The sequence below is a fragment of the Parvimonas sp. KA00067 genome (genome assembly GCF_001553085.1).
Taxonomy (GTDB): Bacteria; Bacillota; Clostridia; order Tissierellales; family Peptoniphilaceae; genus Parvimonas; species Parvimonas parva.
Genome location: NZ_KQ960152.1, coordinates 28708 through 86378, shown reverse-complemented (window position 1 = coordinate 86378; position 57671 = coordinate 28708). Strand labels below are relative to the sequence as shown.

Genomic DNA, 57671 nt, shown 5'->3' with positions numbered 1-57671 from the left:
TTTCTTCTTAATTTTTTTAAATTTTCTTCTAATTTTGTTTCAATTTTCTTATCAAACTTATTGTGTAAAAACTGTAATAATAAAACTACCACTAAAATTAATACAAAATATGGACTCAACAAAAATAGATATACTGCTAAAAACAAAAAATTAAATCCATACATAAATACAACATCAATATATGCATTAGTAATATACGTTAAATTTGATGCACCTAATTTTGCTTGTGATAAAATATCTAAAAAATTATTATCTTCAAAATAAATAGGCAAGAGCTCTTTACTCATTAATGTTTTTTCTATTTTCGAGCTTAAAACTAAATCATAATATTCACAATAAAATCCCATAAAAGATCTAAATGTATAAGTTAATATTTTTATTAAAATAAAAACAGAGATATATATAAGCATTCTAGAAGTTGTCAATTTTCCAGAAATGAAAAGCCCCAATTTTTCTAAAGTTAATTGTAAAGCATAAATCGTAAAAACAAATGATAAAGATTCTAAAATGAATATTCCATAATTAATTAAAAATCTCTTTTTATCTAAATTAAAAACTAGTTTAATTGCTTTAAAAATATTATTCATCATACCAACTCCTTTGCGTTGTATAAAGCTCTTTAAAGTAAGAATCAGAATTCAATAAATTTTTAAAAGTATCATTTTCTACTATTTTACCATCTTTTAAAACCAAAATATAATCGCAACTTCTACAGCTTCCAAGTCTATGAGTTATCCAAATCCCTATGTTATCTTCAGCAATTATAGAATTTACATTTTCTATAATTTCTCTTTCGCTTATTGAATCAAGAGAAGCAGTTGGTTCATCCAAAATTAAGCAATCACAATTTTTAATTAAAAGTCTTGCTAAAGCAATTTTTTGCCATTCTCCAAGAGATAACGAAATTCCTTCTTCAAGTTTTCCTAAAAATTGATTTTTTCCATTTTCAAAGCTCTCAATTTTTTCATAAATACCAACTTTTTTTAGAATTTCATCGATATCATTATTGTTATAAAAATCTATATTTTCTGAAACTGTCATCTCATATTTTACAAAATCTTGAAAGATAACTCCGAAATGTTTTACTAAACATTTTCTTGATATTTCCCTAAGTTCAACTCCATTAATTAAAATACTTCCTTCATAATCTAGAAGTCCTAATAAAATCTTAACTAAAGTAGTCTTTCCTGTTCCATTTTCTCCAACAATAGCATACTTGTTTTTTCTTTCCAAAAAAAAACTACAATTTTTTAAAACATAAGAATTACCATAAGAATAAGATACATCTTTAAACTCAATTCTATCTATACTATCAATAGTTTTATCAAATTCTATAGCAAGTGAATAATCTTTAGATATAAAATTTATAAATTTTTTTAAGAAAAGCTTGCTATCAACAAATTTTTTTACATCAATAGATAATTTATAAGAAATTTCATCTGTAAATACAAGTAAAGAACTAATTAGAGCAGTACACAAACCAAAACTTATAGAGTTTTTACCAAAAAAAATTATCATAAAAAAAATAGTAAACAATATTATCATCATAAGCATTATTCCGACACTTGCATAAAATTCCGAAAAAAATAAAGTCTTTCTTTCTATTATAATCCCTTTATCCTTAGATTCTTTCCATTTTTTCTTTATAAAATCATTATACTTAAATAAAGTTCTCTCAAGAGCAAATTCTTTATTAATTAATACTTTAGTAAAATAACTTGCACGTCTAAAAAAATTTCCACTTTCAAGATAATTTTCATATTCTAAATTTCCAGAATAAATAGCAACAAAACATAGGGGTATAAAAAGGATAAAAACTATAATTCCAAGATACCAAACAAATGTAGAAACGATAAAACAATATCCTAAAAATCTTATAAAATACGAAAATAATGAAATGATTGATTTCAAATAATCTTTAAACTTAGGAACTACATCTTTTATAAAGTATATTTCTCTGTGAAAATCTTCATTTTCATAATTAAAATATGGAATTTCTGAAATAAAATTCAAAATAAATTCCGAAAAAACCTTATCAATATGTAAATTAAATTTATAGTTTATAAAATTTAAAAGCTGTCTAAAAATAAAATGTAAAAATAAAATTATAATAAATCCAATAAAATACTCTATCTCCTGAATGTTATTAAGAAATTTCCCAACAATAAAAATTTCCAGAATTGAGATAAAAGAAAAAACTAAACTAAAAAAGAACAAAAGAAGAATATAACTTCTTTTCAATTTAGTAACCTTGATTAACTTAAGCATAAACCCTCCCATAAAAAATTTATATATAAACCAATTTATCCTTTATCAAATTACTTAAAAATTCTTCTACATCAGACAGTAATACATTAAAATCTACATTGTAAATTTTAGAAATCCTATCAACTATTAACCTAATATTTACCTCCTCGCAAAGTATCATTCTAATTATCTCAAATCCAGTATCTTTAAACTCAAAATAACTTTGATCTTTTTCATTTTTAATTATCACTCTATCTTCTAGTATTTGCCAAGATAAAAAACTTTGAGGTTTAATAAAAGCAATATCATTCATAAACTATCGCCTTTTCCTATATCAACCTTAATATAGCAAAAAAAATATAATAAGTCAATATATTTTTACCAACATATTCATATAAAAAAAGAATGTTTGCACATTCTTTTTAAAAAAATTTTTATTCTATTGTATATTCAATCCAACCTTCTGCTTTTCTTTTTATAATCTCACCAATTCCAGCAGATACTATTTGAATATTTTTCTGTTCATAATTCGGCTTTAATCCGTTTAAAGCATTTTTACAGAGTTTAACTTGTAAGCTTTCGTCTTTAAAAAACTCATCTTCTTCTAAGAAATGTGTAACTACATTACCTGCACAAACAATTTCTATTTCACAAGTATCTCCCATTTCTTCACAATATCTTCTGTAATTTACAATTTTCGCCTTTAGTTTATCTATGAGTTTTAATCTTTCAATTCTAAATAGTACTTTATAATTCATATTATCTCCTAATATCCAAGTTCTACTGCTTTGTTTACAAGTTTTTTTACAAGTGGAATCATTTCGTAAGCAACTTTGTTTTCTTCTTCAAAAAAGGCCGTACAAACAATAGTCGGATTATCTACCGGATAAAAGACAGTTACCCAAGAGTGTATCTTGTCCTTTGTCTTTTCGGCAGTACCCGTTTTTCCCGCAACTTTTTTTCCTCTTATAAAGCCTATAAAGTTTGCATCACCGGAAGATTTTAAATAATCTTTCATAGTATCCATTGTTTTTTTATCTGAAACTCTTGTTAAAATTTCCGGAGAAATTTTTTCAATTATCTTTCCTTTAGGGTCTAAGATTTCTCCAACGATATAAGGTTTCATCATATTCCCACCATTTGCAACTGCACTTGTAAATAATGCAACTTGTAATGGTGTTACCAAGTCTTTACCTTGTCCGAATGCTCCCGTTCCAAGCTCTAATGCCGTTGTTTTTTCATTAAATGGAATCGGAGAGATTGCAGTTTTTAATTCAAAAGGAATTTCCTGACCGAACATAAATCTCTTATTTACATCAATCATAGCATCAACGCCAATTTTTTGAACTTGGTCTGCAAAGTAAGTATTTGAAGATTTTACTATGGCTTTTCTCAAATCAATATTTCCATTATATTCATTTGCATAGTTATTTATTTTGTAATTCTCAATAATAGTTGAGCCTTTGTCATCGTATTTCAAATCTTCTCCGCTTAACTTTTCAAGTAAAGCAGTTCCGGTTACAATTTTATAAACGGAGCCCGGAGGAAAAAGTCCTCCAATACTTCTTGCCAAAAGTGGTGCATTTTCTTCATCAGCAATTATATTAGACCAATTAGACTCTATTGTATTCGGGTCAAAAGTCGGTCTGTCTGCCATTGTGATTATTGCACCGGTTTGTGGATTCATCAAAATCATTGAACCCTTATGTCCCTCTAAAAGAGCCTCAGCATATTTTTGCAATTCAGTATTTGTCGTTAATTTTACTGTATTTCCTTCCTTTTGGTCAACTAAAATCTTCTTTAATTCTCCAATCGGTGTTTTATCTTGTTTATTTAAAAGAGTTGCATTAAATTTCTTTTCAATTCCCGTTTTTCCGTACTTTTTACTATTATATCCAACGATATGCGCATAAGCACTTCCATAAGGAAAATGTCTATATTTTTCTCCTTTTTCGTCCTCTTTTGTTTCAGCTAAGATATTTCCGTTGGAATCTAAAATATTTCCTCTTTTTAATTTATTATCGTCAACCCAATTTCTTTTATTGTTTTCATCATTTTTTAGTTTATCAGACTTTACAACTTGAAAATAAGTCATATATCCAAGTATTAAAATGAATAATAAACTTATAAATGTTAAAACTCTTTTATATCTTTTACTTTCCGTCATATTATCCTCCTATTATATTTTCTTCAGAGGCGTATTGCAAAACTCCAAGTGCGATAAAACTCGAAAGAATTGATGAACCACCATAACTAACAAAAGGAATTGTAATTCCTGTAAGTGGAATAAGTTTTAAAATCCCACCGAACATTATTAATGCTTGAAAAGCGAAAATTAATGAAAGACAAAAGGCTACATATTTATAAAATCTATTTTGTTGTTCCATAGAAGTTTTTATTCCTCTGTAAGTCAAAATCAAGAACAACATAACTAAGCCCATTCCCATTAAAATTCCCATTTCTTCGCAAATACTTGCAAAAATATAATCACTTTCTGCAAAAGGAATATAGTCCGGTCTTCCAAGTCCAAGTCCCGTTCCAAAGAAACCACCGCTTGCTATTGCATAAAAACCTTGAATGATTTGGTATCCCATTCCGTCTGCATATTTAAAAGGGTTTAACCAAATTTTAACTCTAACCTTGACGTGAGTGAACAAAATATAACCTAAAATCGCCCCAAAGCTAAGGATTAAAAAGTTTACAATCATATATTTTCTATGTGGCTCATACATATATTGTGCAAATATGAATACTCCTGAAAACACGAGTACTGAGCCCAAGTCTTTTTGTAAAAACAAAAATCCTACAAATGTATAGAAAAAGAAATGCAGACTATGTCTTTTTAATAAACTTTTTTCAAACTTATCTCTATTCTTGTAAAAGGCAGCGATAAGAAAAACAAAGGCTATCTTTATAAGCTCTGACGGTTGAAATGCAAAATTTTCACCAAGTCTTATCCAGTTTTTTGCACCATTAATATTTTTACCAAATAAAATAGTTGCGATAAATAAAATATAAGAAACTCCGGCATAAAAATAATACATTTTATTCCAAATTTTTATATATTTTAAAATCAAATATACAACCCAAAAAGCTATAATTCCAATACAAAACCATATAATTTGTCTAAAAGCCATTTTGTTATTCAGCCTGTAAATTTCCAAAATTCCAATAGAAAAAAGCATATTTGCAATAAGCATTATATAATAATCGCCTCTTGTAAACTTTTGCACCAATTTCCCTGAAATATATACAAAACTAATCAAACCAACCATAAAATAAAGTTTAGTTCTATCGAAATTAGCAAAATCTCTTGCCATAATCAAAAACAAACCTAAAATTTGGAAAAATAACAAAAGACCTTGAATACTCTTTGTACTGACATAGGAATCTACCGTTAAAGTCCTAAGCCTTGACAACAATCTTTTCTTAATCATCATAAACTTCCTCATTTACAAATAAAAATTCAATTCTTCCAACGTCAATTAAATCCTTATCTTTAAGCTCAATAGCCTCAGTAATCGGCTCTCCGTTTAATAGAGTTCCGTTTGCAGAGCCTAAATCTTCGATATAAAAAATACCGTCGTCTTTAATAATTCTCATATGATTTTTAGAAATAAATTTATCATTTATTACAATATCATTAGAATCTCCACGACCAAGAGTAGTTTCATCAGCAATATAGTAATGCTCATGCACCTTAAAAGGCAAACTCTCTTTTCTGTTTATAAGTTTTAGATAAGTATTAGAAACGTCAGTCATTTCACTTGTAGTACTAATATCCAAATAAATCATCTTTATTATATTGTAAATAAAGTAATAAATAATAATTACAAAAATATATTTAAAAATGATTGCCATTAAATCATATAACTTTAGACTACCAAAAGTTTCAACTGAAAAAACTTTCTCTAAAATTTCAAAAATTTTATCCATATTTCCTCCGTATTCCTATGTTAAAAATATTTTTCATTAAATTTTATTTTACCATAAATACACTAAGTAGTCAAAATATTTGATAAATAAAACAAATCCAATCCGTTTTTTGTCAATTCATACACTCTATCACAGACTTCATAAATATACTTCTTATCGTGTGAAACGGAAATAATCGCTCCTTTATATGACTTCAAAAGTTTTCTAATTTCAACTGATGAAAAAGGAGATAAATTTCTTGTCGGCTCGTCCAAGACTAAAACTTCCGGATTTTCCAAAATCATCTTTAAAAAATAAATTTTAGCTTTTTGTCCTCCGGAAAGAGATTTTAAATTGTGTAGCATTTCATCTGATGTAAACTTCATTGAGCCAAGAAAAGTTCTAATCTTTGTCGTTTCCTCTTTTTCGTAAGTTTTACTAAGATAGTCTATAATGCTCATATCAATATTCATCTTATCATCATAATTTTGTGGCATATAAGAAATCTTAACATTTTTCTTTATATTTTCCAAAATTATTTTTAAAAGTGTAGTTTTTCCTATCCCATTTTCTCCGATTATACAGATTTTATCATTTCCAAAGACCTTTAATTCGATATTTTCGCTTAGGATTCTATCTTTTACAACAAGTTTTTCCAAATTCAAATCTAAAATTTCCTTTTTTGTAGAATATTTTATATCTTCGTCAAATTTTATAAAAATCGATTCTTCATAATCTGGAAAATCAAGCAAATTTTCTTTTTCCTTTTCTAGCCTTCTTCCGATAGATTTTACAGTATGCATTTTTATTTTTAACTCCGTTCCCAAAAAATCATTTTTTGTATTTCTTATTTCATGTTGTACTCTTTCATAAATTTTTTGATACTTTCTTTGCTTTTTGTCAAGCTCTTCTCTTTGCTTTTTAGCGATTCTTTCCTGTTTTTCAATCCTATTTTCTCTATTTTCAACATAATCATCATAATCAAGTCTTTCAATAGAAATTTTAGATTTTTTCTTTCTCATAAGCTGTTCAATGTGAATAATTGTATTTGCACAATTTTCAATTAAATCCTCATCGTGAGAAATAAAAATTATTGGAATATCAATGTTTTTTATGAAATTCTTAAGCCATTCAATAGAATTTATATCCAAATCGTTACTAGGTTCGTCCAATAAAAGACAAGTAGGCTCTTTCATAAGTTCGCAAAGTAAAATAAATTTAATTCTTTCTCCACCTGATAATTCACTTATCCTTTGCTTTTCATTTATTAAATTTTCATCAAAATTCAACTCCTTTAACAATTTATAAAATAAATTATAGTCAAAATAATCCTCTTTAATTTTATTTTCAAGATATTCCTTTGTTGAAAAATCTAAAATCTTTGCTTCTAAAATCTGTGGTAAATATCCTATAACTTCATTTTTCTTATTTATTTCTCCACTTATTTCAGCATATTTTTCTAAACTTTTATCATCTACTATCGCCTTTAAAATACTTGATTTTCCATTTCCCTCTTCGCCGATTATACAAACTTTCATATCTTGCTCTAAAGAAAAATTAAAATCCTCTATTACAGTTCTTAAATCCTTAATTAAATATATTGACAAATTTTTTATAACTAGCATATATCCTCCTAAATTTTGCCACAAAAAAATGGCTAATAATTCACTTATTGCCATTTTAAAATTCAAAATTATGTACTAAAAAAAGGAGTCTAAAAAAATAAGCACACAAAAAGGAATGTATAACTAAAAATGGCAACAAAAAACTAAGCTTTAAAAAGCTATTAAATTTTCGTTTCATAATCAGTTATCTAATAATCATTCCTTCCTCCTAAATTTTTTATTAATTTTTGATATATTTCTACATCACTTAAATTCTAACACAAACAAATTAAAATGTCAAAATTTGTAAACTATTATAACATACATTTCTATAATATAATTTTTGTGATATAGTTAATATGGAATACATGATAAAGCAAATTTTATTTTTCATAAACAACTCCATTAATTTTTTATCAATTTTAGAATTTTTTCTAAAACAAAATCTTTGTTTTTTTCATAATCTAATATTGTTTGCTTTATAAAAATATCAGGACTTATAACATTTTCAAATATTTCCTTTTTTGTAAAAAATCTTTTATCTATAGAGTTTATAAACCTTTGACCATATGAAAAAATTAATTTACTATTAGGCAATATATCAGTAGTTATATCTCCTGAAGCATAAATTCCTCCAGACAATTCTTCCCCATATGATTTTACATTTTTAAACTTAGTTTTAAATTGGTAAAAAGCATCCGCTCCCGCAGAAAATGTATTTCTGCCAATAATAACCGATAATCTAATATCTTGATTCATTTTTAAATAGTTTTCTAAATCAATTAAAAATGGTAAGATAACAAGAGAACTTCCTCCAGAATTATACCTTAGGTCCACTATAATGTTTTTTATTCTAAAAATTTTTTTATTAGATTCTATATAGTCAAAAAATTTTTTTGAAAAACTTTTTAAATTTTCAATTTCTTCATCTTCACATTTATTATACTGAAAGACTACCGCATCACTTTCAGGAAAAAATTTAAAATCGTAAGCTTTATTTCTATCTAAGTTATATGGAATATCTCCAAGTTTCAAAAACACTCCTGAAGTAGTATAATAGCTAATATAATCAAACTTTTCGATTTCATTCAATAACTGCTCAAGATTTAAATTATACTTCTTTAGTTTTTCATCATCTAAATTTTCAAAAATATCCAGAACTTTTTGTTTCATTTTTAATTTTATATTATTATAATCTTCAATTTCAGAAAATACTTCTTTTTTGACTTCTATATCTCTATTAATTTTAGTTTTAAAAACAACATCTATCACTTCTCCATTTTTTTCTATACTTAATTTAACATTATTTATATTCTTTACTATCCCAAGCCCTAAAAGATAGTCAACATTATTAATATATTTATCTACCCCATACTTTAAACACTTTGAACTATCCCCAGAAACTATATTTTCAATTTTTTTCAAAATTGTATTGATATCAATATCATTTATAGCCAATATTTTATAATAAATATATTTCTCATACTCCTTCTCTGTTCTAATAATATATATACCATTATCAAAAACTTTACTTTCAAACGGTAATAATGCTTGATTCAAAATATTAAAACTTAAATGTCCTTCTCTAAACATCGACATTATTCTTTGAATTTCTACTACAAACTCATTATCAGTTAAGTTATCTAGTTTTAATCTTAAATTATTTATTTCCTTTTTAAAATTATCATCAGAAATATTTCTATGTTCTCTTTGATACTTTTTTAACATAACACTCTCAAAATATTCTAAATCTTCCTCTAATTTTTTTTTTCTAATTTCTCTAGATTCACCTTTAAAAAATATCAATTCATTTTTACTAGTATTAATATGAACATACATCAAAAATAAACTTAAAAATACTACTAATAAAATAAACTCTTTTCATAATCTATCCCTCTATATTTAAAGCACAAGTCACAACTGGACTCATGCTTTAAAGAAAAAATCATATAATTCTTCGTCCATTATTCACTCCAATGTAATCTATGTAAATTCCCAAACTTTTCAAGTTCTGAAAAATCTTGTTGTCTTAAAGCCTCGTACAAAATTATTGATGCAGAGTTTGAAAGATTAAGCGAACGAATTTCTCCCCACATCGGTATTCTTACACAATGTTCTTCATTTTTAACCAAAATTTCTTCAGGGATTCCCTTGCTCTCTTTTCCAAACATTATATAATCATTTGGAGAATATTTAACTTCATCATAAGTTTTCCTTGCCTTTGTAGTTGCAAAATACACATTTGCATTTGGATTTTTTTCGTAAAAATCTTCTATATTTTCATAAACAAAAAGTTTTAACTTATCCCAATAATCAAGTCCTGACCTCTTTACCATTTTATCATCAAGCGAAAAACCTAACGGCTTTATCAAATGCAATTTTGTGTCGGTTGCAACACAAGTTCTTCCAATCGCTCCGGTATTAAACGGAATTTCCGGCTCTAATAAAACTATATTAAACAAAATTTACTACCTCTTTTCTTTTTCTCTATCTATAAACATAATAATCGTGCAGATTGTAAGTGAAATTGTACTTAATAAAATAGTCTTTAGCCCTAAGCTTTCACTAAATTTACTACCAATTATCGCACCCACAACAAAACAAAATATTACAGTAAAATACATTAAACTATGTTCTAAAAATTTTTTATTTTTTGTATAAAAATACTCCGACAAATTATGAGTTGCCCCTCTTAAATTACCAATACACATTGTAGTTGAAAAATCTATTCCACAAAGTTTTTTAAAACTTTGAACTTGAATTCCACAAGCAAAAGACGTTAAGGCATTTGCAAGTGCATTCATATTTTGAGGAATAAATCCAACTATAAAAAGCAAAATAATTTCAAATATAACAGCATTTTGTCGCCAATGCAATTTAAAACTATCCTTTTTTCTAAATAAATCTGCTAAAAAAATTCCAAAAGCAAAAAATGCTATTGGAAAAGCATATTTCAAACACTTTTCTAAATTTCCTTTAGAGGCATAAACTCCAAAGAGTAACATATTTCCGGTTTGAGCATTTGCAAAAACTTCGCCTCTTAAAAGATATGAATATGCGTCCATCAGCCCACCACTTAAGGCTAAAAAAATTGCAACTTCAATGGACTCAGACATTTGTAATGCTTTTTTCATATATAAAACTCCTTTTAAAACATTCATAAGATAGTATATACCAAACAAAAATTTTTTACAAGTTTTAATTTTTATAAAAAAAGAATGGTTAAAAAATTAACCATTCTTAAAAAATTTTATCTAAGCCAGCATTTCCAGGAATTTTGCAACTCCAATTCCGAAGAATGTTCCTGTAATAACTCCGATTAAAGCCATTAATACAGCGATTGGTACTAATGATTGTGAATAAGCAGCTGCAAGTACTGGTGATGATGCAACTCCACCGATATTTGAAAGTGATGCTATACCACAAGTGAATAAATCAAGTTTGAATAGTTTTCCAATTATTGCCATTAAAATTCCATGAATTCCAAGAATTACAAAACCTGCTAAAATATAATAAGGAGCCTCTGTAAGTTCTAAGAAGTTTGCATTTGATGCAATTAAACCGATTAGCATATATAATAAAACATTTGAAACTTCCGGTGAACCAGGTATTTTTGCAAGTGGAGTCATCGCACAGAGAACACCAAGAATTGTAGTTATAATGATTGTCCAACCTGTTGCTCCCATAAATGCAAGTGCAGGAATTTTAACCATTTCATTTCCGATTATTCCTGTAACTGCAGTAACAGCAAGTGAAATACTTAATAAGAAAAATATATCTTGGAAAGTTATTTCTTTACTTATTTTTGAGAATTTTGCAGTTAAATGTTCGTTGATATTGTCAATTTTTGAAGTGTCGGCCTTTGTCCATTTATTAAATTTATTTGCAAATGGAACCAAGAACAACAAGAACATTATCCAAATTGAATAATCTATTGAGTCAATCAACAAAGTATAACCCATTCCGGAGCCTTCAAGACCTACCGCTTGTTGAACTGCAACCATATTTTGGGTTCCACCAACCCAACTTCCTGCTAATGCTCCAAAAGTTAAAGGTGCATTAGGAGCTAATTTTCCTTTGAAAATCAAAAATGCAACAACAAAACCAACCATAATAGTTAAAGTCGCAGTGAAAAATGAAATTATCATTCTTGGACCCAACTTTGCAATATCTCTAAGGTCTGCTCTTAATAACATTAAAAATATCATTGAAGGCAAAATTGCATCTTTCAAAACTCCTCTTGCTGAGGAAACGCTTTTAACACTCATATCCCATACGCCCAATGTTGATAAAATCATTGAACCGAAATAGATTATAACTAATGCCGGAATATATTTAAAAAATTTTCCGTTTTTGAATTTCTTTTCCAAGTAAATCACTATACCTGAAACGAAAAACAATAAAGCTATAAACTGAAATCCATCTTTAATCATAAAAAAACCTCCTAAAATAAATCTTTAATAAGAAAAACATTTTCTTACTTATTATATTTTAGCACCATACTAAATTATTGTCAATATTTTTGATAACAAATATCTAACTTTATAAAAAAATGATTAGCCTATTGGACTAATCATTTTTTAACCTACTTATTTAAATATAATACAATCGAAGTTTCATATTCTCCATTCGGATACTCAAATGGGTTTATCAAATCTTTAAATCCTAATTTATGATAAAAATTAATTACTTTTTCATTTTCAAATTTTTTTGTAGATAACAAAATTTTATCTCCTTTAAAATTTTCAATTAAACATTTCATTAATTCTTTTCCATAACCCTTTGATTGGTATTTTTCAAGAACAGCAAGTTCATTTAATTCAAAAGTATTTTTATACCAATCAGTTCCTTTTGGTAATTTTTCATCTATCTGCATAGCCCACCAATTTTCTTTTAAAAAATCAACTCCATATACAAATCCAATAAGTTTTTCCTCTTCAAAAGCTCCGCATATAATAATATTTAATCCTAAACTTTCATCAATTCGAGTAACCAAAAAATCTGCAGTAGAATCATCTGTTTTAAAAACTTCTTTATATATTTTTGCAATTTCATATTTTTTATTTTTAATTTCTTCCAAAGTTAAAAGTTTAATCATAATTTTTTCTCCTAATTATTTTGACAAATTTTTTGTAGCTCATTGAATGTATCAAACAATTTATTTTCTCCAACAAGTATATTTATAACGTCGCCGTTTATTATTGTTGTTTCTCCGTTAGGTATGATTTCTTCAACACCTCTGTCAATATTTATAATTAACATACCTTTTGGAAATTTCACTTCTTTTATTTTCTTGTTTTCTATTTCACTTCCGATTTCAACAACTATACTCATAGTCATTTTTTCGCCGTCCTTTGAACTTGCAATATTTTCTCTTTCCATCAATCTTTCTAAAAGATATTCGTAAATTGGTAGAGATTTTAAATAGTTCGGTAATGCGTAAGTTATAAGACAAACTATTGAAAGTGGCAATAAATATGAAAGATTTCCTGTCATTTCAAAAATCAAAATTATTGAAGTAAGTGGTGCCCTAACGATTGCTGTTAAGTATCCTGCCATTCCAAGAATAATAAAACTATTTATATATATAGGGTCAACTATTTTCCCAAAAATTGTTCCAATCGTTGCTCCTAAAACTAATATAGGGAAAAATATTCCTCCCGGAACTCCTGAACTAAAACAAATTATTGAAAATAATAATTTTACTATAAAAATTAAAACTAAAGTATAAATCGGAAAATTAGCGCTTTGTAATTCTTTCATCAAGAATCCGCCACCACCTAATAAATTTGGCATAAATGCTAAAATTAAAATAGGTAATAAAAAGTATGGTATCATTTTATATTCTTGCTTTAGTTTTAATTTATCTTGAACTTTCATAAAAACATCCATTAAAAAAATGTAAAGCACTCCCAAAAGAGATAGAACAATAGCAAACAAAATCAATGTCCAATAGTTAATCAAAGGCAATTTTTCCGTTAAGCTAAAACTAAATACAGTTTCTGTTCCATATAGAATTTTTGAAACTAAATCTGCAGTAATCGTAGCTCCCATACAAACAACAAGAAGTTTTTTGCTAATATGTCTATGTATCTCTTCAACGGCAAACAAAATTCCGGCAACCGGTGCATTAAAAGCGGCAGAAAGTCCTGCACTTGCTCCACAAGTTATTAAAAACTTTTCAACAGTTTTATTTTTCTTCAGTTTCCTTGAAACTAATTTACCACTCATAGCTCCAATTTGGATTGACGGACCTTCACGACCAACAGAAAAACCGGCTAATGCAGTTAAAGCGCCACCAAAAATTTTTGCAAACAAAACTTTAGTAGGATTCGGATTGATATAACCCTTTATTTCAGCCTCAACCTGTGGTATCCCTGAGCCACCACAAAGTTTTGAGAATTTTTTAAATTTCGTTACTAAAAAAGAAATTAAAACAAGTAAAGCAATAATAATAGGATAAGCATAAAAATTAGTTCTAGTAAAATTTATTATAATTTCTAAAATATGTTCTATTCCATGAATTATATAACGATAAAAACTTGAAAGTCCACCTGCAAAAATTCCTACTAAAATCCCATAAAAAAGTAATTTCACATCTTCAATTCTCTGATTATCACTAAGATTTTCTAAATTTTTCATAAAAACTCCTATTCTCTATAAATTAAATAATTATATAATTATTTTATCACAAAAAGAGCAATAAAAAAAGTTTTGACAATCATCAAAACTATCAAAACTTTATCTAATTTATTTAATTTTAAAAATTTTCTTATTATCTAAAATAGATAATTTAATATCTTTTGGAATCTGCTCTTTACATTCATCAAACCTTATATATAACTTGTTAAAATCTAAGTTTTTTAACCTATTCTTACAGTCATCACCCTGAATTTTTAAAAACATACTTTTAAATTTTTTATCCCCTGTTACGGAAAATAATTTATATAAATTATTTTTATTATTAATTCCTAATGCATAGACTAATTCATCTTCAAAATTTTGATTTTGAATAAAAACAAATTTTTTAGTTGCATTTATCTTTTTATAATTTTCTTTAAAAATACCCCAATTGGCTGAACTGAAAATATCAGAATCAAGTATTATATATACATTATCGTACCTTTCTCCAAAAATTCTATTATTTTTCTTACTATTTTGGAACAAATTACAACATTTAATTAAAGATTGTTTTTTCAATAAATCTTTGTAAATTCTAAAAAATTTTTCTTCAGTTTCACCTTCAACAATTATTAAATTACTCAAAATTTAATCCTCCCAAATACCATCCAAATTAGGATATATATCAAAATAATCATTTTGAACATAATTTTTTAATTTTCTATCATTTTTTATAATATATTTTTCAGGATTTACCACAAAAACACCTTCGTTATTTCTAGCTAAAAATGTATATGAATGATTTGGAATATTCAAATCCAATGAATTTTCATTATGAGTTGTAATAAAAAGTTGACTGTTTTCTTCAAGATTATAAATTATCTGTAAAATCAATGAATTTGATAATTTTGTATGCATATAAGCCATCTGTTCATCAAGATATATTAGTCCATTATAGTTTTCTATTTTTGAAATAAAATTAGCTAAAAAAATCGCCTCAACAGTCCCTCTGGATAATCTTTCTCTTACTGATGATGAAGTATTTCTATTTATTAATATTTTTTCTCCATTTTTAAATTTTATATAAAATCCTTCCTCAACTTCTTCATCAATCTTATCAATTCCGGTAGATTTTGCATTTCTAATTTCAACTATAGAATCATCTATAACTTTTAAATATTTTTCTACAGTCTTTATTGAATCAACATCTAATATATTTCTAACTTTTTCCTTTTCTTCTAAATCCTTGTCAAAACTATAGTAAAAAGATGCGTTATCCCAAAAATAATTTTTCAAAGTATATATAAACTTTGAATAATATTCTTCAGTATTATAATTCGGCTCAAACTCTTCATTTATAACATCAGAAACAAAAACTTCCTTTGTATCTAAATTAAGTATTCTTTCTTTTTCTAAAAAATTTTTACTATTTAATAAATTTATATTTTCTTTATAATTAAAGGAACTATTTAATTTTATAAATCTTATTTTCTCACTGATAAGATAATTTTTAGCATCTTTTGGTTCCGTTGATAAAATAAATTCAAATAATCTATCTTCAACTGTAAAAATTATTTCAAAATTACTTTTTTTATCAGAATAAAATCTATTTATTAATTTATTTCCATTTCCTCCACATAAAAAATTTTCAAAATTACACAACAACTTGCCAAAAGTAGTTTTTCCGGAAGCATTTGACCCCATAATTATATTTACTTTTTTATACCTTATTTTTGGTGCATATTTTAAAGTTTCATCTTTTAATATTGAATTACTAACTTTTCTTGGAAAAGTAAAATTCACTTCAAAATCTTTAAACATATATAAATTGTCAATTTTAACATTTAAAACTATCATATATCTTCACCCCTATTTATATTATACTATAAATATATTTAAAGTCAATATATTCCGTTTTTTGGAATTTAAAAAAGTTTTGACATTAATCAAAACTTTATCTAAATATTTTTTCTATTTCGTTATTTGTAATTTCTCTATAATCTCCAAGTTCAAGCTCTTCATCTAAATTCAAGTTTCCGATGCTGACTCTTTTAAGTTCTAAAACTTCGTTTCCTACATATTCCAACATTCTTTTTACTTGGTGAAATTTCCCTTCAGAAATTGTAAGGTAAATTTCTTTTTTTGAAAGCTCTTTCACTTTTGCATTTTCAGTTGTAAAGTCCTCTTTTTCAAAGTAAATTCCATTTTCTATTTTTTCTTTTTGCTCTTTTGTAAGTTCATCTCTTAACTTAACAAAATATTTTTTATTTACTTTTTTCTTTGGATTTGTTACATTGTAGGAAAACTTGCCGTCATTTGTTAAAATCAGAAATCCTGTCGTATCTATATCAAGTCGTCCAACCGGAAATAGATCCATATTTGAATATGGAAACTTAAGTAAATCTAAAACCGTTGAAAGTTTCGGATCAAAGGTTGCACTGATATAGTCCTTTGGCTTATTTAACATTAGATAGGTAAATTCTTTATAAATCACTATTTCATCGTCAAACAAAATTTCATCTTTTTCAGTATCAACTTGTGTATTTGAACTTTTTGGGGGCTTTCCATTTACTTTAACTCTACAAGTTTTCAAAAACTTTTTAATTTCACTTCTTGAGCCAATCCCCATGTGACAAAGAAATCTATCAATTCTAATCTTCATTACTTTGTTATTAACTTGTTGCTATCTGTTAAGTTTTTGTATTTTAATGAATATTTTTCGAAAAGTCCATTTACAAAAGCCTCTCTGATTTCATGATATATAGCAACTTCCATATCAAATTCGTTGAAATATTGTTTGTGTATATCGTTATAAAGTACAAATTCCAATTCATTTTCTTCTTCTCTAACAACTGAAATTGAAACGTCGCAAGGAAGTCCGTCAAGCAATGTATCCATTAGTAATTCGTAAGCATCTTTCAAGCTTGAAATTTCATAACAAGGAAAACTTGTTCCATATTCAAAACAGGCTTTCTTTATCTCTTCAAGTGAAACTCCCTTATCCAAAAGTTTTTTCACAGTATAAGCAAATCTAATCTCAACATTTGAAACGGCTGTATGTAACCAGCCATGAATATTACTTTGGTCGATTACTTCTTCCAAATCTTCTGAAACTAAAGCAGGAAATAAACTTTCTACCTCGTTTTTTTCTTCTTCATTCAAAAATTTTTCTTCAACTGCAAAAGTCAATCTTTGTGCAATCAAAATTTTATCATACATCCAAAAATGTATAGGTGCTAAAAATGCGCTCATTATTTTTTTCTCCTTCTAACATCATTATTTAAAGATAACAGTAAAACTGCCAATACAATCAATCCACAACCAATAAGTTTAAAAATTGTTAAGGATTCATTAAGGAATATTATACCCAAAATTACACTTGTAATCGGCTCAAAAGTACAAAGTATTGATGCTGTTGTAGCACCACAATATTTAACTCCAAGTTGCAAAAAGGCATTACCGAAAATTGAAGTTAAAAATGAAATCAATATTGTAAGTCCCCAAGCTATCGGAGTAAGTGAAAAAGTTAATTGTCCTGTAACTTTTCCAAGCACAAAAAGTCCTGCAATATTGAATAAACTGATATACAAAGTACATTTGAATGGGTCCATATGTTTAAAACCGCTCTTATCAAGATAAACCAAAAACAAACTATATGTTATACCTGATAAGGCAGCAAGAAATATCCCAAAGGCACTTCCTCCGGTAACCTCATCAACCAACATCACAATACCTATCATTGAAAAAACAAGAGCTGACATTTTCTTTAAAGTAATTTTTTCTTTAAAGAACAAAATACAAATAAAATAAACAACACATGGATAAATAAAATGTATCGTAGTAGCCATTCCGACTGAAATGTAATTATATGAAGCATAAAGTGCTGTTGTTGTAATTCCTATACCTAAAAAAGAAAGACCAATAAAATGTAAAAATTCTCTTTTAGTAATCTTCATAGGAGTTTGATTTTTCCTCATACCTGCATACAAAAACGGAATGCCAAACAATGCCCTTAAAAAAGTAAGAGTAATTGCATTATTCCCTCCATCGTAAGTAAACTTTGCAAGTATTGGCGTAAAACCAAAAACAAATGCAGAAATAATTGTAAAAATAATTCCCTTAATAAAATTCATCGCTACCTCCTAAAAAAATTCTTCTGTTTCAACTTCATCATTTTTATTCCACTTTACGATTAATTCGCTATAATCATCATTTAAAAACAAATCTAAAATCTTATCTATGCTGTAACTCTTCCCATCAGCATTTCTAAACTCATCAATCCCAAACCAAGACAAAGTTCCCTCGACATTGTTTTCGATTAATTCTCCAGAAAAATCTTCAGTATAGTATAGAAAACCTAATTCTCTTTTAGCTTTAATTTCATCAATCCAACTAACAGTTCCCTTTAGCTTTAAATTTTTTACAGTTAAACCTGTTTCTTCAAAAACCTCTCTAACACAAGAATCATACAAAACTTCTCCATCTTCAACATGACCCCCAACAAAAGTAAGACCTTCCCAGCCATGCTTTTTAACCTTATCTAAAACCAAAATTTTATCATTTTTTCTATCATAAATCATACACATATTTTGTAAAACAGTATTCATAAATCCTCCGATATATTAAAAAATTAATACATTATTATAATTATATCATTTAAAGCATTGAATACACAATACATAACTTTATTGAGATAATAAACAACTTGCTAAAAATACACAAAAAAAAATTCGACCTTTAAGTCGAATTTTTATCTATGGTAATATTGTATCTACTACTTCAAATATTGTTTTGAAAAATCTTCCGATTCTTTTTACAAAACCTGCTTTTGAATAATTTTCTTTTGCTACTAAGTCAATCGTTGCAATAACTTCTTGTGAGTTTTTAACTTTTATCTCGCCAACCTTATCGCCTTGTTTTAAAGGTAATTTAACTTCTCCAACATTTACTTCCGTATCGTAGTTAATTCCCTTCATTGAAACTCTTTCAACATCTTGTGCCGGAACTAATTCAACAAAACCATTGCTTGCTGATTTAACTTCTACTTTTTTTACAAATTTTTGAGCGTCTATAAGTTTTCTAGTTTCTATATTTTCCTTTGCATAGTTAAGCATATCTTTCATATATTGGGCTCTATCTGCCTGTGTTTTTGCTCCCATTAAAACAGAAATTATTCTAAATTCACTTTGTCCTTTTTTTATCTTCATCGTAGAAACTAAACAATATCCTGCCTCATCTGTATGTCCGGTTTTTAGTCCGTCAACTCCTTCAACCACTCCAACTAGTGGAATTGTACTTTCTTTTTTGAAATTTCTTGAAGGTTGTTCCAACACGGTAGTCTTTGCATATTCTAAAACTTCAGGATATTTTTCTATAATTGCTTTTGCCATTATAAAAATATCTCTTGATGACATTTTATTATCTTGTCCATTTTTCATAAGACCTGATGCATTTGAAAAAGTTGCATTTTGAAGCCCAAGTTCTTTTGCCTTTTCATTCATAATAGTAACAAATTTACTTTCACTTCCTGCAACTGTCTCTGCAAGAGCAACAGCTGAGTCATTTCCTGAAACAATCATAAGCCCGTCAAGTAAGTCCTTAATGCTAATTTCTTCTCCGGGAGCTAAATCTAAACTTGAGCCTTGTTCCGAACCAGCTGTTAAGGAAACTTTAACTTTATCTTCCATTTTAAGCTTTCCTTCAGCAATTTTTTCCTTTACAATATAGAAAGTCATAAGTTTTGAAATACTTGCTATTGACACAGGTTCATCTATATTTTCAGCAACGAATAAAGCTCCTGAATCGGCATCACCGATTAAAGACGCAGTAGTTTTCTTTTCAATTCCAAATATTGCATAAGATTTACTTGCTCCTGCAAAAAGAATTGAAAAAATTAACGCTAAACTAAGTATTGATTTTTTAAATTTCATAACACTCTCCTATTTTTTTATCTCATCTACTCCCATATACTTTCTTAAAACTTCAGGAATTTCTATGCTACCATCTGCTCTTTGATAATTTTCTAAAACAGCTGCAAAAGTTCTTCCAACTGCAAGTCCTGAACCGTTTAAAGTGTGAACAAATTTAACTTTTCCGTCATTATCTCTAAATCTGATATTTGCACGTCTTGCTTGGAAATCTTCAAAGTTTGAACAAGAAGAAATTTCTACATATCTTCCATAACTTGGCATCCAAACTTCTATATCGTAAGTCTTTGCACTTGAAAAACCAATATCTCCGGTACATAGACAAACAACTCTATAAGGAATTTTTAAAAGTCTTAAAACTTCTTCTGCATCATTTGTAAGTTTTTCCAATTCATCGTAACTATTTTCAGGATTTACAAATTTAACCATTTCCACTTTATCGAATTGATGATTTCTTATTAAGCCTCTCGTATCTCTTCCTGCTGAACCAGCCTCTTGTCTAAAGCAATAAGTAAAGGCTGTATAGTAAGTTGGAATTTTTTCAACTTCTAAAATTTCATTTGATAAAAGATTTGTAACAGGAACTTCAGCAGTTGGTGCCAAGAACATATCTTTTGATGGTACATAGAACATATCTTCTTCAAACTTAGGTAGTTGTCCTGTTCCATACATTGAATTTCTGTTAATTAAAACAGGAACTCCCACTTCTTCGTAACCTTGTTCACTATGTAAATCTAACATAAAGTTTGTAAGTGCTCTTTCAAGTCTTGCACCCAATCCTTTAAAAACTGAAAATCTTGAGCCGGCAATCTTAACTGCTCTTTCAAAATCTAAAATATCTAAGTCAACACCTAAATCCCAATGTGCTTTAATTTCAAAATCAAATTCTTTAGGCTCTAAAAATTTTCTAATTTCCACATTGTCTTCATCACTCTTTCCAATAGGAATTTCTTTGTTAGGAGTGTTTGGAATACTTAAAAGTGCTTTTTTAATTTCTTCATCTAAATCTTTTACTTTAACATCAAGCTCTTTTATTTCATCAGAAAGAGCCTTCATTTCTTTAAAAAGTCCTGAAACATCTGCACCTTCTTTTTTTAACTTTGGAACTTGTTTTGAAACTTCATTTTGTCTTGCTTTTTTATTTTCAACTTCAAAAATTATTTCTCTTCTCTTTTCATCTAATTCAAGAACTCTATCTATATTATAATTTCCAAATCTTGAATTTAATCTTTCTATTACTTCCTCTTTATTCGCTCTAATTCTCTTTATATCTAACATTACTAAACCTCTTCCTTTTCAAAATCTTCTGCAGGATTTTTTACTGAATATCCCTTTTTTTCTAATCTAATTTCCACATATTCTTTTAATGTCGTATAAATTACAACAAAAACAGGTACTGAAAGTAAAAATCCTATAATTCCAAATAAACTTCCTCCAAGCACGAGTGCAAAAATAACCCAAAACGAGCTTATTCCCAAGCTTTTGCCTGAAACTCTTGGCGAAATTACATTTGCATCTATCATAGCAACAATAACGACAATAAATAAGAACCATAAAGCCATTTTAAAAGTTGCTGTGAAAAGTAAAACTATAAAAATCGGTATTGCTCCAAGATAACAACCAAACCATGGTATCAAATTTGTAAAACCGAGTATGAATGCAAACAAAAGAGCGTACTCAACTTTCATAAACAATAGAATTATGTAGAAAATAATTCCAACGATTATAGCTCCGATTCCCTTTGCTAAAAGATAAGACTTCAAAGTGTAATCAAATCTTTTTACAAGCTTAAAAGTTATTTTATTTGCCTTTTTAGGGAAAATTGCTATCATAAATTTTTTCAATAGTCTTGAAAAATTTTCCTTATCATATAGTAAATACATCGATATTATTATAGCTAAAATTATATTTAAAAACAAGGAGATGACTCTAGTTGCAAAATTGGCAACCCAAGGAATCATATTAGCTAAAAACTTTGTTGAAAAATTTGTAAACTCATTTAGCTTTCCATTAATTACAACCCTAACCTCCGGACTTATTTCAATATTTTGTAAAATATTTTTTGCCTTTTCTACTCCGCCCTCAATAAAATATGGCGTTTGATTTACAAACATCTTTATATTTGAATAAAATTGTGGAATTATATATCTTAAAAGCAAAATTGCAAAAGTAAAAAATATAAAATAAGTTATAAGCATCGACATCATTCTGATATATTTATATTTTACTTTTTTAAAAAATTCAAAACTCAAAAAACAATTTTCAAAAAACTTTACAAAAAAGTTTAAAATATATGCGATTGAACCCCCTAATATAAAAGGAGTTAAAACATATCTGATATTTGTAGTATATGAAATTATAGATTTCATATTTAAAAATATGAAATAAAAAAGTATTGAAATAGTAAATATTAAAACCCCGGTTATAACATTAACTGTATTTTTCTTTTCCCAATCAAATCTCATAACTCCCTCCTACAATTTTATATTTTTTCCAATTTTATCTCTTAAATCAAAAGGTGGAAAGACAAAAAACTTAAAATTCCCTCTTATTCTACTTGCAACTCTTGAATCATAATTTTCAGCCAAATCATATTCTCCAAAATTTGAAGTTATAACAGTATTCAATCCCTTTTCAACCCTATAATCTAAAAGAGAACTTAAAAAGCTATTATTATTTTTGCTTAAAATTTCATTTCCAAGGTCATCTAAAACTAAAAAATCAACATTTCTTATAAAATCAATCCTATCTTGTAATTCTTTTTTATCCCTATAAAAACTGTAACTGTAATTTGCCATAAGTTCAAAAAATTCAGTAGCAGTTATAAAACAGGCACGCTTTCCTTTATCAAGCATATAGTTTACCATTGCTGATGCGAAATATGTTTTTCCCGCACCACTTTTGCCATGAAAAAAAAGTCCGTAATCTTTTGATTTTAAATTATCGCAGTAATCTTTAGCAAATGCTACAAGTTTTTCAACATAAATTCTCGAATCGACAAGTCTATTTCCAAGTTCAAAATTTCCTTCAAAAAGTGAAAAATCAAAATTAGAAAAGTTTTGTTCTCTCTTTTTGTTTGAAAAACCACTTTCTAAAACTCTGTCCTCAACTAAGTCCTTCATTATACAAGCACAAACTTTTCCATTTACATATCCTGTATCTCTACATTTTTCACAACAATAAAATTTGCTAAAATAGTCTTTCGAAAAGCCGTTTTTCAAAAGCAAGTCTGAAATGCTCTTTTCAATTTTTTCAAACTCTTTTCTATCAGAAGAACAATCAATGTTTGAAAGTGTAGCTCTCATAATTTTTGTAGCCAAACTATTTTTTTTAGATATTAAATTTTCAATATTATCAATCGAAGAAAAAACTTTTTTTCTTCGATCTTCTTTAATCTTTTCTCTAATCAAAGGTCTTTTACTAAGACTTTTTAAAACTAAATCTTCTAAATTCATAATTAATACCTATCAAACAATTCAGACATCGCAGAATTTTTGTCATTTTTAATCTTTTCTCTCTTCTCTTCTTCTGTTAAAATATCTTCTTTTTCAATATATTTTTTAGTATTTCTACTATATCTCTTAATTTTATTCTTATCTTTGTTTTCAAGATGATTTTTTAAATCTTCAATAGTAGAAATATTATTATCCCTCTTCCAAGCTCTTAAAATACCGATAATATAATCTGCCGACATACTTTTCCCAAGGCTTTTAGCATACTCATAAGCCTTATAAACCAAGTCCATACTATGCCCTGTTTCTTCGATATGCTCCATAATTTTAGTTATCTCATGAGGTTTTAAACTTAAGCCGGTAATCTCTTCAATCTTTTTAAAATATTCCTTATTGTCTATCATAGGTTTTTCTTTTGGAATTTCTTTGCCGTCATCATAAACTCCCCCTGCATAGAGAGCAAAATTATTTACAAATTCGATTCTTTCAACATTGCCATTATTATCCAAAGTGAAATCCAAAAGTTGATTGTTTTTCCAATATTTTAAAGCATTCATAACTTGAACATTCGAAAATCTCAACTCTTTTGCAATAAAATCTATCGACAATTCACTTTTATATGAGCCAAAAAGTCTTTTGTATAAAAACAAATAAACCTTAAGTGAAATCTCATCTACGATTGGCAAATAATTATCCAAAAACATATTTTCAATAGGAGTTACTCCCGGTTGAATAATTGACTTTTTAAAACTTATTTCCACTCCTATCCCACCTTTTCTAAAAATTTTAATCTATCTAATTTCATAGTAAAAATTTTTGAATAAATTATTCCATTTTTTTCTTCAAAATATTCTTTACTTTCTTCATATCTCTTTAATTTTTGCATTTTTTGAACTTCGAAATCTCCTAAAAATTCACTTATCTTCTCAAAGCCAATTTTTTCATAGAGTTTTATCGCTCTTTGATTAAAAGCATTTACGTTTAACCAAATTGAATATTTGTCAAAATTTTCAAAGTAATATTCTAAAAACAATCTTAAAGCTTTAAAGCCATATCCTTTTGAGGAATACTTAGCATCTAAGCTAAGAGATAATTCAAAATTGCTGTTAAAAAAACTAACCCTACTAATCGACACATATCCAATTAAAATATCTTTCAAAAAAATTGCAAAATAATTATTTTTCTTCGACTTTATCATCTTTTCCCAATTTTTTATTTCCGAGTCTGTCAAAAAACAAAGATTGTAGTCGGTCAGTAAAATATCTTCGTAGGGGGAAAAGTTTTTAAAACTTTTCAAATCACTCTTTTCAAATTTTTTAATCTTAATATCTTCATCTTCAATTAAAAAATTATCCATTAAAAAGCTCCTTATCCCTATCAGTTTGAATATCTCCAAACCTCGTGCATTCCTTGATAAAGTTAAGCTCAACACTTCCGGTTTCACCATTTCTGTGCTTTGCAATAATCAATTCAATTTGATTTTTTATTTCAGCCTCTTCATTTTGATAATCTTCTCTATAAAGCAAAATTACAACATCGGCATCTTGTTCGATTGCCCCTGATTCTCTAAGGTCGCTAAGTTTCGGTTTTCTTCCACTCTTTTCGCTATCACGAGATAACTGACTTAGTGCTAAAATCGGAACGTCCAATTCCTTTGCTAATGCCTTTAAATTTCTTGAAATTGTAGAAATTTCTTGTTGTCTATTTTCATTTCTTCCCTCGGAAGTCATAAGTTGTAAATAGTCTATCATAATAAAATCAAGACCACCATCTGCCTTAAGTCTTCTACATTTACTTCTAAGTTCAGTTATAGATATTCCTGCTGTATCGTCCATATAGATTGATTTAGTTGCTATAATGGAACTTGCCTCAAAAATATCGTCCCACTCATTTATATCACCGCTTATTAATTGTTTTAAATTCACAAGAGAAAGAGCGCTTAACATTCTTTGTGCAAGTTGCGCTTTACTCATTTCCAAAGAAAATATCGCAACTTTATAATCGCTCTTAGCTGCATTTAAAGCAATATTAACAGCTAATGCAGTTTTCCCAACAGAAGGTCTTGCTGCAAGTAAGATTAAATCTTTTCTTTGCATACCAAGTAAAATTCTATCCAAATCCACAAAGCCGGTCGGTATTCCTGTTACTGAGCCTTTGCTTTCACTTCTTTCAGAAAGAATCTCTATAAGCTCTTTTAATGTATCCTTTATATGAGTAAGCCCTGTTCTATTTTCGTTTTGTGATAATTCAAAGACTTGACTTTCAATAGACTCCAAAACTTTATCATAATCTTCGTTTTTATATGCTTTATCTTTTACATTATCAAGAATAAAAAGCAAATTTCTAGTATCGGCTTTATCCTTTACGATTTTACAATAACTTTCCATATTTGAAGAAAAAGCTACGGTATTCATAACTTCAACAACGCCTAGAACACCATTATTACTTTCTGTATCAAAACCCATTTGCTCCATTTTGCTTGTTATCGTAAGTGGGTCAATATTTTTATTTTCTCTTGATAATTCTAAGATAGAACTAAAAATATCCTTGTGCCAAGTAGAGTAGAAATCTTTTCTTTTTAACTTTTCAAAAGCGTATTCTCTCTTTGTTGGCTCAGTAATCATAATCGACAAGACGCATTTTTCAGCATCTAAGTCGTAAATATTATGCATAAATTACTCCTTTTCAACAGAAACCTTAACAGTTGCAACTATTTCTGGATAAACTCTAACTGGAACTGTTATAGAGCAAAGTGATTTTATATTTTCCTTTAATTCAATCTTTCTCTTATCTATTTCAATTTTATGTTGTTTTTTCAAAGCATCACTAATGTCTTGAGAAGTTATTGAACCAAAAAGTTTATCTCCATTTCCTGTTTTAGTTTTTATAACTACTTCTAATTTTTCTAAAACTTCCTTTAATTCTTTTGCATTTTTTATATTTTCAGCCTCAATTCTTTTTAATTCAGCTTGTTCTTCTTCCCAAATTGCTAAATTTTCTTTAGTTGCCTCTTTAGCCAATCCATTAGGAATTAAAAAATTTCTGGCATAACCTGTCTTTGCATTAACAAGTTCTCCTGCCTTTCCAAAACTCTTTACATCTTTAATTAAAATTACTTTCATCTATATTTTCCTCCATTAAGTATTCATCAATCGCGCTCTTTAATTTTTCTATTGCCTCTTCCATCGAACAATTAAGTCTTGCTCCGGCAGAAGTATAATGACCTCCACCACCAAGTTTTTCTAAAATTAATTGAACGGAAATTTTTCCAAGACTTCTTCCACTGATATGAATTTGTCCTGAAACGATAGTTAAAACAAAACTACATTCTATATCCAAAACGCCAAGCAAATCGTCAGCAGATTGTGCTGCAATTAACATCGACTCTTCAAGTTCTTCAGGGAAAACTCCAATACAAATATAATTTCTGTATGAAATTGCATTTGACAATACATTTGATTTTAATTTTATCGTATTGAAATTATCTTTGAAAAGGTGTTTTACTGCTATACTATCTGCTCCAAAACGCTTTAAGTAAGATGCCATTTCAAAAGTTCTTACACCAGTTTGGTAGTAGAAATTTTTTGTATCGACAACAATCCCTGCAAGTAGAGCCTCTGCAATTAATTTATTTACATCGAATTTTTCAAACATATAATAAATTATTTCCGTTACAAGCTCGCAAGCAGATGACGCATAAGGTTCAAGATAAGTAAGCATTGGGTTTTCAACAAAATCTTTTCCCATTCTATGGTGGTCGATAACCACTATTTTAGAAGTTACATCTAAAAGATATGGTGCCTCTGTCGATAATTTTCTTGAATTGTCAACAAGAATAACCAAACTTGTATCTTTACAAATATCATAAGCCTTTTCCGGAGAAATCATCATATTGATATAAGACGGCTCTCCAACTCTAACTCTATCATAAACATTTTTAATTGTAACGGGAACATCTTCTAATACCATATAGCAATCTTTTTTTAATTCCTTACAAATCGCCATAACTCCAAGACCTGCACCAAAACAATCCATATCCGGATTCTTATGTCCCATTACAAAAACTTCTGAAGATTCTTTAATCATCTTTTCAAGTGCTTGTGAAATAACTCTTGCCTTAACCTTATTTCTTTCAACACCCTTGCTATTTTTACCACCGTAAAATTCTAATTCCTCTCCATTTTTGAAAACCACTTGAGCCCCGCCACGACCTAAAGCCATATCAAGCGCCGTTTGTGATTCTTTATATCTTTCAAAAGGATTTTTCCCTCCAATACCAACACCAACGCTTAAAGTCGGCTTGATATTTCCGGAGATTTTTATTTCCTTTAATTTATCAACTATACTGAATTTATCATCTTTAACTTTTTGCAAAATAAAATTATTTAGTATTACAATATATTTTCCTGAATCATATTTCCTAACAATCGCACCGAAACTTGAAAAATAATTTATAATCATTTTGTCCATTTCAGCAACTAACAATGTTCTAAAGTCCTCATAATTGTCAATATATATAAGAGCAGAGCTCAAAGTTTCATCGTCATATTTCTTTTTTAAGTTTGAAAATTCCAAATTATCCAAAAGATATATAACTACATTAACATCTCCGTTATCTTCATCTTTTACAACATTATAATAAACTATATAATCAAACTTTTCAGTTTTCCAAGCTACACTTCCCGAACTTTTTTCTAAAACTTTTGAAATATCAAAGCTTGAAATTCTGGCGTTAATATCTATCCCAACAATGTCTTGCCCTGCAAAAAGTTTTGAAAACTCCGGACTATACCATTTAACACGACCCTTATTATTAAGCACGGCAATAGGAAATGGCATCTTATATACAACTTCACTTGCAATATTATTTAAAGAATCTCTATATTTTTTTACGTCTTCTTCATATTCACTATTTTTACTCTTTATATAATACAAAATTAGAATAAAAGAAATGAATGTTAATATAAATGACAAAATCCCAAATATGAATTGAAAATAAAGCAAAAATGCTGAAATTACAATCATAAACAAAAACAAAATATAAAAATCTGATAATTTAATTAATTTCTTTTCCATTTCGACCCTCTCATAACAGAACTATAAATTCCTAAAACAAAATAAATCAGATAAATGATTATAAAAAATATCGACACTATACTGATAATATTTGCAACTATTTTGCCTAAATGTTTCTTTAAAAATACATTAAATTTGGCAAAACCTTGAACTAACATAATCTCTATAAAAATTAAAATCAAATTGTAACAAATTAGAGAAATCTTATAAAAATTCTCCCCTTTGTTTCCGCTTGAAATAACCATCAAAAAAATAGTAATAACACTAAAAACAAAAAATTTAAAATCAAATGGTAAAATTATATCATCAGAATTTCTGTTGAATCCGTAAATTCTTTTAGTCAAGAAAGTGTAACCTAAAGTACAAAAAGCATAACTCAATCCAAAAGAAATAGCCGGATAAACATTTAACATTTGACTAACAAGCTCTTTTGCATCTTTTATATTTAAAACTTCCTTATATCCCTCAAGACCATTCAAAACCTCATTCATCGTATTCAAAAGAGTTTCATAAGACTTTGCGTCAAGTTTAATAATTAAGAAATCACTAACAAGTAACACCGTCATAACAAATGCACTACCAAGTAAAACCTTATATCCATCTTTTGAATTGTCCATTCCCTTTATGATTACAAATGAAATCAAAACAGGAATAAGCGAAGTGAAATTTCCTAAAATAACAAGAGAGACTGCGACAAATAAACCAGATGAAATAAAATATGTTTTTAAATCTGATTTCTTATACAAAATCACCATTGGAACAAAACTCAACATATTAAGCATTGGAAACAAAACCATTGCCATACTTAAAAAATAGTATAAAAATATTTTTCTATCTTTCATTTCTTACCTCTATATCAAAAAGATTACTTACAAAAGTAAACTCCTATCCAGTTTTTTATTAATAGCTTAATTATATCACATTTTAAATTATAAATAAATGTATTCAGCCATTAATTTAAAATTGATGTATATCGTCCTTTTATCAAAAATAATATTTTGTATTTTTTTTATTTTTGTATTATAATTAAATTGTAAATTTTTTATTTAAGGAGGCAATATGAAAAGTATAAAAATTGATGAATTTAAAAACTTTAAATTTCTAGGAAATTTGCATTTAAGTAAAAATGAAAAAAATCTATTTTACACTGTTTCTAATATGAATTTAGAAAAAAATTCTTACGAACATAGAATTTACAAAATGGATTTAGAAACTAAAAAATCTTTTGTTTTTACTAATGGTGCTAAAGAAAGTTCTTTTGTTGAGCTTTCAGACGGTTCTATCCTTTTTGCAGGGGACAGAGAAAATAAAAAAGACGATTCAGATACAACTAAATTTTATAGAATATGCCCTTGTGGTGGTGAGGCAGTTTTGGATTTTACGGTTCCTGCTTTGGTAAATAAAATAAAAGAAATTAATGATGATGAATTTTTAATTTTGGCTAATTTCAACAGAACAAAGGAATTAGAAAAAATTGAAAAGGAAAATAAAAAAGAAGAAAAAAATAAAGAAAACTTATATGACGATTCTAAGGACTATCTTGTTGCAACGGAAATTCCTTTCTGGGGAAATAATATCGGCTTTACAAATGAGGACAGAAGTAGGCTTTATTATTTCAACAAAAAAACTTTTGAACTTATCCCTTTAAGTGATGATATTACTGATATTTACGGTTTAGAACTAAATGAAGATAAGACTAAGGCCGTTTTTATAGCGACAAGTTTTACAGGCAGAATGCCACTTGTAAATGAGGTTAAAATTTTAGATATTAAATCTAAAGCTGTTGAAGTTTTAGCTAAAGATTATTCTTTCGCTTATGCAAACTTTATCGATTCTGAAAACATCATAACTATTGCAACAGATATGAAGGAATACGGCTTAAATGAAAATTCAAATATTTATATTATAAATACTAAGGAAAAATCTTTTAAAAAGATTGTAAATGATAATTTCGATATGTGTATGTATAATTCAGTCGGTACCGATATGAGATTAACAGGCGGAAAAAGCACTTTGGTTAAAGGTGGCTTTATGTATTTTATAAATACTGAAGTAAACAGTTCATACATTTACAGAATTGACAAAGACGGAAATCTTGAAAGACTAAATGAAAAATCAGGCTCTATCGATTGTATCGATATTTCAAAAGACAAAAAAATTTATGCTATTGCTCTAAAAGATTCTAATTTACAAGATATTTACGAAATTTCTAAAGAAGAAGAAAATAGAATTTCATTCCACAACGATACAACTGAATATTCCATTTCAGAAGTTGAAGAAATAAACTTTACTAACGACGGAATCGGCTTTATCGGATATGTAATGAAACCGACAGACTATGACCCAAATAAAAAATATCCGGGCGTACTTCATGTTCATGGTGGTCCAAAAACAGTTTTTGGAAAAGTATTCCACCACGAAATGCAATTTTTAGCAAATAACGGATACTTTGTATTCTTTACAAATCCTCGTGGCTCAGACGGTCGTGGAAAAGAATTTGCGGATATTCGTGGAAAATATGGAGAAATTGATTTTGACGATTTGATGAAATTTACAGATGCTGTAATTAAAAACTATCCTGCACTTGATGAAGAAAGACTTGCAATTATGGGTGGAAGTTACGGCGGTTTTATGACTAATTGGGCAATCGGACATACAAACAGATTTAAAGCTGCTTGTTCACAACGTTCAATCGCCAATATGACTTCTGAATTTTTACTTACAGATATAGGATATTATTTCATTGACGACCAAATCTCTGCAACTCCTTGGAATAATTACGAAAAATTATGGTATCATTCTCCACTTAAATATGCAAATAAGGCACAAACACCTACACTTTTCATCCATTCAGATGAAGATTACAGATGTTGGATTCCTGAGGGTATTCAAATGTTCACAGCATTAAAATATCACGATGTACCGGCAAGACTTGTAATGTTCAAGGGAGAAAATCACGAACTTTCAAGAAGTGGTAAACCAATGCACAGAATAAGAAGATTAAAAGAAATTTTCGATTGGTTTGAAAATTATTTAAAATAATTTAAAAATTAAACAAAAGAGCTATGTTCTATTTTCATAACATAGCTCTTTTTTTAAATTATAATTTTAATTAAAGTCCTATTTTTTTCAAATTTTCAACAGAAATTGTATCCATTTTGTAGTCAAAGTCTGTTGTCGTTTCAAAATACTCCCCATTTGTAAGTGGATCATATACTAAAACTGTTTTTATTCCTTTTTTATTTGCAGTTTTTAGAGGCGCTTTAGTATCATCAAAAAATATAATTTCTTCAACATTTTCATTATGTTTTTTTATCGCCCAGTCATAATATCTTTCATCATCTTTTAAATATCCACAATCATCACAAGTTTGTATGTAATCAAAATATTTCATAAGTCCTGTTCTCTCTAAACAATTTCTACAAAGTCCGATATTTGTAGCAGTATTTAAAGAAATTTTATATCCTTTTTCTTTCAGATAATCAAGAGCCTCAATCACATTTTCTTTTGCATCAAAAAGTTTATCATATCCGTCTTTTACATATTTTAAATTTCTAGCATAAATTTCATCAGCAGTTAAATCAAGATTAAAATATTTTCCAATAGCAATTCCTCTTGCATAAAGTTTTTTCCCTTTAAACATTTCTTTTAGTTCGTCAGTTTCTTCCAAATTCATCTCTTTAAGAAAATAAGAACAACTTCCAAACCAACCCCCAATTGAATCTATCAAAGTCCCGTCCATATCAAACATTATACACTTCATACTTTCCTCCTAATAAATATAATATTATGGTAAAATTTATTTGCCATAAAAAATGAAGTTGCTTATATTTTATCATATTTCAATTAACATCTCAAATAAGCAATTATTATATTGACTATATATTACTATTTTCTTATATTAAACCCATATTGTAAAATTAAGTTAGCCAGTAAGGGTTAAAAATTTCAAAAATAAAATAATTTATAATAATAAAAAATATGTTAGTATAAAATATAAATAATTATATTATTAATAAGAAAATCTTATAACTATTATAAATAAAAATTATAAATAAAATTATATATATATTTTATTATAGCTATTGACAATCAAAATTTACTATTATATAATATGTATGAAATAAAAATATAATTATTTTTTATTTTAACTATAAATGCTATTTATAGTTTAAGTCGTGCTGGCTAAAAATTGTATATAGGAGGTATTTTAAAATGGCACAAACATACGATATTGTAATTAAAGGAACTGGTATGGGAGAAGGGGAAAAAGTCTTAACAGATAATTTAATGAACGCTTTTGTTCATACTGTTGCTCAAAGAGAAAATTTACCATCTCATATTATTTTTTATGGAGAAGGCGTAAAATTAGCTACAAAAGGTTCAGAATGCTTAGATGATTTAAAAGCAATGTCTGATAAGGGAGTTGAAGTTTTATCTTGTGGAATTTGCTTAGATTACTATGAATTATTAGATAAACTTGAAGTTGGAAGTTCAACTACAATGGGTGCTGTTGTTGAAATACTATCAAATAGCAATTTAGTAGTTGAACCATAGTTTATTTTGTAAAATATTAATAATAGGCAAGAATTTATTCTTGCCTATTATTATAACTTTTTTATTTAAAAATATATCGGAAATTTATGGAGGAAATATGAAAAGTTTTAAACCTTTTTCAACAACTTTAATCGGAAGTATGCCAAGGTCAAATGAATTACTTAGCTTAAAGCAAAAGCTACAAAAAGATTCATCTTTAAAAGAAGAATATGATAAAATGGTATTTGACGAAACTAAATTTGTTGTAAATATGCTTGATAAAGTAGGTATAGATGTTGTAATAAGTGGAGAAATTTCTCGTGATAATTACATGAGTTATGTTGCAGAACATGTTGATGGAATTAAACTTATGGCAACAGATCAAATTTTAAGTTTAACAGAAAATAAAGGTGATTTTAATAAAAGTTTAGAAGAAATGGATGCTTCTGATAATTCGATGAATAGTCCAATTTGTGTTGATCGAATAAAAACAGATGTTGAACTTGATATTGATGAAGTAAGGATGATAAAAAAAATTACAGATTCTGATTTTAAAATGACTTTGCCAAGTCCCTATCTTCTTACAAGGTCTATGTGGCTTAAAGAAGTAACTGGAAAAGTTTATGAAAATCGTAATGAGTTAGGTAATGATGTTGTAAAACTTTTGATTAATGAAATTAAAAGATTAGTTTCTCTAGGAGTTAAAGTTATACAAATTGATGAACCGATTTTATCTGAAGTAGTTTTTACAAATACAAATTCTTCTAATTCTTTTTACTGAGGGGCGTTATCTGCTAAGGTCAAGGTTGATCGAGAATTAAAATTTGCAGGGCAATTACTTTCAGAAATTTTTGCTGAAATTAGAAAATATGATGATGTATTATCAGTTATGCACGTTTGTCGTGGAAATTGGACTTGTGATGAAAGTGTATTACTTGAAGGGGCCTATGATAAATTAAGTAAATTTTTTGACTCATTGGATGTAGATATGTTAGCACTTGAATTTTCAACTCCACGTGCTGGAGAAATAAGTCAATTATTTAAAAATAATGATTTAAATGAGAAAATTATGTTAGGACTAGGATGCGTTAATCCGAGAATACCAAGAGTGGAAACTGTTGATGAAATTGTAGGAAAAGTAGAAAAAGCTTTAGAATTTTTACCACCTGAAAAAATCTGGTTAAATCCAGATTGTGGATTTGCAACATTTGCTAAAAGACCGTTAAATCCTTATAACATTATTGAAGAAAAATTATCTAATATGGTTAAAGCTTCCCATATTTTAAGAGAAAAATATTGTAAATAAATATAAACTAAAACGCACCTTATTTTTTAAAATGGTGCGTTTGTTTTATAAAATAAAACAATATGAGTTAAAATATTTTTTAACAAAATTATTAAAAAATTGTTGACTTTAAATTTTTGATGTGCTATAATTTATCAACAATATTAAATAACACTTATCCAGAGTGGTGGAGGGACTGGCCCTATGAAACCCGGCAACCTGTTTTTACAAGGTGCTAATTCCAGCGATTATTCGGAAGATAAGAATTTTTTTGCAAAATCTCTTATCAGAGATTTTTTTTATTTTATAAATATTTTGTAAAAATAAAATTTCCGAAAATACTTTTAAGGAGGTTTATATGATAAAAATTGAAAATTTAGTAAAAGTTTACGAAAATGGATTTAAAGCTGTTAATGATATTAGTTTAGAAGTTAAAAAGGGAGAAATTTTCGGTATAATCGGTCTTAGTGGTGCCGGAAAATCATCTTTAATCAGGTGTATCAATCGTCTTGAAGAGCCTACAAGCGGTAATATTTTTATAGACGGTAAAGATATTGTAAAGATGAACGATAAGGAGCTTAAAGATGCAAGAAAAAATATGTCGATGATTTTTCAATCTTTTAATCTATTTTATCAAAAAAATGTTTTTGAAAATATCGCATATCCGTTAAAAATTAACGGCTGGAAAAAGGAAGATATTGAAAAAAGAGTAAAAACTCTTTTGGAATATGTAAATTTAAGTGAAAAAATATTTGAATATCCTGCAAATCTTTCCGGTGGTCAAAAGCAAAGAGTTGCAATCGCAAGAGCTTTGGCTATTCAACCTAAAATTTTACTTTGTGATGAGGCAACTTCTGCTCTTGATCCACAAAGTACAAAATCTATTTTAGAATTGCTTTTGAGAATTAGAGATGAATTTAATCTTACAATAATTTTGATAACTCATCAAATGGAGGTTGTAAAGGCAATTTGTGATAGAGCGGGTGTTATAGAAAATGGAGAGATTATAGAGCAAGATACGGTTTTAAAACTTTTCACTTCTCCAAAGACTCAAACAACAAAAAATTTCATAGAAAATCTTCCTGAGTTTACAGATTATGAAAAATTTCTCAGCGAAGATTATTCGGGTTTTCTTTTAAGACTCGGTTTTACGAAAGAAACTTCTACAAAGCCTGTTATTTCAGAACTTATAAGGCAAAAAAATATTGACGTTAATATAATTAGTGGAAATATTGATAAGATAAAAGAGGGAAAGGTCGGACATTTAATTATCGAAGTTTTTGAAAAAGACAGGATTGACGAGATAAAAACTTTCCTTGAAGAAAGAAAAATTTTAGTTGAGGAGGTAATTTAAGATGCAAAGTTTATTGATAAAAGCTACTTTTGAAACAATTTATATGGTATTTTTTTCATCTTTACTTTCAACTATAATCGGTGGAATTTTAGGAGTTATTTTAGTTACAACAGATAAAAACGGAATAAATAGTAATAAAATGATTTACTCTATTTTAAATTTTATTGTAAATATTTTTAGGTCAGTTCCTTTTCTTATCCTAATTATTTACATTTTGCCGGTTTCTAAAATATTAACAGGAAAGATGATAGGCTCTACTGCAGCAATCATTCCCCTAACTGTTTCTGCAATTCCTTTTGTAGCAAGAATTTTTGAAAATTCACTAAAAGAAGTTGACAACGGAATTGTTGAGGCAAGTATTTCAATGGGCTCAAGCAATTTTCAAATCATAAAAATTATGCTTTCAGAATGTTTACCTGCACTTATAAACGGAATAACTTTAACTGTTATAAATTTAATCGGTTATTCAGCAATGGCAGGCGCAATTGGAGCAAAAGGTCTTGGCGACTTGGCAATTACTTATGGTTACCATAGATTTCAATACTTAACGATGACTATCCCGGTTGTTATAATTATATTATTAGTACAAATCGTTCAAGTTTTAGGAGATTTCATCTCTAAAAAAATTAATAAAAAAATAAATGCGTAGGAGGAAAATTATGAAAAAGAAATTATTAGCATTAGCTCTTGGCTTGGTTGTAGTTTTAACAACTGCTTGTGGAGCAAAAAATTCAGATAACAAAAATACAGAAAACAAAGAAGGTGTTAAGGTTGTAAAAATCGGAGTTTCTCCTGAACCACACCAAAAATTAGTTGAGTTAGTTAAAGAAGATTTAGAAAAAGAAGGCATCAAATTAGACATTGTAACTTTCACAGATTATATTCAACCAAATTTAGCTTTAGACGCAAAAGAATTGGATTTAAACTTCTTCCAACATAAACCATATTTAGACGAATTTAACAACAAAAAGAACACAAAACTTTCAGTACTTGGAAATGTTCACGTTGAACCAATGGGATTATATCTAAACAATGCAAGTGAAATAAAAGACGGCGCTGAAATTGCAATTCCAAATGACCCGTCAAACGGAGCAAGAGCATTAATTTTACTTGATAAAAATGGAATCATAAAATTAAAAGACAATACAAATATTCTATCAAGTGTTAATGATATAAAAGAAAATCCTAAAAAAATTAAATTTACAGAAGTTGAGGCAGCTCAATTACCAAGAATTATAAAGGATATTGACGGAGCCGTTATAAATGGAAACTATGCAATCGAGGCAGGACTTTCTCCAACAAAAGATGCAAAGTTAATCGAAGGAAAAGACTCTCCTTATGCAAATATTATCACAGTTAGAACAGGAGAAGAAAACAACGAAACTTACAAAAAAGTTTTAAAAGCATTACAAAGCGAAAAAGTAAAAGATTATATAAATAAAACATATAACGGAGGAATTGTTCCTGCATTTTAGACAAAAAAGAGCTGAAATTTCAGCTCTTTTCATTTATTCACTTTTTGTTTTAAATCACTTAAACTTTTTTCTCTGGTGATATACATATCTTCTTTTCCGTCAAGAGAATTAAATTTAATTATAGTGTAGTCATTATATAGATACTCTAAAGTTCCTCCGTCTTTATACATTTTACTTTTACATTTGTTGCTTTCTTTATCTTTTTCAATCTTATCAAAAAGTTTATTTTCATCTAAAAGTCCGTTTGAAATTGCATCTGCAACGGAATATTCTTTTTTGTCTAATTTTATTTTAAAATCCATTCCAACAGCATAGATATTAAAAGAAATTTTATCATTTTTCTTAACTACAGTTTTTACTTCATTATTTTTTAAATCTGTAACTGAAAAATTCAATCCTTTTTCATCTTTGTTCTCATCTTTGTTCTCATCTTGTTTATCATTTTCTTTTTCTTTATTTTCTTTTACTTCTTTTTGCGTAACGGTTACTTTAGGTTCTTCTTCCTTCTTCATTTCTTTTGCTTTACAAGAAATTAAAAGTCCTCCAAAACAAAATACCATAGCTAATACTAAAAATCTTTTTTTCATAATCGTCCTCCTTTAGTATTTAATTAAATTAAGTCTATCAAATAAAACAAATAAAGTCAACTAAAAAGGAGCCTAAGCTCCTCTTAATGACTTATTTAATTAAAAAATAATACAAAATTAAAATTACACCAAGTACAATTCTATAATATCCAAATACTTTGAAATCGTGCTTTTTAATGTATTTCATTAACATTTTGATTGCCATAATTGAAACTACAAAGGCAACGAACATTCCAAGCAATAGAATGAAGAATTGAAAAAAGCTAAAAGCAAAGCCAAATTTTCTAAGTTTTAAAAGACTTGCTCCAAACATTACAGGAATTGACATAAAGAATGAAAATTCTGCTGCTAAACTTCTTGAAAGTCCAAGTATTAAAGCTCCAAGTATTGTTGCTCCTGACCTTGATGTTCCCGGAATTAAACTTAAAACTTGAAAACAACCAACATAAAAAGCTAATGAATAACTTAAATCTTCAAACCTTCTAACATTTTGTTTTTTGAAATTTGGATTGTTTTCAACAATTATAAATAAAATACCATATAAAACTAAAGTGAATGCAACAGTTGGAAAATTGTAAAAATATTTTTCTAATACCTTATCAAACAAAACTCCTAAAACTCCTGCAGGAATTACCCCCACAACTACCTTTAGCCACATATTGATTGTATTTTTTTGTTGTTCTTTGGTTTTCTTTTTAGAAAATGGATTTAATTTATTAAAATACATAATAACAACTGCAAGGATTGCTCCAAGTTGTATAACAACTAAAAACATTTCTTTAAATTCTGCAGATTGATTCAATTTCAAAAATTCATCGACTAAAATCATATGTCCCGTACTACTTACAGGTAACCATTCAGTAATACCTTCTACGATTCCTAGAATAATAACTTTAATTATATCTAATAACCACATTTTATCATCTCCTTATATTTTCGTTTTTTATGAAAAAAACCCTAGACAAAGTTTATCACATTTTGATAAATTTGAAAAGGGTTTTAAAAGAGGATTTTCAATTAATTATAAAGTAAAAGATTGTAATTGAACTATTTTATAATTCTAACTCTGTTTGAAATTTTTTCTTTTTCTCTTGGAACTTTTCCACCAAAAGCGTCAAAAATCTTATCCCAAAGTTCATTTTGTTTTTCTCCTAAAGCTATAAACTCTTGCACTTTTCATATTAAAAGCATCGTGGAAGGGTGGGGTTCTTATTGTAAAGCAACAAGGTTCCCGGGCACCCACCCGATGCAAAGCATCCATGAATGCAAACTAAATATTAATGTGTCCAGTTTTCTGGGTACACATCATATTCACACCGATTTTTTTGTTTATCTAATTTCTTTTTTAAATTCTAACGCTTTTGTAAAGGCTTTATTTTTACATAATATGTAGAAAATTGGAACTCCTACTACATATATTACTAAAAATTCTGAAAGCATTAATTCTCCTAATAAAACCCAAAATCCTACAGGATTTGGCATCATAAAGTAAATTTCCAATGCTATTGGTAACATTCCTACAACTACCGGTACTAAACAAGCTATGTAGAAATTTTTAATTTTAGTCATAATCAATGCTACAACTAAAGTTGCAAATGTCCCTACAACCATATCGACTATTCCAACTGTACTTGCAATATTAGCCAGAAAACAACCTAATGTTACACCTATTGTGTATTCCGGATTAAAAAATGGTAAAATTGCTAAAGTTTCAGAAAGCCTAAATTGTAAACTTCCATATCCTAATCCAAACGATTCTGAAAGAATTGTAAGCACTACATAAATTCCTGCTATTAATCCTTGTCTTGTAATTTTTTTTACGTTCATATTTTCCTCCTTTTTGGAGTGCTTTGTTCAACAAAAAAAGGGCACAGTGCCCCAAGCACTTGATTTTTAAAGTGGGTGCCAAGCAAAACACTTTTTTAAATTTAATTCTTGTAAAAATTACCGTATAATTTTAACATAAAAATATTATTTTTTCAACCAAAACATAATATGGTTGAAAAAAAGTATTTTTTTCATAAAACACTTGACTTGACCTAAATAAAGTGATATATTTGTAGTGTGTAATAAATATGTTATTTTATTTTAAAAAATAAATTATATTAAAATCTCATTATTTAGTTTTTAAGTATAGATTAAAATATAGTTATTAAATTTAAAGTTCATTTTTAAATATATTTTATTAAAAAAGTAAAAAAAGGAGTGATTTTATGAAAAAATTGAAATTTGTTCTTATGATAATAATTTCAACCCTTATGTTGTCGTCTTGTGCTACAAAGAGCAATGAAGTGGAACAACTTTATGGAAAAAGATATGGAGCTGTAAGTTCAGGAATTAGCGTAATTAAAAAGAGTAAATTGTATTCAGTTTTGTGTTTCACATTACCTGAAAATGCAACTTTTAAAAGTAATATTGAAGAACGTATTTCGGGTGGAAATTTTGACTATCCTAAAGTTATAAGAAAAAACGGAAAAAAATATTTAACTGCTGACGGTTTACCTGATGACAGATTTGAAATTGTTTCGGAAAATGTAATTGTAGATAACTATACAGGATATGAATTTACTCATTATGATAGAGTTCCAGATAAAGAAATGGAAAAATATTACGGTAATGTATATGAAGGACCTAAGGGCGGAACTGTTGAAATAGTTAAGAAAACTGAAGATTATTCTTTTATAAGTTTTAAATTACCTATGAATGAGGAATTTGAATATAAAGGAGAAGGTCCAAAAATCATGGGTGGATTTTATGATAATCCAAGTATTGTAAAAATTGGAGATAAAAGGTATATAAGAGCAGAAAATTTAGAAGAACAAAGACTTGAAATTGTAAATGACAATGTCATTTTAGACACTAAAACAGGTTATGAATTCGGTCTTAAAAATCTTATCAAAAAATAATTTTAAAGGTTCAGTAATTAAATTTAGTTACTGAACCTTTTTCATATAATGCAAATTATTTAAATTTAATTCTTGTAAAAATTACCGTGTAATTTTAACATAAAAATATTATTTTTTCAACAAAAAAGTGGAGAAAAAATCTCCACTTAAAAAAATATTTATTATTAATATTTGTATTAGTTATTATTTTGATAATTGGTCAAAAGCCTCTAAAGCCTTTCCTCCATAAATTGTTGAAGGACCACCACCCATAAGAACTGCAACTGAAATTGTTTCAGCAACTTCCTCTCTTGTAGCTTTTAAATTAACAAGATTGTTAATATGTGCTTCTATACAACCTTCACAACGAACTGCAACAGCAATTCCAAGTGCCACAAATTCTTTTTCCTTTACAGTTAAAGCTCCATCTTTCAAAACTTCTCCACAAAGTCCACCAAAAGCCTTCATTTCATTAGGTATAGCAGAACCTAATTTTTTTGAATTTTCCACAACATTTTCTAAACCTTTTACATGATCCATATTAAAGACCTCCTTATATTTTTTTATACTATATACCCATTTTTGTCAATCTTAATTATCAAACTGTAATTTAATTTTTTATAATTACTAAAATTCACAAAAAAACAGAGAATAAAAAATTCTCTGTTTAGTATCAATTATTTATTTATTTTTTAATTCTTCAATTTCTTTTTCTACAAATTCTTTTGTCCTAATGTTTAGTTTTTGATAAATTTCTATAAGCTCTCTAGCCTCCGGAGTAAGGGTTGAACCTCCTCCTCCTTTACCTCCAATTCTTCCTACTAAAAGCGTACAATTCAAGTCCGCCTCAGCACGATTTATCATCTTAAAGGCTTTTGAATAGGCCATTCTCATCTCTTTACAAGCTCTATTTATAGACTTATATTCATCTATTAACAAAAGCAATTTACATATCCCGTTACCAAATGAATAATCGTTATTATATAGAGTGATTTTTATATTAACATTTTTTGGAATTTTAAGCATATTTACCTCTAATCTCTATAAGCAAAATAGTAACAAGTTGCTACTATACAGCCACCAATTATATTTCCTATTGTAACAGTAATTAAACTGTATAAAAACGCTCCTGCACTTATATCAGAAACTATAAAAGACATTGAAAGATAGAACATATTAGCAATGCTATGCTCAAAACCACAAACTAAGAACAATATAACTGATATTGCACAGGCAAAGAATTTTGAAACCCCGTCTTTACAAGCATAAGCCATCCAAACGCCTAAGCAAACAAAGATATTACAACCAATTCCTTTAAATAACAGACTTAAAAAACTTCCACTTACCTTTGCAACAGTTATTTTATGTAAAAATCCAAACATTTCAGGAGACATTCCCATTGCTAAATAAACAAGTAAAGCTGTAAATATAGCTCCAACGAAATTAAATATATACACAAATACCCAATTTCTAAACATTTTTGGAAATGTAATTCTCTTTGCAAGTGCCGGTGCGAGCATCAAAATATTTCCTGTAAACAAGTCTGCTCCCGCAACAACTACTGCAAAAAGTCCAAAAGAGAAACAAATTCCTGAAATAAATTTCCCATAAGTCGCATTTAAACTTGCCATTCCTGTATTTACAACAACATAAGAAAAACCACTCAAAGCAATAAACATTCCAGCTAAGAAAGCTAAAACAAACATTCTATGCAATTTGTAATTTGCCTTTCCTTCTCCAATTTTGTATAACGATTCCAGCAATTCTGATTTTCCTATAACGCCCATAGTATCCTCCTAATACAAAAAGAGATTAGCAAAAGCTAATCTCTATCAAAATTATCTTTTCCTAAAATAAGATTTAATAGTTTCGATAATGTTCATAATCATATCTACCTTATCAACTACCATATCAACATTTTCTCTTATATCCATAGTAGTATCTACAACTTGTTCAGCAACAAATCTGGTAGAAGTTGTAATATCCTCAGTCATATCTTTAACATTTTCAAGTGTTAAGCTAACATTTTCAACGCTATCTGTTATATCTTCCTTAGTGTCAGCTAAAATTTCATCACTCTTTTTAAGAATTTCATTTGCATTAGCAATAGCCTTATCAGCATTTTCAATTAAGCCGGGTAATTTTTCAGCACTTGAAACTAAACTTTCTTCACTCTTTTCAAGCATGGAATTTACTTTGCTAAAAACTTTTATCAACTTAACAAAAAAGCAAACACAAGATGCTAAGCAAATTATCGCTACTAAATAAAGAATAACCCTTAAAGTTAAATCTAAATCTATTGTTACCATTTTATCCTCACTATTCTTCTATTTTTTAACTTCAACTTCAACTTCAACTTCAGGAGTAATTTCAGTCATATTTCTATTAGAAAAATTATCGTACTTTTCTACAGCTACTTCTTTAACTTCTTTAGCTTTATCTGCAACAATTTTAACTGCATTATTTACATTTTCATTAACATATTCAACGCTGTCTTTAGTTGCCTTAACAATATCTTCTCTAGTTTCTTTACCGGATTTAGGAGCGAACAAAATACCAACTCCAGCACCAACAGTAGCTCCTGCTACAACCTTCGCAACAGTAGATAATCTTTCTTTTCTTATCTTTCTTCTAACTTCTCTTTCTTTCTCAATACGTCTTTGTTCAATATACTTCGCTAAGCTCATAATAAAAACCCCCTAATCATTTTTTAAAAATCTAAGTTTTCCCTGCCATTTTATAGACCTTCGTAATTGAAGGTGGGCAAACTGTCTTAAATCTCACGGTTTCCAAAAACAAGGCTGCCATCAAAGTAAGAACTCCGTAATCCCTTATTAAAAATGTAGGTATAATTAAGCAGGGAACTCCTAGACAATATTATTATAGCACACTTTAGCCTAAAAGTGTAGTATTAAACAAAAAATTTGTAAGCAAAAAACAGTTCTTGCTTGATGTTTCTCAAGAACAATTAAACATCTTAAGAGCGTTAACTTTCCTTGTCCATCTCTTCTCTTGCAATTTAGGAACCTTCTTTTGTTAAAAGAATTTCTTTATCTACCATATCTTACTCCTAAAAAATAGTAAGCAAAAGACATCTTTTACCACATTACTCAAATTATGGTGAAATTCGGCGGTAAAGTCAAGACATCAGCTTATTACAGGCTATATCTTTTTAATTTTACAAAGTAGTTGTTTGAAAACAAGAAAACTCTCCTTTTGCTCCAGTTCTTATTAAAGGAGTCTTTAACCTGTCTGGAGAGTTCAAAATTTCATCAGAATAAAATCCCCTTAGACATAATGCACTTGGAAAATTCTTTTCAGATTTTTTTATCTTTTTTATTCTACCGTTCTCAATATCCAAAGCCACATGACATTGACCTGGACATATTCCACATATGCCTTCTCTCATATTAATCCCCCTTATTGCTTATGTTAATATGATATCAAATATATATATAAAATAAAAAATCGGAGTTTCCTCCGACTTTTTATTATTTTTGTTTCTTATAAATTTCTGGAATTTTAATGTCGTTTCCAACTTTATTGTCAATTCCATCAATTTCCTTAGCTTTCTTTAACCAATCTTTAAAACTAATACCTATAGGGAATTTTTCATCGATTTTATCTTCTTTTGTAAAATCACTGAAGGATTCTATTCCTGATTCTTTAACAAAGTTAAGATTTACAAATTCATTTAGTTTATCAGTTCTTGGTCTAAACTTTTTATCAATCTTGTATTCATCGTATTGTTTTACAAAGTTATCAATATTTTCTTGATTAAATTCCCAAGTAAGTGTTCTACCTTCTGCAATAGTCTTCATATAGATTGTCATAAGACCAACTTCAGGAGCTGTACCAAATCCATCGGCAAACATCATTGCAGCGTTATATGGATGGTCGTATAAGTATTTAAGTGACATTGCATGTGCTACTAGAAGTCTTTGTGCAACTTCTGGATGTTCCTTTTTGAAGTTTTCATTCATTGCATATATACAGCACATTCCCCAACCATGTTTATGATCATGTTCTTTCTTAGTTTCATCAATTAGTCCGCCCCAACCAACAGCAACAACTTTTCCAAGTCCTTGATATTCACATTGTGATGCAAACGGGTCACAACATGAGAAAGCTGAAATTTTCCCGGATTTAAGTGCCATTGGGCAATCTTTTTGTGACATCTTGATGATTTCATAATTATCCTTTTCAATTGGTAAGCCAAGCTTTGTTGCCCATTTAATCCATTGAGGATTGTTTTCGGGATTTGCAGTTATAGCTAACTTTTTACCAACTAAATCCTTAGGATCTTTAATATCATTTGCAACAACTAAGTAACTAGATCCTCCAAGGTGATTAGCAGCAGCCATAATTATTGGAGCCCCTTCAGATCTTGCATTTAGTGCACCTTCAATACCCATGTATCCAACATGCATTTTGCCTGTTGTCATGGCCTGTGCTATGTTTGTATTATTTGTCTTTGTAACTGTAACATTTAATCCTAAAGCTTTATAAATTCCCGCTTTTTCCCCGATGATAGCTCCTACCATGTGGTCACAGTCATTGTATCCCATTTGAACCTTTAAATTCTTGTCGGCCTCAGGGATTTCTGGCAAGTTATACTTTGCCGCTACAGCCTTTGCATCATAAGCTACTTTTTCAACATTTCCACCTGAACCACCTTTACATGCTGTAAATGGAAATAGCATAGATGAAATAAGTAAAATAGATAAAATCTTTCTTTTCATTTTAAATCCTCCTTTTATTTGATATATCTATATTTTTATTATAAACCTTGAACTAAACTTAAGTGTCAAGATTTATTCATCTAATCCTTCAATATAATGACAAAAATGTCCTTTACAACAACTTACTGTATCTCCTTCTAAAAGATGCTCTATTAAAAGTTTCTTTTCTTGCTTTAATCTATTTATCTCTTTATCAATATCCTCAATCTTTCTTCGCATATGGCTAGTTACATAGCTACAAGTTGAATTCCCACTTCTCTTAAGCATAATAATATCTTTTATTTCATCCAGACTAAAACCTAAATTTCTTGCTTTTTTTATAAAATTTAAATTTTCCACATGGGACTCATCATAATCTCTATAACCATTATCCAATCTTTTAACATCCATTAGTAACCCCTGTTTTTCATAATATCTTATTGCAGAGTCACTAAGTTCCGTTAATTCGCATACCTCTTTAACTTTCATAATATCTCCTTACTTGACCCAAGTAAAAAAAAACTATCAGCATATGCCCATGCCTTCTGAAAATAAATTGTGAAGATGTTTGCCTTCAATTCTAAAGACACCATAACCATATTGTCCCCTTTTTGAACCACTTACAACAAATTCATTTGGCGGACTATTATCTATGTCTTTAATTTCAATTTTTTGATTTTCATAAGGTGCTTTACTTTCTTCTGAAAAATAGATTTCTTTTCCTGAATTTATAGCTACTACTAAATGATTTAGCTCTTTAGTCTTTCTGAAAATAATAATTAGGTCATCTTTGCCGTTGCCTGATACATCTCCAAGCTTACATTTTACAACTTCTTTTCCTGGAAATTTATCATAAAACGCCTGCAACAAGTAATGATCTTTTTCAACTCCAAAGTCGACCTTTTTATATTTTATATTGTTCCTGTATCCAAAATAACCTAAAAGCAAAGCAAGAATTATAATTGAAACCTTTATTAAAATTATGCTTTTGTTTTTTTTTGACTCCATTTTAATTTTCCTTTTTCCTATAATAGTAATTTCTTAATTTAAAGAATGCAGATTTTAAGAAAAAATAAAAAACAATGGCCGAACAAACATACTTAAACCATTCTGGGAATGATAACATCATCTTGTTCGCGTAGTTTATAGCATTTGTAACTTCATCATATTTCATCTGCCTTTGAAAACCTGGCATTAATAACTTATTAGTCATAAATCCGATAAACATAGCGTATGTAGAAATAACCACAGTATAAATCGTTGCCGTTCTCTTTCCAATCATTTTACCAATACTTATTATTTCGGGAATATTTGTTGCTGCTCCTGCCATTAGGAATGTTATTGCCGCCCCGGGAGATGCTCCAGATGCAATTAGTGCTGCAATTAAAGGTATATGACCAACTGCACACACATACATTAAGGACGCAAGCACTGCAACATTCCAAAGCGATAACAGTCCCGGGTCACCTAGATATTTTTGTATAAATGACTCTGGGAAAATTGTTAATACAAAACCTCCAAACAACATTCCATATACAACATACTTACTAAGTGTTATGGCAAAGTCGTTTCTTACCCATTCCATTCCTTCTGATATTTTTGTCTTAATGCTTTTTTTCTTTTCTTCTTCTAAATCTATATGGCTTATCTCTTCTGCAACCATTTCATTTCTAAGCTCTTTACCTGCAACTAAATTGCCTATAATTCCAATTATTATAGGTAATGTAATTCCTGCAAAAATATTGATTAGAGCTAGTTGCTTTCCCAGTAGTCCAAAGCTAAGTATTAATGCCGCAGGGTTTAACACCGGTGACGAAGCTAAAAATGCTAAAGTTGGTCCAGCGTATGCTCCCGAATAGTAAAGACTTATTCCTATGGGAACAGAACCACAGCTACATACTGGAAGTAGCAATGAATATCCAGTTATTTTAAATATTGAGGATATCTTTTTATTTCCCAGTGACTTTTGCAGTCTTACTGGTGAAATTATATTTCTCATTAGACCTGCTATGAATAAACTAATTACAAGCCATGTTGAGGCTCCGTTAAGTAACTCCACAGATCTTAAAATTATCTCTTTAATATAATCAAACATATATTTCTCCAAATTCTAAATCTAAAATATAATCAAACATCTATCTCTCAAAACTCTGAAGTTGACTTCAATGTTGTTTAGAATTAAAAACCGTACCACCGGTTTTAATTCTGTCAAGCTCTTATATAGTTATAACTTGATCTAAATTTGCATCCTTCAAAAGTCCATATAACATAGGGAAACAACCTATATGTGCTCCTTTGATTAGCTTGTCTTCAATTTCTCTTTCATAGACACATTGATCACATGCTAATACTACCATGTCCTTCTCATCAATTAACTTTTGAATTCTTTCTCCCAAGTCGGTGTTGTCTAACAACATAAATGTATTGTCAAAAACAAAGAACATTCCTACGACTTCTGCAACATGTTCTCCAGCTTCCATTTGAGGAATAATCATATCCCTTAAAATCTTTCTGGAATTGCTTGAACTAACAACATAAGCTACTCTCATTTCAATACCTCACTATAAAATATTTTTTTGCCTACTTTAAAAGCCTCATCTAGACTTAATCCATAGGTTATTTCATTGTCTAATTCATTGTCTACAAAGTAACCCTTCATCTTTTTTTCATCCAGAAAAAAGTTCATTACGTTTCAGCAAGATGCTGACCAATCATCAAACTTGTTTAAATCCACATGGATACAATGAATATCTGGACTGCTTTTATAAACAATCTCCCCATTTTTTACCACTACTTTAATCGGTTCTCCACTGGTAGAACATACGGAATCAATTTCCAAGTCCTGCCAGAATGTAAAATAGGATCCAAGAGAGTCTATGGCACACATTGAGTAGTACTCTCTTCCATCTTCCAATGTAATGTGATGTGATGTTGGGAGCCCTGAAACTGGATATGCAAATTGTATCTCTTTGTCTTCCTCGTCTAATATTAGCTTCCTCTTTTTTATCAAACTGTCCAGCGTTTTAAACTTTGAACATTTTGAAATCGGAAGTGTTCCTCCTTCATCCACCATAAGATTTAAAACACCAATTCTGTCTTTGCGTTCTTCAGGTGTTAAAATATCTTCATTACATTCAACGTCTTTTATATCAATAGATGTTTTCATTATTTATTTTCAAAATTCACCTCCGTTTCTTTCTTTTTTCTACTACCTGCTTCAATAAATTTATTAGATAAAAGCCCTACATATTCTTTGAATTTTTCATCCTCTGGATTTCTCGGGCTATCTAATTCTATTTTTTCATTAAGAATAATCTCTCCATGGTTTGTAGACATTAAAATTACTCTATCAGATAAATAAATCGCTTCACTTACATCATGAGTTACTATTATAACAGTAAGATTTTCTTTTCTAAATATATCAAGCAACTCATTTTGTAGGCTTTGTCTCATTTCAATGTCCAGAGCTCCTAGAGGCTCGTCCATTAAAAGTATTTCCGGTCTAACTGCCAAAGCTCTTACTAAAGCAGTTCTCTGCTTCATACCTCCAGACATTTGATGAGGGTAGAGATTTTTATACTCTTTAAGTCTAGAGATTTCCAGTAGGTAATCCAGTCTTTTTCTCTGTTCTTCTACACTCATCTTCGCCTGTTTCATTGGGAAGAGAATATTTTTTTCAACGGTCTTCCAAGGATATAGTGCATAATTTTGAAACATAAATGCCTTGTCTGGACCAGCTTTTGTAACTGGTTCTCCATTTAAGAGGATAACCCCGCTGTCTTGCTTTTTAAAACCCGCAATTGTGGTTAACATTGTTGTCTTACCACATCCTGAAGGGCCAAGTAATGTTACTATTTCTCCCTCTTTAACATTAAAACTTATATTGTCTAAAACTATTCTTGTTCCTTGATCTTCTTCAAATCCCTTACATATGTTTTTTACTTCTAGTTTCAACTTATGTACCTCCATGCGGTAAGTTTTTTATTTAATAAAAGTAAAAACCTATCCAAAATAAATCCAATTAATGCTGATAACATCATAAGCGCCAATAACCTATTGGTCTGCATCATTGACTGTGCTTGCATCATTTCATAACCGATACCTGCACTTGTCGCGATGAACTCAGCTCAGATAACGGACATCCAGCCAGCGCCTATGGCAAGTCTTGCTCCTACTAGAATATGAGGCGTGGACGCTGGAACAACTACATTTATAAATGTACTTCCCTTTGAAGCACCCATACTCTTTGCCGCATTATAATAATCCTTATCTATTGATGCAACTCCTGAAGATGTATTCATAATAACTTGAAACACCCCATTAAGTGCAATCATAAATAGTGTTGGGCCCTCTCCAATTCCTAACCAAATAATTGAAAGTGGAACCCACGCCATCATGGGTATTTGCCTTAGGGAGTTTACAACACCACCCAAGATTCCTTCAAATATTTTTGATAGGCCCATGGCCATTCCTATTGGAACTCCTACAAGAACTGCTATAAGCCATCCTTTAACTACCCTTGACATTGTTATTCCTATATTTGTCATAACTTGTGAATTTGTAATGTTAGAGTAAAATTCTGTAAAGGTAGATTTTGGTGTTGGCAATAACAGTGGTATGCCTACTTTGGTTGAGGCAATTTGCCAAACTATAAGTAAAAGAATTACAAAGCCAAATGTATATAATTTTTGTTTAAAATCATCTGACTTCATCATTTTTTTAAATCTATTTCCTTTAATTTTACCTTCCATATTTCATCCCTCCTTTCATCTTTTCCAAACTTAAACTCAAAATAATCTGGATTTGGATTTTTATTATATTCTAAAACCATTTTATTATAAGCTTTTAAAAACTTTTCAAATTTTTTATCCTTAAGAATTTTTCTATTTGCTATTATTACATTTGAACCATAATCACTGTCCGATACATTTTCAATTTTACCTTCCAAATAGGAATTAATCAGTGCAATATCAATTACATATCCATCTATTTGACCACTTTCATAGGCGTAACCAAAACTATGCGGACTCATATATTCAATTTCTGCATCAGCATATTTTTCTTTAATAAACTCTGAAAGATAATTTTTATTGCTCGTCAGTCCTATTTTTTTTAAGTTGTTATCTTTTTTAATTAACACATCTGTATTTTCAGTTACGGTTCCAAGCAAAACAAAATCATCGCTAGCTTCTATGAATTTATCTGCGGCGTCAGTACATATTATCGCCACATCATAAACATTTGATTTCAATGACCATTGAGCTGTTGGTGCTCAGCAGTCCTTTAAGTAGTACGGCTCAATTTCAAAATCAAATCTGTTTTGACTTATAACTTTTTTTAAAATTGATCCTGCCATATCATCTCCAGCGCCAATCCTTAAAGTTCCCGTCTCTTCTCTCTTAGGAAAAATAAATATTAGAGCTACAATTCCGACTATTGAAATGATTAATAAAAAATTAATTAAAAATCCACTATTTTTTTTATTCATTTAAATCATCAACCGCCTGAGCAATCTCTTTTCTTATGTTCTTTACACTCAATCTAGTTACTTTCTTTTTTTCGTTAATAATCATGGTTCCTTGAAATACCATTCCATATTTTTTTAAAGCCTCTATGTCCTTGCCTTGACTATAAAGTTTTACTTCAACTTTATCCCCAAATTCTTTTGCCACATCCTTGACATTTCTCCCTATGGAGTCGCAACTTGGTCAAGTATTAATAAATTCAACAAGTACCTTATTCAATTACTCACTCCTTCTAATAACAATAATTTTCTATTTAACAATTATACCATTAAAAATAAGAAAAATCAATATAAAAATGACTTTAATTTGTAGGTCAACAATATATGTGAAAAATAGAATATCCTGTATAATTAAAACAGCAAATAAATTAACTAGAAAGGAACTCTCTTTTGAAGATATTACAGAATATAATATAAATAAGGAAGTAAAATATTATACCGAAAAATCTACCGAGTTTGCTATTGAATGCATAATTGAAATATAAACTGATTATGATGATATAAAACATATTTAAGTCATTGGATTTCAAAGTCAGCTCTTATTGAAAAAAAATAAATCTATTAATAAAAAACTTAAAAAAAGGCAATATATTATATTTTAAATCCAGATAAAACAAACGATAAATTTTTATCATCTACTTTTATGTGTAGTAAAGATTTTGCAAGTGAAGAAATGTTACAAACAATAAAAGAATCTAACTCAAAAGCAACAGTTTTAGCTAGGCATTTAATTAAGTCTTTTGCTCCAGGAGAGGTTAATCCTATAAAAGCTCACGAAATAGGAATGGAATTATGTAAGAAAATTTTAAAAGAAGATTATGAGTTTGTACTTGCAACTCATATCGATAGAGGACATATTCATAATCATATAATTTGTGCGTCCATAAGGTACGAAGTAAATCCATTTTAGCAAAATAGTAGAAAGGTAACGGATATTATAACTAGATACCGCACTGATAAAGACTTTGGTATAAGTTATACAGATAAAAATGGTAATAATAAAACTCGTTTACTTCGGAAAGACAGCTTGGTTAGAAAAGGATTTCCCCAATGTGAAAATGCTGATGTGATTCATAAGCAAAAATTCTATCTTAAGAAACCAACGCTAGGTTTAAGATTGAAAAATAATAAATGTGAATGGTGCGGGAAAGAAAATAACAATCTAAAAGTGTATCAAGTAAAAAAAGCTTAAAGACTTAACTGATAAATATGCTTGGCATGTTTTTATGAAAAGCATTAATAGAAAAACTCTAGTAATTTGTAATGAATGTTTTGAAAAAATTAATAACTCAAATGAAGAATAAATGGAAAGCCGTATCCATCGAGAGGTGTACATACGGTTTGGAGGCGAGTATCTAAAAACCTACATTAGAAATAATGCAAGTCGTTAGATACTTAGCCTACTATATGACCAATTATTGCACCAATTATTTTATTTCCATCGACAATTACATTGCCGAAAAATTTAGGGAAATCTGAAATATCAGTTAAGGATTCCGGGGTTGTTTCTACTGTCCATTTATTATTCCAAGGTGGAGCATTATAGACACTTACCATTAATTTTGCTAATTCTTTTAAATCTGATTTTGATATTTTTCTAATTTCCGTAGCTAATAAAGTTCATTCAATTTTTCATTATATAAAAATATTTTTTATATAGTCTCCTATCCTCAATATAAAGAAGTTAACAAGATCTTTGCTTGTTTCGGTTTAATTGCAATATCCTACCTATTTTCTACCAATGAACAACATTGAACCTGCAAGGCTTAAAAACTTAGCTTCTCTATGTCCGACAAACATTCCGTTTGTTGTGTCTATTAGTTTTATATCTTTGTATCCTTCTTTTTTAAGTTCTTCGATAAATTTATCCATATCTCCATATCTTGACTTACTCATCAAATCATGAATAACAAAAACGCCACCTTTTTTAAGTACGCGAAAAGTTTCTAGTAAAAGTTTTTGTTTGTTTTTCCCTGTAATATTGTGATAAACGTAGTTGCTTGTAACAACATCAAAACTTTCATCTTCAAAAGGAAGCTTGAGCGCATTTCCAACTTCAAATCTCGCGTTTGAAACGCCTTCCACCTTTGCGTTGTCTTCACAAATCTTTTTAGAAAACTCCCCTTTATATGATCCACTCCAAATATCGCAACCCACCATGGTCGCTTTTGGATTTCTTTTTGCACATGCTATGGTAAGTGCACCGCTACCACATCCTACATCAAGTCCAACTCCACCGTTCGGTATCTCAACATATTCTGCGACGCCTTCTGTAATAGTTTTGGCGAGTTTCCTCTTGCCCCTATAGTCAAAGGCTCGATACATAAAGGAAAGCATAATTGAGAAAAATAGAAATATTAAGACTCCAATTCCTAAAATAATTTCACAGATAATCCTAGCAGTTCCGCTAAGAACAAGGTCTGTCCCCGCAAAAATTATAAAAAGAATAAAAGTAATTACGGTTCCTACGATAAAATTTCTAAGTAAACTTACAGGAACCCAGTTTCTATAATCAGGCTTTGTTTTCTTGTTATCAATAAAATTTAATTGTTTCATAAACATTTCTCCTTTAAATAATAAATTTTATAAAATTCCCCTTTATCAACTAAAATAATGATTCTAACCCTTTACTTTATAATCTTATAAATTCATATTAGTATGGTTTATCAATAAAGATAAGTAGTAAATAAAATATATTATGTTAAGCCAACCTCCACGAATAATCATATGTAGTCCTTTTGGCAATCTACCAGCAAGAGGAGTAAAAACTAAAAGAAATATGGGTGTAAATAAGGCCTGCCTCCTTTTTATGTTAAGCAATATTAATTATCAACTCAATTATAGCATATAATACAGATTCCTTTCAATCACATAATTTACTGCGTCAAAACGAGCAAAAAAATAATCTTCCAGTCCTAAGGCGGGTTTAACAGACTCTATTTTACAATACACAGTTGATATACTCTCTACCTTTTCCATATCCTTTCGAAAGAGCAAAATTTACAACTTGAACCTCTTCATCACTTCTTGTAAAAGTTCCAAAAGTAGGTTCTTTTAACAGATTGGCATTAATATTAATCATTTATTTATCCATGTTTTCATTCCTTTTATCAATAAAAAAAGAGAAGTATCGGCATTTCTACCTTTACTTCTCTAATACATATTATTAAATTTCCCAAACATCATCTGGAATTTTAAATCCTTATTCAAAAGTTATATTTTCTTTTAACTGATTTTCAATATCTCTTTTGCCATAGATAATACGATATATTTTTACAAGTTTCTTTTCTTCATCAGGTATATAAAACACTAAATAATTATCTACCGTCAAAAATCTAAGTCCTAATGATTTCCAATCGTTATGCTCACATAAACGACACCTCATTGGCATTTCATCAAGAGTTTTAATTGCTGATAATATTCGGTTTGATTGTTTTTCAATAATTCATCAGGAGAATCATATACGCCAAAATCCTGCTTAATTCCCTCGCTTTGTATATATGTGTTGTTTCTATCAAAATCAACTATCGGATGCTGAAAGTCTTTTACCGCCACCCCGTAATCGCAAAACACACCTGTGCAGTTTGCAAATTTTTTCTGCAAATTAGATAGGTATTTTTGATCCAGTATAAACGCCTCTAATTCGTACCGTTTATCTTCAAAAAAACACTTCAACCCAACTGTGTAATATATTTCGAGGGGCGTTTTTGTAGATGAAACCGCTCATTGCACCTTTTTGCAGTTGTTTATCTATCGTAAATCCATGCACCCGACAAGGAATTTCGCAGGCACGGAGCAATGCCATGAAAAGAGTTCCTTTTGTGTTGCACTGACCATAGCCGTCTTTAAGAACTTTGGATGCAGGTATATTGTCATCAGCATTGTATCCAAATTCAACATCGTCTCTTACAAAGTTATAAATAGATCTAAGGCGGTCAAATTTATCTTGTTCTTTCCAACGCTTTACCTCTATTAGTTTTTGAATACTCGGATTTGAAAAATCCAGCATTGGGGATTCTTTTAAGTATTGATTCATTTTTCTGCTCCTTCGCAAATTCTTAATTCATTATCTTATTTCACTCGATTCATATATCAAATCATACATATGAAAATCATCCCCACAATTACGCATTCTGTCTAATCTCATTTCAAAATGTTGGTATTTTAGATTTTTATCCATATCATCTGTGTCAAGTATAACCGGCACATTTTTTTCTTTAGCAAGTGCATAAACAAAAGACATCATTTTTCTCATATATCCCTGCCCCTGAAATTCCGATCTAACCGCTAATACTTCTATTTTTACAAATTTTCGCTTTGCTTTACGCATTCTATATTCGATAGTACCACCATCAGAAAAACATGCGTATATGAAGGATTTCATGTTTCTCCATCCACCAAGAGCTTTTTTTTCAGCCAATATCATCTTAATGCCATCGCAAAAACTAATTCTTCCGACACCTTCTCCTGATAATATAAGATAGCCCTCTCTATTTTTTGATGTGGTATAAAGCAATCCACTATTGTATGATGCCTGAACAATTGCATTAATATATGTGAACATATCATCTCGATTCGGGATATATTTGAGCAATCCCTTATCATTGATGCTATACTTATAATCAATAAATGCATTTGCAATATGTGTTGATATGATTTCAATTTCTTTTTTTGATAATTTATCTAACTTTTGCACTAATAATCATCTCCTTCTTATTCCTCATATTCATCATCAAAAGAGAATACATCGTTGGGTGTACAGTCAAGTGCTTTACATATTCTCTCCAAATTTTTAAGTGTTATAGGCTTATTCTTCCCCATACCTGCCATAACATTAGTTGTAAGCTCTGCCATAGCTATAACATCTGTTTTCTTTCTACCGCCTTTCGCAAGTCTTATAGCTATTCATTGAATAACGCTTTACCATTTACATATTAAAGTTTCAAATTCTTATTGTTCAGCATTCCGCCAAACATTGTATGATACATATCCTTGGAAGATTCCTCTATCTTTGTAATACTTGATATTTTATTTCCTGCATCTTTTGATGAAGCTCCGCAAAGATAAAAGGCTTCATTTTCTGTTCCATAGTCAATGGCAATATATCTATCATGATACTTTTTACCTGCAATTTTTATCTTCAAATTGATATTAGGGTAATCTTTTCTAAAATCGTTTAGGATATTTTTTGTAAGCATATCCTTGTTTTTCACATTGTCGCTAAATACTATAACCTCAATATTGTCTTTTGCAGCCCTTAATAATTCCAAGGTTTTCAAACCTATATAGTTATCTATAACATAAATGCTTTCCTTTGCAGACTTATATATTTTTGTATAAGCAACATCTGCTTCAATCTTATCTCCATTCATTAAAAGGAAATGCTTGTAAGTGTCTGGATCTATAAAATTATCCATCACCTTTTTCAAATCTTCTTTTGTAGCCATTTGCGACTTTATTTCAGCTATATCCTTTGTATTTTGATTTGTCTGTACTGCTATTTGAACTAATTCTTTTGAACCGATAAAATCTTGGTTTTCTATGATAAAATCTTTCATTTGCTTAAATGTTCTAACTAAAGCTCTACTTTGCCTAACAGCAAGTTCACCTCTTAGTACAGTCATGAGCATATAGATTCCTTGTTCTGTAAATGCATAAGGATTGTATTTAATATTACTTCCTCTACCAGTCCCTCTGTTCAAGGTGAAATTTTTGCACCTTGAAAGTTCTACCATTTCTTCGTCCGTTAATTGGAACATGAAGTCTTCACCTTCAAATTTTTCTGCGTTGTTTTTCACCTGTCTATTAAAGTTTTTAGTTTCATACCCATATATTTCGGCTAAATCTGAATCAAGCATTACTTTTTGCCCACGAATAAAATATATTTTTTCTTGTATAGTTTTATTATCCACAATAACTATCTCTTTATTTTCTTCTGCCATGAAATGCACCTCCAACATTATCTAAATTCTTTTCCAATTCGCCACGCACTGAGTAGCTTTTTGAATAAGTCTTATATTTTTTTGTATTTTTCTACTCCACCTTCAGCTTTTCCGATGTGTTCTACATTTTTTACAAGTCTCTTATTTACATTTTCATAAAACCATCTACCAATCAATGCCGGCGGTGTTGCGATTAACTCTCTCAAAACAAATTCTTTGCCTTTCGGTAAAGAACTAATTTTGTTTAATAAGGTAGTATATAGGTCAGCATAGCTTGTATTTTCTTGTAAACTGCTACACTTACAATATTCAGTAACGCTTGGGAAACCTCCCTCTATTGCTTTTTTAGTTAAAATTTCAAGTTCTTCATCGGTTACAGTAAATTGAATTCGCATTTATATATTCTCTCCTTATAACTGAGTTTATTACCATATCATTGTCATTTTATCATAAATACGATATTTTTCCCATACTGCAATTTTAAACCTTATTTTACACTTAGCTATAGTCTGATACCTAT

The 57671-nt window shown here is 28.8% G+C and carries 67 protein-coding genes, 3 pseudogenes and 1 riboswitch (1 of these 71 running past the window's edge); of the genes and pseudogenes, 9 read left to right on the top strand and 61 right to left on the bottom strand.

Annotated features, from left to right (window positions below; translation table 11 throughout):
• The 30 genes from HMPREF3181_RS06730 to HMPREF3181_RS06585 all read right to left on the bottom strand — a co-directional run.
• On the bottom strand, positions 1–590 hold the 5' end (the start) of the coding sequence (locus tag HMPREF3181_RS06730; protein ID WP_082713933.1) for an ATP-binding cassette domain-containing protein. 1069 nt of this gene lie to the left of the window's left edge; only the first 590 of its 1659 coding nucleotides appear in the window; the start codon lies at positions 588–590; its stop codon lies beyond the left edge, outside the window.
• Positions 580–2268 carry an ATP-binding cassette domain-containing protein gene (locus HMPREF3181_RS06725; RefSeq protein ID WP_068474866.1) on the bottom strand — a complete coding sequence of 563 codons (1689 nt, stop codon included), beginning with the start codon at positions 2266–2268 and terminating at the stop codon, positions 580–582. The genes HMPREF3181_RS06730 and HMPREF3181_RS06725 overlap by 11 nt, the downstream gene beginning before the upstream one ends.
• Positions 2269–2287: 19 nt before the next feature.
• Entirely contained in the window at positions 2288–2560 is a 273-nt protein-coding gene (locus HMPREF3181_RS06720) for a PqqD family protein (RefSeq protein WP_068474864.1), read from the bottom strand.
• 121 nt (positions 2561–2681) lie between these two features.
• The gene (locus HMPREF3181_RS06715; protein WP_068474862.1) at positions 2682–3005 is read right to left on the bottom strand and encodes a DsrE family protein; all 324 of its coding nucleotides are present in this window, start codon (positions 3003–3005) and stop codon (positions 2682–2684) included.
• Positions 3006–3013: 8 nt separating this feature from the next.
• Complete coding sequence (locus HMPREF3181_RS06710) at positions 3014–4414, bottom strand: peptidoglycan D,D-transpeptidase FtsI family protein (RefSeq protein ID WP_068474859.1); 1401 nt, start codon at positions 4412–4414, stop codon at positions 3014–3016.
• A gap of 1 nt (position 4415) precedes the next feature.
• A complete protein-coding gene (locus HMPREF3181_RS06705) occupies positions 4416–5687 on the bottom strand; it encodes an FtsW/RodA/SpoVE family cell cycle protein (RefSeq protein WP_231723277.1) in 1272 nt (423 codons plus the stop codon).
• Complete coding sequence (locus HMPREF3181_RS06700) at positions 5677–6183, bottom strand: FHA domain-containing protein (RefSeq protein WP_068474856.1); 507 nt, start codon at positions 6181–6183, stop codon at positions 5677–5679. The genes HMPREF3181_RS06705 and HMPREF3181_RS06700 overlap by 11 nt, the downstream gene beginning before the upstream one ends.
• 62 nt (positions 6184–6245) lie before the next feature.
• Entirely contained in the window at positions 6246–7787 is a 1542-nt protein-coding gene (locus tag HMPREF3181_RS06695; RefSeq protein WP_068474853.1) for an ATP-binding cassette domain-containing protein, read from the bottom strand.
• Positions 7788–8171: 384 nt separating this feature from the next.
• Positions 8172–9494, bottom strand: coding sequence for a S41 family peptidase (locus HMPREF3181_RS06690; RefSeq protein WP_156436003.1), 1323 nt, complete (start codon positions 9492–9494; stop codon positions 8172–8174).
• A 236-nt stretch (positions 9495–9730) separates the two neighbouring features.
• Positions 9731–10228 carry a tRNA (cytidine(34)-2'-O)-methyltransferase gene (locus HMPREF3181_RS06685; RefSeq protein ID WP_068474847.1) on the bottom strand — a complete coding sequence of 166 codons (498 nt, stop codon included), beginning with the start codon at positions 10226–10228 and terminating at the stop codon, positions 9731–9733.
• Positions 10229–10234: 6 nt separating this feature from the next.
• The gene (locus HMPREF3181_RS06680) at positions 10235–10900 is read right to left on the bottom strand and encodes a YoaK family protein (RefSeq protein ID WP_068474844.1); all 666 of its coding nucleotides are present in this window, start codon (positions 10898–10900) and stop codon (positions 10235–10237) included.
• A gap of 120 nt (positions 10901–11020) precedes the next feature.
• Positions 11021–12199 carry a DUF819 family protein gene (locus tag HMPREF3181_RS06675; protein ID WP_068474840.1) on the bottom strand — a complete coding sequence of 393 codons (1179 nt, stop codon included), beginning with the start codon at positions 12197–12199 and terminating at the stop codon, positions 11021–11023.
• Positions 12200–12351: 152 nt separating this feature from the next.
• Entirely contained in the window at positions 12352–12864 is a 513-nt protein-coding gene (locus HMPREF3181_RS06670) for a GNAT family N-acetyltransferase (RefSeq protein WP_068474837.1), read from the bottom strand.
• A gap of 11 nt (positions 12865–12875) precedes the next feature.
• Complete coding sequence (locus HMPREF3181_RS06665; protein ID WP_068474835.1) at positions 12876–14408, bottom strand: ClC family H(+)/Cl(-) exchange transporter; 1533 nt, start codon at positions 14406–14408, stop codon at positions 12876–12878.
• Between the two features lie 108 nt (positions 14409–14516).
• The gene (locus HMPREF3181_RS06660; protein ID WP_068474832.1) at positions 14517–15032 is read right to left on the bottom strand and encodes a hypothetical protein; all 516 of its coding nucleotides are present in this window, start codon (positions 15030–15032) and stop codon (positions 14517–14519) included.
• Positions 15033–15035: 3 nt separating this feature from the next.
• Positions 15036–16244, bottom strand: a complete 1209-nt coding sequence (locus tag HMPREF3181_RS06655) for an AAA family ATPase (RefSeq protein WP_068474828.1) — start codon at positions 16242–16244, stop codon at positions 15036–15038.
• A gap of 97 nt (positions 16245–16341) precedes the next feature.
• A complete protein-coding gene (locus HMPREF3181_RS06650; protein WP_068474825.1) occupies positions 16342–17049 on the bottom strand; it encodes a pseudouridine synthase in 708 nt (235 codons plus the stop codon).
• Positions 17049–17639, bottom strand: coding sequence for a hypothetical protein (locus HMPREF3181_RS06645; protein WP_068474822.1), 591 nt, complete (start codon positions 17637–17639; stop codon positions 17049–17051). Before HMPREF3181_RS06645 ends, HMPREF3181_RS06650 begins: the two co-directional genes overlap by 1 nt.
• Positions 17639–18520: a DMT family transporter gene (locus HMPREF3181_RS06640; protein WP_068474820.1), complete on the bottom strand. Its 882-nt coding sequence runs from the start codon at positions 18518–18520 to the stop codon at positions 17639–17641. Before HMPREF3181_RS06640 ends, HMPREF3181_RS06645 begins: the two co-directional genes overlap by 1 nt.
• Positions 18521–18529: 9 nt before the next feature.
• Positions 18530–18994, bottom strand: coding sequence for an 8-oxo-dGTP diphosphatase (locus HMPREF3181_RS06635; protein WP_068474817.1), 465 nt, complete (start codon positions 18992–18994; stop codon positions 18530–18532).
• 147 nt (positions 18995–19141) lie between these two features.
• Positions 19142–20317 carry a D-alanyl-D-alanine carboxypeptidase family protein gene (locus HMPREF3181_RS06630; protein ID WP_068474814.1) on the bottom strand — a complete coding sequence of 392 codons (1176 nt, stop codon included), beginning with the start codon at positions 20315–20317 and terminating at the stop codon, positions 19142–19144.
• A 9-nt stretch (positions 20318–20326) separates the two neighbouring features.
• Positions 20327–21592 carry a serine--tRNA ligase gene (serS, locus tag HMPREF3181_RS06625; RefSeq protein ID WP_068474809.1) on the bottom strand — a complete coding sequence of 422 codons (1266 nt, stop codon included), beginning with the start codon at positions 21590–21592 and terminating at the stop codon, positions 20327–20329.
• Positions 21593–21594: 2 nt separating this feature from the next.
• Entirely contained in the window at positions 21595–22779 is a 1185-nt protein-coding gene (locus HMPREF3181_RS06620) for an AI-2E family transporter (RefSeq protein WP_068474805.1), read from the bottom strand.
• A 9-nt stretch (positions 22780–22788) separates the two neighbouring features.
• Positions 22789–23769, bottom strand: coding sequence for an ATP-binding protein (locus tag HMPREF3181_RS06615; protein WP_068474802.1), 981 nt, complete (start codon positions 23767–23769; stop codon positions 22789–22791).
• Between the two features lie 2 nt (positions 23770–23771).
• The gene (locus HMPREF3181_RS06610) at positions 23772–24527 is read right to left on the bottom strand and encodes a DnaD domain-containing protein (protein ID WP_068474799.1); all 756 of its coding nucleotides are present in this window, start codon (positions 24525–24527) and stop codon (positions 23772–23774) included.
• Positions 24528–24529: 2 nt separating this feature from the next.
• Entirely contained in the window at positions 24530–25123 is a 594-nt protein-coding gene (locus tag HMPREF3181_RS06605) for a GNAT family N-acetyltransferase (protein WP_231698866.1), read from the bottom strand.
• Positions 25116–26438 carry a replicative DNA helicase gene (gene dnaB / locus HMPREF3181_RS06600; RefSeq protein WP_068474796.1) on the bottom strand — a complete coding sequence of 441 codons (1323 nt, stop codon included), beginning with the start codon at positions 26436–26438 and terminating at the stop codon, positions 25116–25118. The genes HMPREF3181_RS06605 and dnaB overlap by 8 nt, the downstream gene beginning before the upstream one ends.
• Positions 26439–26441: 3 nt before the next feature.
• Positions 26442–26888 carry a 50S ribosomal protein L9 gene (gene rplI, locus HMPREF3181_RS06595; protein WP_068474793.1) on the bottom strand — a complete coding sequence of 149 codons (447 nt, stop codon included), beginning with the start codon at positions 26886–26888 and terminating at the stop codon, positions 26442–26444.
• On the bottom strand, positions 26869–28842 hold the full coding sequence (locus HMPREF3181_RS06590; protein WP_068474790.1) for a DHH family phosphoesterase: 1974 nt from the start codon (positions 28840–28842) through the stop codon (positions 26869–26871). Before HMPREF3181_RS06590 ends, rplI begins: the two co-directional genes overlap by 20 nt.
• Complete coding sequence (locus HMPREF3181_RS06585) at positions 28827–29684, bottom strand: DUF2232 domain-containing protein (protein WP_068474788.1); 858 nt, start codon at positions 29682–29684, stop codon at positions 28827–28829. The genes HMPREF3181_RS06590 and HMPREF3181_RS06585 overlap by 16 nt, the downstream gene beginning before the upstream one ends.
• A gap of 217 nt (positions 29685–29901) precedes the next feature.
• On the opposite strand from HMPREF3181_RS06585, the gene HMPREF3181_RS06580 reads away from it, so the two are divergent.
• On the top strand, positions 29902–31884 hold the full coding sequence (locus HMPREF3181_RS06580; protein WP_068474785.1) for an alpha/beta hydrolase family protein: 1983 nt from the start codon (positions 29902–29904) through the stop codon (positions 31882–31884).
• A 70-nt stretch (positions 31885–31954) separates the two neighbouring features.
• Here the strand turns inward: HMPREF3181_RS06580 and HMPREF3181_RS06575 are convergent, their stop codons facing one another.
• Positions 31955–32605: an HAD family hydrolase gene (locus HMPREF3181_RS06575; RefSeq protein WP_068474783.1), complete on the bottom strand. Its 651-nt coding sequence runs from the start codon at positions 32603–32605 to the stop codon at positions 31955–31957.
• 452 nt (positions 32606–33057) lie between these two features.
• Between HMPREF3181_RS06575 and yedF the strand changes: the two genes are divergently transcribed.
• The 5 genes from yedF to HMPREF3181_RS06545 all read left to right on the top strand — a co-directional run bounded on the left by yedF (position 33058) and on the right by HMPREF3181_RS06545 (position 37492).
• Positions 33058–33399 (top strand): sulfurtransferase-like selenium metabolism protein YedF, encoded by a 342-nt coding sequence (gene yedF, locus HMPREF3181_RS06570; RefSeq protein WP_068474780.1) that lies wholly within the window; start codon positions 33058–33060, stop codon positions 33397–33399.
• Positions 33400–33496: 97 nt separating this feature from the next.
• A complete protein-coding gene (locus HMPREF3181_RS08085; RefSeq protein WP_304438321.1) occupies positions 33497–34684 on the top strand; it encodes a cobalamin-independent methionine synthase II family protein in 1188 nt (395 codons plus the stop codon).
• A 151-nt stretch (positions 34685–34835) separates the two neighbouring features.
• Positions 34836–34929: riboswitch (SAM riboswitch) on the top strand.
• 92 nt (positions 34930–35021) lie between these two features.
• A complete protein-coding gene (locus HMPREF3181_RS06555; protein WP_068474771.1) occupies positions 35022–36017 on the top strand; it encodes a methionine ABC transporter ATP-binding protein in 996 nt (331 codons plus the stop codon).
• Position 36018: 1 nt separating this feature from the next.
• Positions 36019–36666, top strand: coding sequence for a methionine ABC transporter permease (locus HMPREF3181_RS06550; RefSeq protein ID WP_068474766.1), 648 nt, complete (start codon positions 36019–36021; stop codon positions 36664–36666).
• 10 nt (positions 36667–36676) lie between these two features.
• Entirely contained in the window at positions 36677–37492 is an 816-nt protein-coding gene (locus tag HMPREF3181_RS06545) for a MetQ/NlpA family ABC transporter substrate-binding protein (protein ID WP_068474763.1), read from the top strand.
• 29 nt (positions 37493–37521) lie between these two features.
• Here HMPREF3181_RS06545 and HMPREF3181_RS06540 read toward each other — a convergent pair whose 3' ends face one another.
• From HMPREF3181_RS06540 to HMPREF3181_RS06530, 4 genes are all read right to left on the bottom strand, one after another.
• Positions 37522–38079, bottom strand: a complete 558-nt coding sequence (locus HMPREF3181_RS06540) for a hypothetical protein (RefSeq protein WP_068474760.1) — start codon at positions 38077–38079, stop codon at positions 37522–37524.
• Positions 38080–38170: 91 nt separating this feature from the next.
• The gene (locus tag HMPREF3181_RS06535; protein ID WP_068474757.1) at positions 38171–38995 is read right to left on the bottom strand and encodes an undecaprenyl-diphosphate phosphatase; all 825 of its coding nucleotides are present in this window, start codon (positions 38993–38995) and stop codon (positions 38171–38173) included.
• A 131-nt stretch (positions 38996–39126) separates the two neighbouring features.
• A complete protein-coding gene (locus tag HMPREF3181_RS08055; protein ID WP_255353742.1) occupies positions 39127–39252 on the bottom strand; it encodes a hypothetical protein in 126 nt (41 codons plus the stop codon).
• Between the two features lie 156 nt (positions 39253–39408).
• The gene (locus HMPREF3181_RS06530) at positions 39409–39906 is read right to left on the bottom strand and encodes a QueT transporter family protein (protein WP_068474754.1); all 498 of its coding nucleotides are present in this window, start codon (positions 39904–39906) and stop codon (positions 39409–39411) included.
• 386 nt (positions 39907–40292) lie between these two features.
• Between HMPREF3181_RS06530 and HMPREF3181_RS06525 the strand changes: the two genes are divergently transcribed.
• Entirely contained in the window at positions 40293–40985 is a 693-nt protein-coding gene (locus HMPREF3181_RS06525; RefSeq protein WP_068474751.1) for a hypothetical protein, read from the top strand.
• A gap of 183 nt (positions 40986–41168) precedes the next feature.
• Here the strand turns inward: HMPREF3181_RS06525 and HMPREF3181_RS06520 are convergent, their stop codons facing one another.
• The 17 genes from HMPREF3181_RS06520 to saoT all read right to left on the bottom strand — a co-directional run bounded on the left by HMPREF3181_RS06520 (position 41169) and on the right by saoT (position 51429).
• Complete coding sequence (locus HMPREF3181_RS06520; protein ID WP_068474748.1) at positions 41169–41504, bottom strand: carboxymuconolactone decarboxylase family protein; 336 nt, start codon at positions 41502–41504, stop codon at positions 41169–41171.
• Between the two features lie 141 nt (positions 41505–41645).
• Positions 41646–41990, bottom strand: a complete 345-nt coding sequence (locus tag HMPREF3181_RS06515) for a winged helix-turn-helix domain-containing protein (RefSeq protein ID WP_068474745.1) — start codon at positions 41988–41990, stop codon at positions 41646–41648.
• Between the two features lie 8 nt (positions 41991–41998).
• Positions 41999–42751 carry a formate/nitrite transporter family protein gene (locus HMPREF3181_RS06510; RefSeq protein ID WP_068474742.1) on the bottom strand — a complete coding sequence of 251 codons (753 nt, stop codon included), beginning with the start codon at positions 42749–42751 and terminating at the stop codon, positions 41999–42001.
• 51 nt (positions 42752–42802) lie between these two features.
• On the bottom strand, positions 42803–43273 hold the full coding sequence (locus HMPREF3181_RS06505) for a hypothetical protein (protein ID WP_068474739.1): 471 nt from the start codon (positions 43271–43273) through the stop codon (positions 42803–42805).
• Positions 43274–43291: 18 nt separating this feature from the next.
• Entirely contained in the window at positions 43292–43651 is a 360-nt protein-coding gene (locus HMPREF3181_RS06500) for a YtxH domain-containing protein (protein ID WP_068474736.1), read from the bottom strand.
• A gap of 491 nt (positions 43652–44142) precedes the next feature.
• A complete protein-coding gene (locus tag HMPREF3181_RS06495; RefSeq protein ID WP_068474733.1) occupies positions 44143–44373 on the bottom strand; it encodes a hypothetical protein in 231 nt (76 codons plus the stop codon).
• 82 nt (positions 44374–44455) lie between these two features.
• Positions 44456–45706 (bottom strand): ABC transporter substrate-binding subunit SaoX, encoded by a 1251-nt coding sequence (gene saoX / locus HMPREF3181_RS06490; RefSeq protein WP_068474730.1) that lies wholly within the window; start codon positions 45704–45706, stop codon positions 44456–44458.
• A 72-nt stretch (positions 45707–45778) separates the two neighbouring features.
• Positions 45779–46174, bottom strand: coding sequence for a MerR family transcriptional regulator (locus HMPREF3181_RS06485; protein WP_068474727.1), 396 nt, complete (start codon positions 46172–46174; stop codon positions 45779–45781).
• Between the two features lie 36 nt (positions 46175–46210).
• On the bottom strand, positions 46211–46693 hold the full coding sequence (saoC, locus tag HMPREF3181_RS06480) for a Cys-Cys-COOH (seleno)protein SaoC (protein WP_068474724.1): 483 nt from the start codon (positions 46691–46693) through the stop codon (positions 46211–46213).
• 1 nt (position 46694) lies between these two features.
• Positions 46695–47780: an efflux transporter SaoE gene (gene saoE / locus HMPREF3181_RS06475; protein ID WP_068474721.1), complete on the bottom strand. Its 1086-nt coding sequence runs from the start codon at positions 47778–47780 to the stop codon at positions 46695–46697.
• Positions 47781–47901: 121 nt separating this feature from the next.
• Positions 47902–48234, bottom strand: a complete 333-nt coding sequence (gene saoD / locus HMPREF3181_RS06470; protein WP_002840428.1) for a DsrE-related protein SaoD — start codon at positions 48232–48234, stop codon at positions 47902–47904.
• Complete coding sequence (gene saoL / locus HMPREF3181_RS06465) at positions 48231–48851, bottom strand: MerB-like organometallic lyase SaoL (protein ID WP_369817075.1); 621 nt, start codon at positions 48849–48851, stop codon at positions 48231–48233. Before saoL ends, saoD begins: the two co-directional genes overlap by 4 nt.
• Positions 48851–49639, bottom strand: a complete 789-nt coding sequence (gene saoA / locus HMPREF3181_RS06460; RefSeq protein WP_156436002.1) for an ABC transporter ATP-binding protein SaoA — start codon at positions 49637–49639, stop codon at positions 48851–48853. Before saoA ends, saoL begins: the two co-directional genes overlap by 1 nt.
• Positions 49636–50436, bottom strand: a complete 801-nt coding sequence (saoP, locus tag HMPREF3181_RS06455; protein WP_369817074.1) for an ABC transporter permease subunit SaoP — start codon at positions 50434–50436, stop codon at positions 49636–49638. Before saoP ends, saoA begins: the two co-directional genes overlap by 4 nt.
• Entirely contained in the window at positions 50397–50936 is a 540-nt protein-coding gene (locus HMPREF3181_RS06450) for a substrate-binding domain-containing protein (RefSeq protein ID WP_068474713.1), read from the bottom strand. The genes saoP and HMPREF3181_RS06450 overlap by 40 nt, the downstream gene beginning before the upstream one ends.
• 21 nt (positions 50937–50957) lie before the next feature.
• The gene (locus HMPREF3181_RS06445) at positions 50958–51173 is read right to left on the bottom strand and encodes a hypothetical protein (RefSeq protein ID WP_068474711.1); all 216 of its coding nucleotides are present in this window, start codon (positions 51171–51173) and stop codon (positions 50958–50960) included.
• Positions 51166–51429 carry a thioredoxin-like (seleno)protein SaoT gene (gene saoT / locus HMPREF3181_RS06440; RefSeq protein WP_308577102.1) on the bottom strand — a complete coding sequence of 88 codons (264 nt, stop codon included), beginning with the start codon at positions 51427–51429 and terminating at the stop codon, positions 51166–51168. Before saoT ends, HMPREF3181_RS06445 begins: the two co-directional genes overlap by 8 nt.
• A 366-nt stretch (positions 51430–51795) precedes the next feature.
• Between saoT and HMPREF3181_RS06435 the strand changes: the two are divergent.
• Together HMPREF3181_RS06435 and HMPREF3181_RS08130 are read left to right on the top strand one after the other, a co-directional pair.
• A pseudogene (locus HMPREF3181_RS06435) lies at positions 51796–52104 on the top strand (relaxase/mobilization nuclease domain-containing protein); the annotation flags it as partial.
• 298 nt (positions 52105–52402) lie between these two features.
• A pseudogene (locus HMPREF3181_RS08130) lies at positions 52403–52513 on the top strand (hypothetical protein); the annotation flags it as partial.
• Positions 52514–52604: 91 nt separating this feature from the next.
• Here HMPREF3181_RS08130 and HMPREF3181_RS07600 read toward each other — a convergent pair.
• The 9 genes and pseudogenes from HMPREF3181_RS07600 to HMPREF3181_RS06400 all read right to left on the bottom strand — a co-directional run bounded on the left by HMPREF3181_RS07600 (position 52605) and on the right by HMPREF3181_RS06400 (position 57546).
• On the bottom strand, positions 52605–52766 hold the full coding sequence (locus HMPREF3181_RS07600) for a hypothetical protein (RefSeq protein WP_197415938.1): 162 nt from the start codon (positions 52764–52766) through the stop codon (positions 52605–52607).
• A gap of 171 nt (positions 52767–52937) precedes the next feature.
• On the bottom strand, positions 52938–53765 hold the full coding sequence (locus HMPREF3181_RS06430) for a class I SAM-dependent methyltransferase (protein ID WP_068474702.1): 828 nt from the start codon (positions 53763–53765) through the stop codon (positions 52938–52940).
• 394 nt (positions 53766–54159) lie between these two features.
• Positions 54160–54291: pseudogene (locus HMPREF3181_RS07875) on the bottom strand (single-stranded DNA-binding protein); the annotation flags it as partial.
• Between the two features lie 120 nt (positions 54292–54411).
• The gene (locus HMPREF3181_RS06425) at positions 54412–54594 is read right to left on the bottom strand and encodes a type II toxin-antitoxin system RelE/ParE family toxin (protein ID WP_068474699.1); all 183 of its coding nucleotides are present in this window, start codon (positions 54592–54594) and stop codon (positions 54412–54414) included.
• 273 nt (positions 54595–54867) lie between these two features.
• Positions 54868–55245 carry a transglutaminase-like domain-containing protein gene (locus HMPREF3181_RS07990; RefSeq protein WP_231723275.1) on the bottom strand — a complete coding sequence of 126 codons (378 nt, stop codon included), beginning with the start codon at positions 55243–55245 and terminating at the stop codon, positions 54868–54870.
• Between the two features lie 30 nt (positions 55246–55275).
• Complete coding sequence (locus HMPREF3181_RS06415; RefSeq protein WP_068474698.1) at positions 55276–55905, bottom strand: GNAT family N-acetyltransferase; 630 nt, start codon at positions 55903–55905, stop codon at positions 55276–55278.
• A gap of 17 nt (positions 55906–55922) precedes the next feature.
• On the bottom strand, positions 55923–56114 hold the full coding sequence (locus HMPREF3181_RS06410; protein ID WP_068474696.1) for a helix-turn-helix domain-containing protein: 192 nt from the start codon (positions 56112–56114) through the stop codon (positions 55923–55925).
• Positions 56115–56143: 29 nt separating this feature from the next.
• Positions 56144–57151 (bottom strand): ORF6N domain-containing protein, encoded by a 1008-nt coding sequence (locus tag HMPREF3181_RS06405; RefSeq protein WP_068474694.1) that lies wholly within the window; start codon positions 57149–57151, stop codon positions 56144–56146.
• A gap of 71 nt (positions 57152–57222) precedes the next feature.
• Positions 57223–57546 (bottom strand): hypothetical protein, encoded by a 324-nt coding sequence (locus tag HMPREF3181_RS06400; protein ID WP_068474691.1) that lies wholly within the window; start codon positions 57544–57546, stop codon positions 57223–57225.
• Positions 57547–57671: the final 125 nt, after the last annotated feature.

Bases quoted from the DNA above. Each gene is read 5' to 3' on its own strand.
- HMPREF3181_RS06535 (WP_068474757.1), bottom strand. From the start codon at position 38,995: ATGTGGTTATTAGATATAATTAAAGTTATTATTCTAGGAATCGTAGAA.
- HMPREF3181_RS06715 (WP_068474862.1), bottom strand. From the start codon at position 3,005: ATGAATTATAAAGTACTATTTAGAATTGAAAGATTAAAACTCATAGAT.
- rplI (WP_068474793.1), bottom strand. From the start codon at position 26,888: ATGAAAGTAATTTTAATTAAAGATGTAAAGAGTTTTGGAAAGGCAGGA.
- HMPREF3181_RS06405 (WP_068474694.1), bottom strand. From the start codon at position 57,151: ATGGCAGAAGAAAATAAAGAGATAGTTATTGTGGATAATAAAACTATA.
- HMPREF3181_RS06720 (WP_068474864.1), bottom strand. From the start codon at position 2,560: ATGAATGATATTGCTTTTATTAAACCTCAAAGTTTTTTATCTTGGCAA.
- HMPREF3181_RS06670 (WP_068474837.1), bottom strand. From the start codon at position 12,864: ATGATTAAACTTTTAACTTTGGAAGAAATTAAAAATAAAAAATATGAA.
- HMPREF3181_RS06445 (WP_068474711.1), bottom strand. From the start codon at position 51,173: ATGAATAAAAAAAATAGTGGATTTTTAATTAATTTTTTATTAATCATT.
- HMPREF3181_RS06585 (WP_068474788.1), bottom strand. From the start codon at position 29,684: ATGAAAGATAGAAAAATATTTTTATACTATTTTTTAAGTATGGCAATG.
- HMPREF3181_RS06510 (WP_068474742.1), bottom strand. From the start codon at position 42,751: ATGGGCGTTATAGGAAAATCAGAATTGCTGGAATCGTTATACAAAATT.
- serS (WP_068474809.1), bottom strand. From the start codon at position 21,592: ATGTTAGATATAAAGAGAATTAGAGCGAATAAAGAGGAAGTAATAGAA.
- HMPREF3181_RS06605 (WP_231698866.1), bottom strand. From the start codon at position 25,123: ATGGATAATTTTTTAATTGAAGATGAAGATATTAAGATTAAAAAATTT.
- saoX (WP_068474730.1), bottom strand. From the start codon at position 45,706: ATGAAAAGAAAGATTTTATCTATTTTACTTATTTCATCTATGCTATTT.
- HMPREF3181_RS06430 (WP_068474702.1), bottom strand. From the start codon at position 53,765: ATGAAACAATTAAATTTTATTGATAACAAGAAAACAAAGCCTGATTAT.
- HMPREF3181_RS06590 (WP_068474790.1), bottom strand. From the start codon at position 28,842: ATGGAAAAGAAATTAATTAAATTATCAGATTTTTATATTTTGTTTTTG.
- HMPREF3181_RS06500 (WP_068474736.1), bottom strand. From the start codon at position 43,651: ATGAGCTTAGCGAAGTATATTGAACAAAGACGTATTGAGAAAGAAAGA.
- HMPREF3181_RS06710 (WP_068474859.1), bottom strand. From the start codon at position 4,414: ATGACGGAAAGTAAAAGATATAAAAGAGTTTTAACATTTATAAGTTTA.
- HMPREF3181_RS06520 (WP_068474748.1), bottom strand. From the start codon at position 41,504: ATGGATCATGTAAAAGGTTTAGAAAATGTTGTGGAAAATTCAAAAAAA.
- saoD (WP_002840428.1), bottom strand. From the start codon at position 48,234: ATGAGAGTAGCTTATGTTGTTAGTTCAAGCAATTCCAGAAAGATTTTA.
- HMPREF3181_RS06620 (WP_068474805.1), bottom strand. From the start codon at position 22,779: ATGAGATTTGATTGGGAAAAGAAAAATACAGTTAATGTTATAACCGGG.
- HMPREF3181_RS06690 (WP_156436003.1), bottom strand. From the start codon at position 9,494: ATGTTAAAAAAGTATCAAAGAGAACATAGAAATATTTCTGATGATAAT.
- HMPREF3181_RS06580 (WP_068474785.1), top strand. From the start codon at position 29,902: ATGAAAAGTATAAAAATTGATGAATTTAAAAACTTTAAATTTCTAGGA.
- HMPREF3181_RS06575 (WP_068474783.1), bottom strand. From the start codon at position 32,605: ATGAAGTGTATAATGTTTGATATGGACGGGACTTTGATAGATTCAATT.
- HMPREF3181_RS06485 (WP_068474727.1), bottom strand. From the start codon at position 46,174: ATGAAAGTTAAAGAGGTATGCGAATTAACGGAACTTAGTGACTCTGCA.
- HMPREF3181_RS06400 (WP_068474691.1), bottom strand. From the start codon at position 57,546: ATGCGAATTCAATTTACTGTAACCGATGAAGAACTTGAAATTTTAACT.
- HMPREF3181_RS06675 (WP_068474840.1), bottom strand. From the start codon at position 12,199: ATGATTAAAGATGGATTTCAGTTTATAGCTTTATTGTTTTTCGTTTCA.
- HMPREF3181_RS06635 (WP_068474817.1), bottom strand. From the start codon at position 18,994: ATGAATACTGTTTTACAAAATATGTGTATGATTTATGATAGAAAAAAT.
- dnaB (WP_068474796.1), bottom strand. From the start codon at position 26,438: ATGCATAATATTTACGACTTAGATGCTGAAAAATGCGTCTTGTCGATT.
- HMPREF3181_RS06505 (WP_068474739.1), bottom strand. From the start codon at position 43,273: ATGGTAACAATAGATTTAGATTTAACTTTAAGGGTTATTCTTTATTTA.
- HMPREF3181_RS06665 (WP_068474835.1), bottom strand. From the start codon at position 14,408: ATGAAAAATTTAGAAAATCTTAGTGATAATCAGAGAATTGAAGATGTG.
- HMPREF3181_RS06555 (WP_068474771.1), top strand. From the start codon at position 35,022: ATGATAAAAATTGAAAATTTAGTAAAAGTTTACGAAAATGGATTTAAA.
- HMPREF3181_RS06515 (WP_068474745.1), bottom strand. From the start codon at position 41,990: ATGCTTAAAATTCCAAAAAATGTTAATATAAAAATCACTCTATATAAT.
- HMPREF3181_RS07600 (WP_197415938.1), bottom strand. From the start codon at position 52,766: ATGGTAAGTGTCTATAATGCTCCACCTTGGAATAATAAATGGACAGTA.
- HMPREF3181_RS06705 (WP_231723277.1), bottom strand. From the start codon at position 5,687: ATGATGATTAAGAAAAGATTGTTGTCAAGGCTTAGGACTTTAACGGTA.
- HMPREF3181_RS06655 (WP_068474828.1), bottom strand. From the start codon at position 16,244: ATGATAGTTTTAAATGTTAAAATTGACAATTTATATATGTTTAAAGAT.
- HMPREF3181_RS06540 (WP_068474760.1), bottom strand. From the start codon at position 38,079: ATGAAAAAAAGATTTTTAGTATTAGCTATGGTATTTTGTTTTGGAGGA.
- saoC (WP_068474724.1), bottom strand. From the start codon at position 46,693: ATGGAGTCAAAAAAAAACAAAAGCATAATTTTAATAAAGGTTTCAATT.
- HMPREF3181_RS06530 (WP_068474754.1), bottom strand. From the start codon at position 39,906: ATGAACGTAAAAAAAATTACAAGACAAGGATTAATAGCAGGAATTTAT.
- HMPREF3181_RS06630 (WP_068474814.1), bottom strand. From the start codon at position 20,317: ATGAAATTTAAAAAATCAATACTTAGTTTAGCGTTAATTTTTTCAATT.
- HMPREF3181_RS06650 (WP_068474825.1), bottom strand. From the start codon at position 17,049: ATGAAGATTAGAATTGATAGATTTCTTTGTCACATGGGGATTGGCTCA.
- HMPREF3181_RS06550 (WP_068474766.1), top strand. From the start codon at position 36,019: ATGCAAAGTTTATTGATAAAAGCTACTTTTGAAACAATTTATATGGTA.
- HMPREF3181_RS06695 (WP_068474853.1), bottom strand. From the start codon at position 7,787: ATGCTAGTTATAAAAAATTTGTCAATATATTTAATTAAGGATTTAAGA.
- HMPREF3181_RS06700 (WP_068474856.1), bottom strand. From the start codon at position 6,183: ATGGATAAAATTTTTGAAATTTTAGAGAAAGTTTTTTCAGTTGAAACT.
- HMPREF3181_RS07990 (WP_231723275.1), bottom strand. From the start codon at position 55,245: ATGAATCAATACTTAAAAGAATCCCCAATGCTGGATTTTTCAAATCCG.
- yedF (WP_068474780.1), top strand. From the start codon at position 33,058: ATGGCACAAACATACGATATTGTAATTAAAGGAACTGGTATGGGAGAA.
- HMPREF3181_RS06640 (WP_068474820.1), bottom strand. From the start codon at position 18,520: ATGAATTTTATTAAGGGAATTATTTTTACAATTATTTCTGCATTTGTT.
- HMPREF3181_RS06495 (WP_068474733.1), bottom strand. From the start codon at position 44,373: ATGAGAGAAGGCATATGTGGAATATGTCCAGGTCAATGTCATGTGGCT.
- HMPREF3181_RS06525 (WP_068474751.1), top strand. From the start codon at position 40,293: ATGAAAAAATTGAAATTTGTTCTTATGATAATAATTTCAACCCTTATG.
- HMPREF3181_RS06680 (WP_068474844.1), bottom strand. From the start codon at position 10,900: ATGAAAAAAGCATTACAAATGTCTGAGTCCATTGAAGTTGCAATTTTT.
- HMPREF3181_RS06425 (WP_068474699.1), bottom strand. From the start codon at position 54,594: ATGAGGTGTCGTTTATGTGAGCATAACGATTGGAAATCATTAGGACTT.
- HMPREF3181_RS06645 (WP_068474822.1), bottom strand. From the start codon at position 17,639: ATGAGCGCATTTTTAGCACCTATACATTTTTGGATGTATGATAAAATT.
- HMPREF3181_RS06615 (WP_068474802.1), bottom strand. From the start codon at position 23,769: ATGAATTTAGAAGATTTAGTTTTAAAAAGTCTTAGTAAAAGACCTTTG.
- saoE (WP_068474721.1), bottom strand. From the start codon at position 47,780: ATGTTTGATTATATTAAAGAGATAATTTTAAGATCTGTGGAGTTACTT.
- HMPREF3181_RS06725 (WP_068474866.1), bottom strand. From the start codon at position 2,268: ATGCTTAAGTTAATCAAGGTTACTAAATTGAAAAGAAGTTATATTCTT.
- HMPREF3181_RS06545 (WP_068474763.1), top strand. From the start codon at position 36,677: ATGAAAAAGAAATTATTAGCATTAGCTCTTGGCTTGGTTGTAGTTTTA.